Annotated in this window: 56 protein-coding genes and 1 tRNA gene (2 of these 57 running past the window's edge); 25 read left to right on the forward strand and 32 right to left on the reverse strand. The window is 75.8% G+C overall.

Annotated elements, in window-relative coordinates:
• Positions 1-1,799, reverse strand: partial view of a gamma-glutamyltransferase family protein gene (locus ACI78S_RS06595; protein ID WP_456971435.1) — the 5' portion only. 7 nt of this gene lie to the left of the window's left edge; 1,799 of the gene's 1,806 nt are visible here — the first part of the coding sequence; it begins with the start codon at positions 1,797-1,799; its stop codon lies beyond the left edge, outside the window.
• Positions 1,800-2,689: 890 nt separating this feature from the next.
• Between ACI78S_RS06595 and ACI78S_RS06600 the strand changes: the two genes are divergently transcribed.
• Genes ACI78S_RS06600 through ACI78S_RS06610 form a run of 3 tightly spaced genes read left to right on the forward strand, consistent with a single transcriptional unit; the run spans position 2,690 to position 4,111 of the window.
• Positions 2,690-2,869, forward strand: coding sequence for a hypothetical protein (locus ACI78S_RS06600; protein ID WP_456971436.1), 180 nt, complete (start codon positions 2,690-2,692; stop codon positions 2,867-2,869).
• Entirely contained in the window at positions 2,866-3,117 is a 252-nt protein-coding gene (locus ACI78S_RS06605; protein ID WP_456971437.1) for a VOC family protein, read from the forward strand. Before ACI78S_RS06600 ends, ACI78S_RS06605 begins: the two co-directional genes overlap by 4 nt.
• A 49-nt stretch (positions 3,118-3,166) precedes the next feature.
• Positions 3,167-4,111, forward strand: coding sequence for a nucleoside hydrolase (locus tag ACI78S_RS06610; RefSeq protein ID WP_456971438.1), 945 nt, complete (start codon positions 3,167-3,169; stop codon positions 4,109-4,111).
• Here ACI78S_RS06610 and ACI78S_RS06615 read toward each other — a convergent pair.
• Positions 4,108-4,785, reverse strand: a complete 678-nt coding sequence (locus ACI78S_RS06615) for a GAF and ANTAR domain-containing protein (protein ID WP_456971696.1) — start codon at positions 4,783-4,785, stop codon at positions 4,108-4,110. The two genes, ACI78S_RS06610 and ACI78S_RS06615, sit on opposite strands and share 4 nt — an antisense overlap.
• 137 nt (positions 4,786-4,922) lie before the next feature.
• Between ACI78S_RS06615 and ACI78S_RS06620 the strand changes: the two genes are divergently transcribed.
• Positions 4,923-5,459: an ATP-binding protein gene (locus tag ACI78S_RS06620; protein WP_456971439.1), complete on the forward strand. Its 537-nt coding sequence runs from the start codon at positions 4,923-4,925 to the stop codon at positions 5,457-5,459.
• Positions 5,460-5,462: 3 nt separating this feature from the next.
• Here the strand turns inward: ACI78S_RS06620 and ACI78S_RS06625 are convergent, their stop codons facing one another.
• Positions 5,463-6,101: a flagellar brake protein gene (locus ACI78S_RS06625; protein ID WP_456971440.1), complete on the reverse strand. Its 639-nt coding sequence runs from the start codon at positions 6,099-6,101 to the stop codon at positions 5,463-5,465.
• Positions 6,102-6,290: 189 nt separating this feature from the next.
• On the opposite strand from ACI78S_RS06625, the gene ACI78S_RS06630 reads away from it, so the two are divergent.
• The gene (locus tag ACI78S_RS06630; protein WP_456971441.1) at positions 6,291-8,177 is read left to right on the forward strand and encodes a putative bifunctional diguanylate cyclase/phosphodiesterase; all 1,887 of its coding nucleotides are present in this window, start codon (positions 6,291-6,293) and stop codon (positions 8,175-8,177) included.
• 54 nt (positions 8,178-8,231) lie between these two features.
• On the opposite strand, the gene ACI78S_RS06635 is transcribed toward ACI78S_RS06630, so the two are convergent.
• From ACI78S_RS06635 to ACI78S_RS06650, 4 genes are all read right to left on the reverse strand, one after another.
• On the reverse strand, positions 8,232-8,468 hold the full coding sequence (locus tag ACI78S_RS06635) for a hypothetical protein (RefSeq protein ID WP_456971442.1): 237 nt from the start codon (positions 8,466-8,468) through the stop codon (positions 8,232-8,234).
• Positions 8,469-8,567: 99 nt separating this feature from the next.
• On the reverse strand, positions 8,568-9,374 hold the full coding sequence (locus tag ACI78S_RS06640) for an NYN domain-containing protein (protein ID WP_456971443.1): 807 nt from the start codon (positions 9,372-9,374) through the stop codon (positions 8,568-8,570).
• Positions 9,371-11,467: a putative bifunctional diguanylate cyclase/phosphodiesterase gene (locus ACI78S_RS06645; RefSeq protein WP_456971444.1), complete on the reverse strand. Its 2,097-nt coding sequence runs from the start codon at positions 11,465-11,467 to the stop codon at positions 9,371-9,373. Before ACI78S_RS06645 ends, ACI78S_RS06640 begins: the two co-directional genes overlap by 4 nt.
• Before the next feature lie 134 nt (positions 11,468-11,601).
• A complete protein-coding gene (locus ACI78S_RS06650; protein WP_456971445.1) occupies positions 11,602-13,221 on the reverse strand; it encodes an acyl-CoA dehydrogenase family protein in 1,620 nt (539 codons plus the stop codon).
• Positions 13,222-13,319: 98 nt separating this feature from the next.
• Here ACI78S_RS06650 and ACI78S_RS06655 point away from each other — a divergent pair, with 98 nt between their 5' ends.
• Positions 13,320-13,634 carry a hypothetical protein gene (locus tag ACI78S_RS06655; RefSeq protein ID WP_456971446.1) on the forward strand — a complete coding sequence of 105 codons (315 nt, stop codon included), beginning with the start codon at positions 13,320-13,322 and terminating at the stop codon, positions 13,632-13,634.
• A gap of 447 nt (positions 13,635-14,081) precedes the next feature.
• Here ACI78S_RS06655 and ACI78S_RS06660 read toward each other — a convergent pair whose 3' ends face one another.
• Both ACI78S_RS06660 and ACI78S_RS06665 read right to left on the reverse strand, forming a co-directional pair.
• On the reverse strand, positions 14,082-16,430 hold the full coding sequence (locus ACI78S_RS06660) for a hypothetical protein (protein ID WP_456971447.1): 2,349 nt from the start codon (positions 16,428-16,430) through the stop codon (positions 14,082-14,084).
• An 82-nt stretch (positions 16,431-16,512) separates the two neighbouring features.
• A complete protein-coding gene (locus ACI78S_RS06665; RefSeq protein WP_456971698.1) occupies positions 16,513-17,790 on the reverse strand; it encodes a competence/damage-inducible protein A in 1,278 nt (425 codons plus the stop codon).
• 165 nt (positions 17,791-17,955) lie between these two features.
• Here ACI78S_RS06665 and ACI78S_RS06670 point away from each other — a divergent pair, with 165 nt between their 5' ends.
• Entirely contained in the window at positions 17,956-18,477 is a 522-nt protein-coding gene (locus ACI78S_RS06670; protein ID WP_456971448.1) for a hypothetical protein, read from the forward strand.
• A 4-nt stretch (positions 18,478-18,481) separates the two neighbouring features.
• Here ACI78S_RS06670 and ACI78S_RS06675 read toward each other — a convergent pair whose 3' ends face one another.
• The 3 genes from ACI78S_RS06675 to efeB all read right to left on the reverse strand — a co-directional run bounded on the left by ACI78S_RS06675 (position 18,482) and on the right by efeB (position 23,145).
• A complete protein-coding gene (locus tag ACI78S_RS06675) occupies positions 18,482-19,975 on the reverse strand; it encodes a protein kinase domain-containing protein (protein ID WP_456971449.1) in 1,494 nt (497 codons plus the stop codon).
• Between the two features lie 89 nt (positions 19,976-20,064).
• On the reverse strand, positions 20,065-21,693 hold the full coding sequence (locus ACI78S_RS06680; RefSeq protein ID WP_456971450.1) for a protein kinase domain-containing protein: 1,629 nt from the start codon (positions 21,691-21,693) through the stop codon (positions 20,065-20,067).
• A 195-nt stretch (positions 21,694-21,888) separates the two neighbouring features.
• The gene (efeB, locus tag ACI78S_RS06685; RefSeq protein WP_456971451.1) at positions 21,889-23,145 is read right to left on the reverse strand and encodes an iron uptake transporter deferrochelatase/peroxidase subunit; all 1,257 of its coding nucleotides are present in this window, start codon (positions 23,143-23,145) and stop codon (positions 21,889-21,891) included.
• 130 nt (positions 23,146-23,275) lie between these two features.
• Between efeB and ACI78S_RS06690 the strand changes: the two genes are divergently transcribed.
• Positions 23,276-24,241: a cyclase family protein gene (locus ACI78S_RS06690; RefSeq protein WP_456971452.1), complete on the forward strand. Its 966-nt coding sequence runs from the start codon at positions 23,276-23,278 to the stop codon at positions 24,239-24,241.
• A gap of 122 nt (positions 24,242-24,363) precedes the next feature.
• Positions 24,364-25,140, forward strand: a complete 777-nt coding sequence (locus tag ACI78S_RS06695; RefSeq protein ID WP_456971453.1) for an enoyl-CoA hydratase-related protein — start codon at positions 24,364-24,366, stop codon at positions 25,138-25,140.
• 151 nt (positions 25,141-25,291) lie between these two features.
• Here ACI78S_RS06695 and ACI78S_RS06700 read toward each other — a convergent pair whose 3' ends face one another.
• Positions 25,292-25,522, reverse strand: a complete 231-nt coding sequence (locus tag ACI78S_RS06700; RefSeq protein WP_456971454.1) for a hypothetical protein — start codon at positions 25,520-25,522, stop codon at positions 25,292-25,294.
• 116 nt (positions 25,523-25,638) lie between these two features.
• Between ACI78S_RS06700 and ACI78S_RS06705 the strand changes: the two genes are divergently transcribed.
• Positions 25,639-26,277 (forward strand): MBL fold metallo-hydrolase, encoded by a 639-nt coding sequence (locus tag ACI78S_RS06705; protein ID WP_456971455.1) that lies wholly within the window; start codon positions 25,639-25,641, stop codon positions 26,275-26,277.
• Positions 26,278-26,318: 41 nt separating this feature from the next.
• Here ACI78S_RS06705 and ACI78S_RS06710 read toward each other — a convergent pair whose 3' ends face one another.
• The 3 genes from ACI78S_RS06710 to ACI78S_RS06720 all read right to left on the reverse strand — a co-directional run bounded on the left by ACI78S_RS06710 (position 26,319) and on the right by ACI78S_RS06720 (position 28,004).
• Positions 26,319-26,594 carry a GlsB/YeaQ/YmgE family stress response membrane protein gene (locus tag ACI78S_RS06710; protein WP_456971456.1) on the reverse strand — a complete coding sequence of 92 codons (276 nt, stop codon included), beginning with the start codon at positions 26,592-26,594 and terminating at the stop codon, positions 26,319-26,321.
• A gap of 179 nt (positions 26,595-26,773) precedes the next feature.
• On the reverse strand, positions 26,774-27,238 hold the full coding sequence (locus ACI78S_RS06715; RefSeq protein ID WP_456971457.1) for an SRPBCC family protein: 465 nt from the start codon (positions 27,236-27,238) through the stop codon (positions 26,774-26,776).
• Positions 27,239-27,263: 25 nt separating this feature from the next.
• Positions 27,264-28,004: a GntR family transcriptional regulator gene (locus ACI78S_RS06720; RefSeq protein ID WP_456971458.1), complete on the reverse strand. Its 741-nt coding sequence runs from the start codon at positions 28,002-28,004 to the stop codon at positions 27,264-27,266.
• Positions 28,005-28,156: 152 nt separating this feature from the next.
• On the opposite strand from ACI78S_RS06720, the gene ACI78S_RS06725 reads away from it, so the two are divergent.
• Both ACI78S_RS06725 and ACI78S_RS06730 read left to right on the forward strand, forming a co-directional pair.
• On the forward strand, positions 28,157-29,185 hold the full coding sequence (locus tag ACI78S_RS06725; RefSeq protein ID WP_456971459.1) for an ATP-dependent 6-phosphofructokinase: 1,029 nt from the start codon (positions 28,157-28,159) through the stop codon (positions 29,183-29,185).
• A gap of 82 nt (positions 29,186-29,267) precedes the next feature.
• Positions 29,268-29,849 (forward strand): TetR/AcrR family transcriptional regulator, encoded by a 582-nt coding sequence (locus ACI78S_RS06730; RefSeq protein WP_456971461.1) that lies wholly within the window; start codon positions 29,268-29,270, stop codon positions 29,847-29,849.
• Between the two features lie 19 nt (positions 29,850-29,868).
• Here the strand turns inward: ACI78S_RS06730 and ACI78S_RS06735 are convergent, their stop codons facing one another.
• Positions 29,869-31,056 (reverse strand): metallophosphoesterase, encoded by a 1,188-nt coding sequence (locus ACI78S_RS06735; RefSeq protein WP_456971463.1) that lies wholly within the window; start codon positions 31,054-31,056, stop codon positions 29,869-29,871.
• 56 nt (positions 31,057-31,112) lie between these two features.
• Complete coding sequence (locus ACI78S_RS06740) at positions 31,113-32,657, reverse strand: CYTH and CHAD domain-containing protein (protein ID WP_456971465.1); 1,545 nt, start codon at positions 32,655-32,657, stop codon at positions 31,113-31,115.
• A gap of 134 nt (positions 32,658-32,791) precedes the next feature.
• Here ACI78S_RS06740 and ACI78S_RS06745 point away from each other — a divergent pair, with 134 nt between their 5' ends.
• Together ACI78S_RS06745 and ACI78S_RS06750 are read left to right on the forward strand one after the other, a co-directional pair.
• Positions 32,792-33,631, forward strand: a complete 840-nt coding sequence (locus tag ACI78S_RS06745; protein WP_456971467.1) for a DUF2382 domain-containing protein — start codon at positions 32,792-32,794, stop codon at positions 33,629-33,631.
• A 68-nt stretch (positions 33,632-33,699) separates the two neighbouring features.
• Positions 33,700-34,920, forward strand: coding sequence for an acyl-CoA dehydrogenase family protein (locus tag ACI78S_RS06750; RefSeq protein WP_456971469.1), 1,221 nt, complete (start codon positions 33,700-33,702; stop codon positions 34,918-34,920).
• A gap of 43 nt (positions 34,921-34,963) precedes the next feature.
• Here the strand turns inward: ACI78S_RS06750 and ACI78S_RS06755 are convergent, their stop codons facing one another.
• The 12 genes from ACI78S_RS06755 to ACI78S_RS06810 form a co-directional block, all read right to left on the reverse strand.
• Positions 34,964-35,725 carry a nitrilase-related carbon-nitrogen hydrolase gene (locus ACI78S_RS06755; protein ID WP_456971471.1) on the reverse strand — a complete coding sequence of 254 codons (762 nt, stop codon included), beginning with the start codon at positions 35,723-35,725 and terminating at the stop codon, positions 34,964-34,966.
• Entirely contained in the window at positions 35,722-36,909 is a 1,188-nt protein-coding gene (locus tag ACI78S_RS06760) for a pyridoxal phosphate-dependent aminotransferase (RefSeq protein WP_456971473.1), read from the reverse strand. The genes ACI78S_RS06755 and ACI78S_RS06760 overlap by 4 nt, the downstream gene beginning before the upstream one ends.
• Positions 36,906-38,333, reverse strand: coding sequence for an RNB domain-containing ribonuclease (locus tag ACI78S_RS06765; protein WP_456971475.1), 1,428 nt, complete (start codon positions 38,331-38,333; stop codon positions 36,906-36,908). Before ACI78S_RS06765 ends, ACI78S_RS06760 begins: the two co-directional genes overlap by 4 nt.
• Positions 38,334-38,371: 38 nt before the next feature.
• On the reverse strand, positions 38,372-40,036 hold the full coding sequence (locus ACI78S_RS06770) for a class I adenylate-forming enzyme family protein (RefSeq protein WP_456971477.1): 1,665 nt from the start codon (positions 40,034-40,036) through the stop codon (positions 38,372-38,374).
• A 76-nt stretch (positions 40,037-40,112) separates the two neighbouring features.
• A complete protein-coding gene (locus ACI78S_RS06775) occupies positions 40,113-40,328 on the reverse strand; it encodes an RNA-binding S4 domain-containing protein (protein ID WP_456971479.1) in 216 nt (71 codons plus the stop codon).
• Entirely contained in the window at positions 40,329-41,075 is a 747-nt protein-coding gene (locus ACI78S_RS06780; RefSeq protein ID WP_456971481.1) for an MOSC domain-containing protein, read from the reverse strand.
• Positions 41,033-41,971 (reverse strand): aldose 1-epimerase family protein, encoded by a 939-nt coding sequence (locus tag ACI78S_RS06785; protein WP_456971483.1) that lies wholly within the window; start codon positions 41,969-41,971, stop codon positions 41,033-41,035. The genes ACI78S_RS06780 and ACI78S_RS06785 overlap by 43 nt, the downstream gene beginning before the upstream one ends.
• A gap of 21 nt (positions 41,972-41,992) precedes the next feature.
• Positions 41,993-42,391 carry a DUF3224 domain-containing protein gene (locus ACI78S_RS06790; protein ID WP_456971484.1) on the reverse strand — a complete coding sequence of 133 codons (399 nt, stop codon included), beginning with the start codon at positions 42,389-42,391 and terminating at the stop codon, positions 41,993-41,995.
• 28 nt (positions 42,392-42,419) lie between these two features.
• Positions 42,420-43,415: a hypothetical protein gene (locus ACI78S_RS06795; RefSeq protein ID WP_456971486.1), complete on the reverse strand. Its 996-nt coding sequence runs from the start codon at positions 43,413-43,415 to the stop codon at positions 42,420-42,422.
• Complete coding sequence (locus ACI78S_RS06800; RefSeq protein WP_456971488.1) at positions 43,412-43,960, reverse strand: RNA polymerase sigma factor; 549 nt, start codon at positions 43,958-43,960, stop codon at positions 43,412-43,414. Before ACI78S_RS06800 ends, ACI78S_RS06795 begins: the two co-directional genes overlap by 4 nt.
• 70 nt (positions 43,961-44,030) lie before the next feature.
• Entirely contained in the window at positions 44,031-44,495 is a 465-nt protein-coding gene (locus tag ACI78S_RS06805) for a GNAT family N-acetyltransferase (protein WP_456971490.1), read from the reverse strand.
• Positions 44,492-45,064 (reverse strand): TetR/AcrR family transcriptional regulator, encoded by a 573-nt coding sequence (locus tag ACI78S_RS06810; protein WP_456971492.1) that lies wholly within the window; start codon positions 45,062-45,064, stop codon positions 44,492-44,494. Before ACI78S_RS06810 ends, ACI78S_RS06805 begins: the two co-directional genes overlap by 4 nt.
• 93 nt (positions 45,065-45,157) lie before the next feature.
• Here ACI78S_RS06810 and ACI78S_RS06815 point away from each other — a divergent pair, with 93 nt between their 5' ends.
• The 7 genes from ACI78S_RS06815 (at position 45,158) to ACI78S_RS06845 (ending at position 51,822) form a co-directional block, all read left to right on the forward strand.
• A complete protein-coding gene (locus tag ACI78S_RS06815) occupies positions 45,158-46,309 on the forward strand; it encodes an acyl-CoA dehydrogenase family protein (protein WP_456971494.1) in 1,152 nt (383 codons plus the stop codon).
• An 18-nt stretch (positions 46,310-46,327) separates the two neighbouring features.
• On the forward strand, positions 46,328-47,119 hold the full coding sequence (locus tag ACI78S_RS06820; protein ID WP_456971496.1) for an endonuclease/exonuclease/phosphatase family protein: 792 nt from the start codon (positions 46,328-46,330) through the stop codon (positions 47,117-47,119).
• 120 nt (positions 47,120-47,239) lie between these two features.
• Positions 47,240-47,806, forward strand: a complete 567-nt coding sequence (locus ACI78S_RS06825) for a hypothetical protein (RefSeq protein WP_456971498.1) — start codon at positions 47,240-47,242, stop codon at positions 47,804-47,806.
• A 112-nt stretch (positions 47,807-47,918) separates the two neighbouring features.
• On the forward strand, positions 47,919-48,410 hold the full coding sequence (locus ACI78S_RS06830; RefSeq protein WP_456971500.1) for a DUF1707 SHOCT-like domain-containing protein: 492 nt from the start codon (positions 47,919-47,921) through the stop codon (positions 48,408-48,410).
• Positions 48,411-48,533: 123 nt separating this feature from the next.
• Complete coding sequence (locus ACI78S_RS06835; protein WP_456971502.1) at positions 48,534-49,226, forward strand: hypothetical protein; 693 nt, start codon at positions 48,534-48,536, stop codon at positions 49,224-49,226.
• 32 nt (positions 49,227-49,258) lie between these two features.
• The gene (locus ACI78S_RS06840; protein WP_456971504.1) at positions 49,259-51,187 is read left to right on the forward strand and encodes a histidine kinase; all 1,929 of its coding nucleotides are present in this window, start codon (positions 49,259-49,261) and stop codon (positions 51,185-51,187) included.
• The gene (locus ACI78S_RS06845) at positions 51,184-51,822 is read left to right on the forward strand and encodes a response regulator (RefSeq protein ID WP_456971506.1); all 639 of its coding nucleotides are present in this window, start codon (positions 51,184-51,186) and stop codon (positions 51,820-51,822) included. The genes ACI78S_RS06840 and ACI78S_RS06845 overlap by 4 nt, the downstream gene beginning before the upstream one ends.
• Before the next feature lie 6 nt (positions 51,823-51,828).
• Here the strand turns inward: ACI78S_RS06845 and ACI78S_RS06850 are convergent, their stop codons facing one another.
• The gene (locus ACI78S_RS06850) at positions 51,829-52,140 is read right to left on the reverse strand and encodes a hypothetical protein (RefSeq protein ID WP_456971508.1); all 312 of its coding nucleotides are present in this window, start codon (positions 52,138-52,140) and stop codon (positions 51,829-51,831) included.
• Between the two features lie 87 nt (positions 52,141-52,227).
• Positions 52,228-52,310 (reverse strand) — tRNA-Leu (locus ACI78S_RS06855).
• A 158-nt stretch (positions 52,311-52,468) separates the two neighbouring features.
• Here ACI78S_RS06855 and ACI78S_RS06860 point away from each other — a divergent pair.
• The 4 genes in view from ACI78S_RS06860 to ACI78S_RS06875 are tightly spaced (at most 55 nt apart) and all read left to right on the forward strand, a layout consistent with a single transcriptional unit that may run on beyond the window.
• The gene (locus tag ACI78S_RS06860) at positions 52,469-53,293 is read left to right on the forward strand and encodes an FhaA domain-containing protein (RefSeq protein WP_456971510.1); all 825 of its coding nucleotides are present in this window, start codon (positions 52,469-52,471) and stop codon (positions 53,291-53,293) included.
• A gap of 55 nt (positions 53,294-53,348) precedes the next feature.
• Positions 53,349-53,810 carry an FHA domain-containing protein FhaB/FipA gene (locus ACI78S_RS06865; protein WP_456971512.1) on the forward strand — a complete coding sequence of 154 codons (462 nt, stop codon included), beginning with the start codon at positions 53,349-53,351 and terminating at the stop codon, positions 53,808-53,810.
• Entirely contained in the window at positions 53,807-55,201 is a 1,395-nt protein-coding gene (locus ACI78S_RS06870) for a PP2C family protein-serine/threonine phosphatase (RefSeq protein ID WP_456971514.1), read from the forward strand. The genes ACI78S_RS06865 and ACI78S_RS06870 overlap by 4 nt, the downstream gene beginning before the upstream one ends.
• Positions 55,201-56,029, forward strand: partial view of an FtsW/RodA/SpoVE family cell cycle protein gene (locus tag ACI78S_RS06875; protein WP_456971516.1) — the 5' portion only. Its footprint extends 587 nt past the window's final position; 829 of the gene's 1,416 nt are visible here — the first part of the coding sequence; it begins with the start codon at positions 55,201-55,203; its stop codon lies beyond the right edge, outside the window. Before ACI78S_RS06870 ends, ACI78S_RS06875 begins: the two co-directional genes overlap by 1 nt.

Here is a 56,029-nt window from a genome sequence, read left to right on the forward strand (position 1 = left end):
CCCGCCGCGTAACCCTGCATGCCCCGCGGGTTGGCCGCCGCGCGCAGGATCCCGGTCGCGGGGTCGCGGCTCACGGCGGACATGCGCCCCAGCGACCAGGCGTCGGACACCACGACGTCGTGACCGCGGCGACGCAGCTCGGCCACGACGCCGTCGCCGATGCGGGACTCCACGACCACCTCGCCGGGCGAGGTGTCCCGGGGGTAGAACGACGACGGGAAGCTCGTCGTGTGCCAGGCCGGGGCGTCGATGGCCGCCTGCAGGTCGAGGCCGCGCAGCGTGTGGGCCAGCCAGAAGCACAGCTGCCACTGCTCCTGCTGGTCGCCACCGGGCGTGCCGAACGCCAGGGTGGGGACGCCGTCGCGCAGGGCCAGGGACGGCGTCAGCGTGGTGCGCGGGCGCTTGCCCGGGGCGAGGGAGTTGGGCAGCCCCGGCTCGAGCCAGAACATCTGCGCCCGGGTGCCGAGCGCGAAGCCGAGCTCCGGGATCACCGGCGAGCTCTGCAGCCAGCCCCCCGAGGGGGTGGCGGAGACGAGGTTGCCCCAGCGGTCGACGACGTCGACGTGGCAGGTGTCGCCCCGGGTGGTGCCCAGCGGGTCGACGGTCGGTTCGCCGACGCCCGCGCCGTGGACCCGCGGGCTCGTCGGGCCGGCGGTGACGAAGGCCGGCAGCCGTGGCGGGCGCCCACCGGGGGAACCGGGCCGCAGGATGCGGCTCGCCGACTCCCCGATGAGCGCCCGCCTCTCGGCGGTGTAGGCGGGCGACAGGAGCTCGCCCACCGGCACGTCCTCCACGTCCCCGTACCAGGCTTCACGGTCGGCCATCGCCAGCTTCATCGCCTCGACGCTCGCATGCACCACCTCGGCGGTGTCCGCGTCTTCGGAGACGGAGGCGTTGCGTCCCGTGGAGCCCGCCGGCAGGGCCCCGTCCAGCATCGCCAGCGCCTGGAGCAGCGCCGGCCCCTGCGACCACGGCCCGGCCTTCGCGAGCGTCCACCCCCGCCAGTCCAGCGTGACCGGCGGCTCGTACGTCGGCTGCCACGTGGCCAGGTCGTGCGCGGTCAGAAACCCGGGATGGGGACGACCGGAGTCGTCCAGCACCGGGTACCGGCAGAACCTGTCGATCGCCTCGGCGACGAATCCCGTGTACCAGGCGGCCAGTGCCGCATCGATCTGCGCCTCCCGTGTGGGACCGCGCGCTGCGTCGAGCAGCCGGCGGTAGGTCGAGGCGAGGACCGGGTTGCGGAAGAGACTGCCGGCGACGGGAACCGCTCCGTCGGAGGTGAGCCAGGTGGCGGCCGAGGTCGGCCAGGAGGTGCGGAAGTGCTCGGAGACCGAGGCGACGGTCGCGACCACCCGCGGGTGCAGGGGGTGGCCGGTCTCGGCGTACTCGATGGCGTAGCGGAGGACGGCGTCCAGCGGCAGGGTGCCGTGGTCGCGCAGCAGGGTCAGCCAGGCGCCGACGGCGCCCGGGACCGTCGCGGCGAGGAGGCCGGTTCCGGGGACCAGCTCGAGGTCCAGCTCCCGGAAGGCGTCGATCGTCGCGGCGGCGGGGGCGACCCCCTGACCGGACAGGAGCTCGGGCTGCCCCGTATCCCCTCTGGCGAAGAGGACGGGGACCTCGCCCCCGGGCCCGTTGAGGTGGGGCTCCACGACCTGGAGGGCCAGCCCGGTGGCGACGGCCGCGTCGAACGCGTTGCCGCCCTGCTCGAGGGTGGCCATGCCGGCGGCGGTGGCCAGCCAGTGGGTGGAGGCGACCATGCCGAACGTGCCGGCGAGCTCCGGTCGGGTGGTGAACACCCGGCCACAGTAGGTGCGGCGGGGCGGCGCGACGCAGCGGGGGAAGACGCTCCGTGCGCCCCGCCCCACCCGCGGACCGTGGGGGTGCTGGGCAGCTCGCGCAGGACGACGGGGCCGTCCGCGCGCGGGGGCTGCTGGGGGGCGAGCGAGATGACGCGGGCCCGGGTGCCCCAGCTGCGGTAGGCGCCGTCCGGCCCGGCGCCCCACAGGGCGGCGCGGCGCAGCAGGCCGCGCAGGCCGGTGCGCCGGCGCGGCGCGGGCGCCGCCGCGGCGGCCGCGCGGCCGGGGTTCCAGGCGAGGTGCTCGCCGTCGCGGCCGGCGCCCCAGAGCGCGGCGCGGCGGGCCAGCCCGCGCAGCCCGCCGGGAGCCGGGGCGGCCGGGACCGGCGCGGGGGTCGCGGCGGGCCCGGGGCGCGCCGTGGCGGCGGAGGAGGAGCGCAGCGGCGGCACCGGGCGCAGCGCGACCGCGCGGGAGGACCGGTAGGCCGTGGAGCGGCGGGGGCGGTGCGGCGCACGGGGCAGCATCGCGTCGGCGCGGTCGAGCACGTCCAGCAGGCCGGCGAGCGAGGAGTCGGGATCGGGGGAGGACGGCACGGGCGACGTGGCGGCCGGAGAACGCGTCTCGCTGCTCATGCCGTCCTCCCTTCCGATCCGGTGACCGCAGCCGGGGAAGGTGCTGCGGACAGGGAGAAAAGTAGGCGGTGCGGGGCGCCATTTCGGACCATTCCCGACACACCTGGATGGCGCGTGACCGAACCGTTGTCCGGGTGGTCCCCCCAGGCCGGTGACCTGCGCTCACACCCGGTCACTTGTCGACATGGGCTGCATTTCCACGCTCGGGACCGCCATTTCCGGAGCCGGTCACCATTTCCGGCGCCGGACACGCGCGGCGTGTCGGCCGCGCCCGGCCTGGTCCGGCCGGTGGGCGGCAGCCGGACCTCGCCGTACGAGCTCGTCCCGGGCCCGCTCTTCCTGGTGGGGACGTGGGTCCGGGAGCTCGCCGGCCGGTGGACCGGCGCCCCTCCCGCGCTCGGCCCGGCCGCTCCCCTGCAGGACGAGGAGGCACGATGACCCGCCCGGTGACGTACCCGGAGATCAGCCCGGACCTCGCCACCTCGCGCCGGTTCTTCACCGCGGCGTTCGGCTGGGAACCGCAGCCGTTCGCCGCTCCCGACCACCTGGTGGCGCCGGGCGGGGAGCACGGCGGCTCGGTCGTGGTCGAACCCTTCGTGATCGCCGGCGTCGGCCGCGGCTGCTACGTCGTCGACCCCGCCGGCGTGCTTCTCGCCCTGCACGAGTACGACCCGGACGCCCGCTGACGACGGGACGGCGCGTCACCCGGCACCGGTCCTCTGGTGGGATGACCGGGTGCCCACCCCCCTGGTGATCGACACCGACCCCGGCATCGACGACGCCCTGGCGATCCTGCTGGCGCTGGCCAGCCCCGAGGTCGACCTCCGGCTGGTGACCACGGTGCACGGCAACGTGGAGCTGGCGCGGACCACCGAGAACGCCCTGCGGGTGCTGCACCTCGCCGGCCGCAGCGACGTGCCGGTCGCCGCGGGCGCCGCCGCCTCGCTGGTGCACCCGCAGGCGGAGCGGGCCGGGCACGTGCACGGCACCGCCGGGCTGGGCGGGGTGGAGCTGCCGCCGTCCCCGGCCGCCGTCGACCCCCGCCCGGCGGTCGTGGCCCTCGCCGACCTGCTGCTGTCCTCCTCCGAGCCGGTGACGGTGGCCGCCATCGGGCCGCTGACGAACATCGCCCTGCTGCTCGGCGTCTTCCCCGAGGCGGCGCGGCGGATCGGGCGGCTGGTCGTCATGGGCGGGTCGGCGTCGTTCGGCGGCAACGTCACCGCGGCCGCGGAGTTCAACGTGTGGGCCGACCCCGAGGCGGCGCAGGCTGTGTTCGGCGCCGGGCTGCCCACGACGATGGTCGGCCTCGACGTGACCGTCCCCACGGTCCTGACCGAGGAGGGGATCGCCCGCTTCGCCGGCGCCGGTCCGGTGGGCGCGCAGGCCGCGGCGATCCTCCGGCACTACCTCGACCACGCCCGCGGCTCGTACGGCACCAGCGGCGTCGTCGTGCACGACGCGCTGGCGCTCACCGAGGCGATCGTCCCCGGCACGCTGGGCACGGTGCGCCGCTCGGTCGTCGTCGACACCACGCTGGGTGCCGGGCGCGGGCAGACGCTGGTGGACCGGCGCACGGTCTGGGCCGGTGACGGCGCCGTCGCGGTGGCGGAGACGGTCGACAGCCCCGCCGCCGTCCAGTTCCTGGTGGAGCGGCTGGCGGAGCTGGCCCGCTCCCTCTAGCGCTGCTGGGTGGAGGCGACGATGCCGGTGGCGATGTCGCGCAGCTTGCGGTTGTAGCGCTGCGAGGCCTCGCGCAGCACCTCGAAGGCCTGGTCGGCGTCGATGTGCCGCTGCGCCATCAGCACGCCCTTGGCCTGCTCGATCACCGCGCGGGAGTCCATGGCCACCCGCATGTGCCGCGCCTGCTCGCCGAGCTGGGCGTGGGCGTCGGCGTTGACCACGGCGACCGCGATCGCCTCGGCGACGTCGAGACCGGCCTCCAGGGAGTCCGGGGTGGCGAAGGCCGCCGGCTGCGACGAGTAGATGTTCAGGGCGCCGATGCTGCTCCCCTGGTAGGGCAGCGGCACCGACAGCGAGCTGCGCACGCCCACCTCCTGCACGCGGGAGACGTAGTCGGGCCAGCGCGTCTCGGTGCTCACGTCGTCGATGCGCAGGACGACGTTGCCGCGGCCGGCGTCCAGGCACGGGCCGTACCCCTGCGCGTACTGCAGCTCGTCGGCGACCAGCGCCATCTCGCCGGAGTGCGCGGCCGTGAACCCCTTGTCACCGCGGATCAGGGTGATCGACGTCGACTCCGCGCCCGGGATGCTGCGCCGGGCGAGGTCGGTGATCTCGCCCAGGACGTCGTCGAGGCCGCGTCCGGCGAGGACGACCCGGCTGAGCTCCCGCAGCATCTGCTCCACGATGATCAGTTTGCCAACCCGCTCGGGAGATTCCGGGTCCCCTCTGCGCGACGGGACCGTTTCGGCCAGGATGGGGAGCGGCCGGGTCCGCTCCCGGCGCGCCTGCGGAGCCGACGCGAGGGGGAGGGATGGCCCAGGAGCCGAGCCGCGACCCCGGTCCCCCACCGGCCCTCGAGACCTGGCCGTGCGCCCCGGTCCCCTCGGTGCCCGGCGACGTCTGGCACTGGCAGCTGGCGTCGATGCCCCTGGTCTCGCGCGTGCGCGCCGACCTGCGGGCCCGCATCGCCCACCCCTCGGTGAGCTCGCAGTCCACCGACGACGCCCGCGACGGGCTGCTGCTGGTGTTCGAGGAACTGGCCTCCAACGCGCTGCGGCACGGCGGCGGCGACGTGCGGGCGCTGGTGGTGGCCGGGCCCGACGGCTGGCTGCTCGACCTCAGCGACGAGGCGCCGCAGAAGCCGCCCGTCCCGGCGGTGGACCGTGACCCCGCGCTGGGCGGCATGGGGCTGCACCTGGTGGCGCAGCTCTCCGTCGACTTCGGCTGGGAGCAGCGGCCGGGCCGCAAGCACGTGTGGGCGCGGCTGCCCTCGGGGCGCGAGGAGCTGGAGGCCGCGCGGGACCGGCTGCCGGAGCCGCGCTCCCCCGAGTTCCCCTGGGGCGACTGAGCGTCACGCGCCGCGCTTGGCGCGCTCCTCGCGCAGCGCCTGGAACACGCGCCGGCGCACCCGGTCGCCCTCCCGTTCCGGCAGACCCACGAAGCGCAGCGAGAGCAGCCAGCGGGTGCCGCGGGTCTGCAGCCGCACCACCTCGGCCTCGGTGGTCAGGGGGGCGTCCTCGAGCTGGACGAGCAGGTCCACCGTCGCGCCGGTCTCCGGCGGGACGCCGAAGCCCTCGGCGGCCACCCGCAGGCCGGCCTCGCTGAGGTCGACCGACTCGCCCTCCACCTCGACGCTGCCGTAGCCGACCTCCACGGGCAGCGCCAGCCGGGCGCGCACGGCGGTGCGCCGCTGGGTGACCTCGGCGGGTCCGGTGGTCCGCAGCCGCCAGCGCGGCGCGGCGCCGTGCTCGACCGCGACCACCTCGGCCGGCAGCGCACGGGTCTCGTCGCCGCAGATCCAGAAGACCTCGACCGCGTCGCCCTCGGTGACCACGACCTGCTCGACGTACTCGCCGACCGACGGCCGCACCGCCAGCGAACCGGACCCGACCACCTCCACGCGCGTGCTGACCGAGACGCCCCGGCTGCTGAGCGTCACCTCGGCCTCGCTCTGCTCCTCCGGGTGGTCGACGCCGGGCTCGCTGATCATGTGGTCACTCCGATCTGGTTCCGCGGCCTCCGGGCGCCACCCGAGCAGACCGCGCGGTGACGAACCGTAGCCGTCACGCGGATCGTCACGTTCCGCTCCGCACCAGACCCGCCGACAGGGGCGCTCACCCGCAAGGGTGAGCCGCTCACGCAGGGTCAAGGATCGGACGGGTCCGGCCGATGGGAGGGCGTGCTGACCTCCATCCCCCGGCGTCTCGCCGCGCTGCTCCCCGAGGGCCGGCTGCTGCCGGAGGCCGTCTGGCGGCGGCGCCACACCGTCATCGTCCGCATCGCCACGCTGCAGGCCGCCGGCCTCGCCGCCCTGGCGCTGCTGACCGGCTCCTCGGCCCTCTCCGCGCTGACCGGCGCGGTGGCCCTGCTGCTGCCGCTGGCGTTCGCCCTGCCCGCCGAGTTCAGCCGCAAGGTGCGCGCGGCCGCGACGACGCTGAGCCTGCTGGGCGGTTCCATCCTGCTCGTCCACCTCCTGGACGGCGTCACCGAGGCGCACTTCTCCTTCTTCGTCGTCGTCGGCCTGGTGTCGCTGTACCAGGACTGGACGCCGTTCGGCATCGCGCTGCTGCTGACCATCGCCCACCACGGCCTGCTGGGCACCGCCCACCCGCACGACGTGTTCGGCACGGCCCAGGCGCAGGAGCAGCCGTGGATCTGGGCCGGCATCCACGGGGCGTTCGTCCTCGCGGCCAGCCTGGCCAACCTCGCCGCCTGGCGGCTCAACGAGCAGCAGGGCCTGCAGGACCCGCTGACCGGCCTGGCCAACCGCACCTCGCTGGCCGAGGCGGCGGCCCGCCTGCTGGAGCGCTCCCGCGGTCCGGTCAGCGTCGTCCTGCTCGACGTCGACGACTTCAAGGCCGTCAACGACGCGCGCGGGCACACCACCGGCGACCAGCTGCTCACCGCCGTCGCCGCCCGCCTTGCCGGCTGCGTGCGCCCGGAGGACGTGGTGGGCCGGCTCGGCGGTGACGAGTTCGCCGTCGTCGTGGCCGACGGTCCGCGCACCGCCCGCGCCGTCGCCGCGCGGGTCCTGGCCGCGTTCAGCGACCCCGTGACCGTCGCGGGCCGCAGCCACGTCGTGCACGTCAGCATCGGCGTCGCGGACACGACCACCGCCGCCGAGCGCACGGCCGGGACGCTGCTGCGCAACGCCGACCTGGCGATGTACCTGGCCAAGGCGCAGGGCAAGCACCGAGTCGTCGTCTACGCCGATGGCATGGACGAGGCGGCGCGCGGCAAGGTGGAGCTGGTCGAGGGGCTGTCGGTCGCGCTGGACGAGGGGCAGCTGGAGGTGCACTACCAGCCGGTCGTCTCGCTCTCCGGCGGCGAGCCCGTGGGGTACGAGGTCACCGGCTACGAGGCCCTGCTGCGCTGGCACCACCCCGAGCGCGGCATGGTCTCCCCCGCCGAGTTCGTCCCGCTCGCCGAGGACACCGGCCTGATCGTGCCGATCGGGGCATGGGTGCTCGCGGAGGCCGCCCGCCAGGCGGTCGCCTGGTCGCAGGAGGCCGGCCGGCCGATCCGGATGGCGGTGAACCTCTCCCCCCGCCAGCTGGCGGAGGAGGACATCGTCGCCACGGTCGCCGGCGCCCTGGAGGACACCGGCCTGCCCGCCGCGCAGCTGACCCTGGAGGTCACCGAGAGCGTGCTGGTGCAGGACGTCGACCGCGTCGTCGACCGGCTGCTGGCGCTGCGCGCCCTGGGCGTCCGGGTGGCCATCGACGACTTCGGCACCGGCTACTCGAGCCTGTCCTACCTGCGCCGGCTGCCCGCCGACATCATCAAGATCGACCGGAGTTTCGTCACCGACCTCGCCCAGGACGGCGCCTCGCGCACGCTGATCTCCTCGATCATCGAGCTGGCGCGCAGCCTGCGGCTCGACGTGGTCGCCGAGGGCGTCGAGGACGCCGTCCAGCGCAGCGTGCTGCAGTCCCTGCAGTGCTCGCACGCCCAGGGCTACCTGTTCGCGCGGCCGCTCCCGGCCGGGCAGCAGCGGCCCGGCGAGCTGGACGCCGCACCGCTGCCCGCTCCGCGCCGTCCCGTGGAGGCGGCCCTCCCGGCCTGACGTGTCAGCCGGGCCGCGTGCGCGTGCCCGCCGCGCTCCGCGAGGGGCGGCCGGCTAGGCCGAGTCGGCGACCGCGGCGCCCGCGTGCTCGTGCCGGGCGCAGTGCGCGCAGCAGTAGAAGTGCCCGTCCACCACGACGCCGTGGCCGATCACCTTGCAGCCGCAGTGCTCGCACACCGGCGCCATCTTGTGGATCGCGCACTCGAAGCTGTCGAAGGTGTGCCGGGCCCCCGCGGCGATCACCTCGAAGCTCATGTCGTAGTCGTTGCCGCAGACCTCGCAGACCGCCATCGCCCCTCCCCGAGCCGGTGTCGACCGCGCTCCTTCCCCGGACGGCGGCGGCGGACACGCGCCAGGCCGGACGTCGGCCCGACCGCGGGCCGTGACGGGTCAGCCCCCGCGGCGGGCGGTGAAGCTGCTGACGAACTCCCGCAGGCTGCGCGTGGGGCGCAGCCACGCGCCGTCCGGCGGCAGGGCGTCGAGCCGGACCCGGTCCAGCGGCGCGGCGAAGGCACCCGGCACGTCCTCGATGTCGATGAACTCCAGCAGGTCCGAGCTGATCGCGTAGCCGGCCACCTCGCTGAAGGCCACGACGACGACCTGGGTCCCTCGCCGGGCGAGCTCCTCCAGCGGCTCGGCGAAGTTGCGCCCGTCCCCGGAGAACACCACCAACCGACGCAGCCGGTGGCTGTGCGCCCGGACGGAGATGTGGTCGAGCATGTCCTGGTCGATGTCGTCGTCCGGCTGCGTCTTGGGCCGGGCGAACACGGCGAAGCCGAAGCTGCGCAGCGCCTCCACCCACCGCTGCAGGCTGCCGACGACCGGCGGGATGTTGGCGAACACGCACGCCTCGACCTCGGGGGCGTCCGGCGCCGCCGGGTCGCCCGCGCCGTCCACGAACCACGCGGCGATGGCGTCGAACCGCGGCCGGGTCTCCGCCGTCGGCCGGGCCCCGATCACCGTGGACAGGGTCATGTCGATGTTCGGGGCGTCCCAGATGAGCAGGTCGAGCGGCGGTCGCGGCCGGCCGTCGGCCGGTGCGCGTGCCGGGTCGTCGTCCAGGGCCGGGGTCTCGAGCACCTCCGCAGTGTGCCCGCTCGGTGCGGCGACGACGCCGGCGAGGTCGGTGGCCGGCCGGGGCGGCCCGGCGGGAGCGCTGGCCCGGCGCACCCGGCGCCGGGCCGGGCGGTCGGTCAACGCCGCTGACCCTCCACGGCCAGCGCACAGCGGTCGCCCCCGGCCGCCTTCACGGCGCGCACCCACGGCGACACCCGCTCGGCCGGCATCGGCTGCCCCAGCAGCCAGCCCTGCGCGAGGTCGCACCCCGCCTCGCGGACCAGCCGCAGGTGCTCGGGGGTCTCGACCCCCTCGGCGACGGACCGGATGCCCAGGGTGCGCGTCAGCGCGACGATGGCCGCCAGCACGTCACCGCTGCCCGCCGCTGAGGCCTGCTGCGCCGCGCTGAGCAGCGACCGGTCGATCTTCAGCGTGCCGATGGGCAGGGCGAGCAGCTGCGCGAGCGAGGACCAGCCGGTGCCGAAGTCGTCGATGGCCACCCGGACGCCGAAGGAGCGCAGCACCGACAGCTGCTCCTCGGCGCGGGCGGGGTCCTCCGCGAGGCTGGTCTCGGTCAGCTCCAGCGTGAGCTGCTCCGGTGGCAGCCCCGACTCGCGCAGGGCCGCGCGCACGTCGCGCACGAGGGTCTCGGTGGCGAAGTGCCGCGCGCTGATGTTGACCGCGATGCGCAGCGGCAGCCCCTCGGCCGCCCACTGCGCGGCGTTGCGGCTCGTCTCGTGCAGCAGCCAGCGGGTCATGGGGATCAGCTGGCCGGTCTCCTCGGCCACCGACAGGAAGGCGTCCGGCGGCAGCAGGCCCCGCTCCGGGTGCTGCCAGCGCACCAGCGCCTCGACGCCCTCGATCGCGCCGGTGTCGAGCCGCACCACGGGCTGGTAGTGGACGACGAGCTGGTCGAGGGCGCCGTCGCGCAGCCGGCTGGCCACCTCGAGGCGCCAGCGCGCGGCGTCGCGGAGGCCGGCGGAGAAGAGGTGCACCCGATCACGCCCGGACGCCTTGGCCGCGTACATGGCCGAGTCGGCGTCGCTGAGCAGGCCGTGCGCGTCGGTGGTGCCCGGCTCGGCGACCGCCACGCCGATGCTCGCCGACAGCGGCACGGCCAGGCCCTCGGCGGGGAACGGCGCGCTGAACGAGTTCTGCAGCCGGAACGCGAGCGCGGCCGCCTCGTTGCTGTCCACGTCGCGGGCCAGCACGAGGAACTGGTCCCCGGCCAGCCGGCCCACGGCGTCGCCCGGTCGCACCTGCTCGACCAGCCGGTAGGCCACCTGGCGCAGCAGCGCGTCGCCCACCTGGTGGCCCAGCGAGTCGTTGACCGTCTTGAAGCCGTCGAGGTCGAGGTGCAGCAGGGCCGTGGGCCGCCCGCTGGGGTCGTGCAGCGCGTCGGCGACCAGCTCGAGCAGCCGCGACCGGTTGGGCAGCCCGGTCAGCTCGTCGTGCCGGGCCTGCCAGGCCAGCGCCTGCTCCCCCACCACCCGCTCGGTGACGTCGATGTGGCTGATCACCACCTGCCGGGTCCCGGCGACCCGGGAGGCCTGCAGCCGGAACCAGGCGACGCCGGGGCCGAGGCGGGTGGAGTACTCGTGGTCGAAGGGCGGGGCGTCCTCCGGCCCGTCCAGGAGCTGCTCGAGGCCGTTCTCGATCGCGGCGTGGTCGTCGGGATCCAGCCCCTTGGCCATGCACGCCAGGTAGTCGTCGCCCACGGCACCCGGTTCGTGGCCGTTCTGGCGCAGCAGCTCACCGCTGACCGCCCATGCCCGGTTCGCCGTGAGGATGCGGCCGTCCTCCCCGACCAGGACGGTCGCCGCAGGTAGCGCCTCGAGGATCGCCGTCAGCTGGCCGGTCCGGGCCCGGCGGACCAGGTCGGCGCGCCGCCGCTCGTCGATGTCGCGCACGAAGACGGTGACGCCGAAGGAGTCGGGGGTCGCCCGGATCTCGTACCAGCGCTGCGACGGCTCGTGCACGTACTCGAACGCCCGCGGCTGGCCGTCGCTCACGACGGTGACCAGCTGGTCGGCGAGCAGCGTGCCGGCGACCTCGGGGCGGCACTGCTCGAGCGTGTGCCCCAGCAGCTCGTCGGCCGTGACCCGCAGCAGCCGTTCCCCGGCCGGGTTCACGTAGGTGAAGCGCCAGCTGCGGTCGAGCTGGTAGACGGCATCGGAGATGCCCTGCAGCGGGTCGTGACGGACCGGCGTCCGGTCGACGTCGTGAGACTCCACGCTGCCCGCTTCCTGCTCCCCCTGCGGCGCGTCGGACCCGGCCGCGGGGCACCGCGGACCGACCGACCTGGACGACGCCGGCTGCGTCCTCGCCGCCGGCGCTCCCTCCGAGAGTAGCGGGGGACAGCGGTGAGTCACACCGGTGTGACTCGCGCGCGATCGACGATCTTGCGGGTCGCCGTTCCCGCCGGGAGAGTGCCCAGGACCGCGCCCCAGTCGCCGCCGAGACGTGTGGCGCAGAACGCATCGGCGACGGCGGACGGCGCGAACCGCAGGAGCAGCGAGCCCTGGAGGCAGAGGGCCAGCAGGCCGGCCACCCGCCGGGCGCGCAGCGGCAGCTGGTCCGGATCCCCGAGCTCGGTGGCCAGCCGCTTGACGGCGTCGTCGAAACGCGGATCGACGCCGCGGGCGAGCTCGATCTCGGCCGTCACCGCGGCGAGGGAGTCGGAGTGCCGGCTCAGGGCCCGCAGGACGTCGAGGGCGATGACGTTGCCCGAGCCCTCCCAGATGGAGTTCAGCGGGGCCTGGCGGTAGAGGCGGGGCAGCCCGGAGTCCTCGACGTAGCCGTTGCCGCCCAGCACCTCCAGCGCCTCGGCCACCGTGGCCGCCGTCCGCTTGCACACCCAGAACTTGGCGGCGGCGCCGGCCAGGCGGAGGAAGTCTGACTCCCCGGCGTCGAGCGCGGCGGCGAGCCGGATCGCCAGAGCCGTCGCCGCCTCGCTCTCGACGGCGAGGTCGGCCAGCACGTTCTGCATGAGCGGCTGGTCGACCAGCAGGGCGCCGAAGGCCCGGCGGTGGTCGGCGTGGTGGACCGCCTGCGTCAGCGCGGCGCGGACGGTGGCCGCCGAACCGAGCACGCAGTCCAGCCGGGTCACGTTGACCATCTCGATGATCGTCGGGACGCCGCGACCGGGCTCGCCCACCAGCCAGCCCGTCGTCCCGTCGAACTCCACCTCGCTGGAGGCGTTCGACCGGTCGCCGAGCTTGTCCTTGAGGCGTTGCACGTGAAACACGTTGCGGCTGTGGTCGGGGAGGACCCGCGGGACGAGGAAGCAGGAGACCCCCTCGTCGAGCTGGGCGAGGACGAGGAACAGGTCGCTCATCGGCGCGGACGTGAACCACTTGTGCCCGGTGAGGGCGTAGGTGCCGTCGGCCCGGGGGACCGCGCGCGTGCTGTTGGCACGGACGTCGGAGCCGCCCTGCTTCTCGGTCATGCCCATGCCGGCGATCAGGCCCGGCTTGGCCGTGGGCTCGGCGAGGCCGAACTGGTAGGCCCGTGCGGTGAGCCCGGGTTCGTAGCGGGCGGCGAGCTCGGGGTTGCGCCGCAGCGCGGGGACGACGGCGTAGGTCATGGTGACCGGGCAGCCGTGGCCCATCTCGACCTGGGTCCAGCCGAGGTAGCCGGCGGCCCGGCGGACGTGCGGGTGGGGGTCGGCGCTCGCCCACGGGGCGCCGGCCAGGCCGTGCGTGACGGCGGTGCGCATGAGCTCGTGCCACGCGGGGTGGAACTCGACCTCGTCGACCCGGTGGCCGTAGCGGTCGTGGGTGCGCAGCTTCGGCGGGTTCTCGTTGGCCAGCCGCCCCCACTCCTGCGCCTGCTCGCTCCCGGCGAGCCGGCCCAGCTCGGCCAGCGACTCCAGGGCCTCCTCGCCGGCGTGGCGGACGCAGGCCTCGGCGAGCGCGGCATCCCCGGCGATCGGGTCGTGGCCGACCAGCGGCGGGACCTGGTTGGTCACCTCGTGGGTGGTGCTCATGGCGCGACGCTACCGGCCGGTAGGGAACGGGCGACACCATCGGCGCCCTCCGGCATGATCCCCGCGTGCGTGGGCCCCGACTTGCCGGCCAGAGGACGATGGGCGCCGTTGCCCGACGGCTGCGCGAGGGTGCCGCCGAGGAGTGGTTCGTGGCGCTCGGCACCTCGATGCGGCCGGCGATCGCGACCGTGCAGCGCGTACGGCTCCGCCGTCCGGCACCGGGCCAGAGCGTGCAGGGCCGCATCGCCCTGGTGCGGGTCGGCGGCCGCTGGTGGCTGCACCGGGTCGTCGACGAGCGAGGCGACCGGGTGCTGGTCGCCGGCGACAACGGTCGGGTCAACGGGTGGACGCCGCGGTCGGAGATCGCCGGTGTGGTCGTGGACGACGCCGCCCGTGCCCGCCCGGCCCCGTGAATCCCGGGCGGACACGATGCGGCCTGCGTCCTGCTCTGGTGCGCCGCCCGTGGCCGTCCGGCCCCGTGAATCCCGGGCGGACACGGCGCGGCCTGCGTCCTGCTCTGGTGCGCCGCCCGTGGCCGTCCGGCCCCGTGAATCCCGGGCGGACACGGCGCGGCCTGCGTCCTGCTCTGGCGCGCCGCCCGTGCCCGCCCGGCCCCGTGAAACCCGGGCGGACACGAAGCGGCCGCCCCGGCGGAGGACCACCCGACCCGCCCCGTGACGGGTCGGGCAGCACCGCCGGTCCCGGTCGGAGGGGCCGCGCCGGACCCGGCGGAGCCTGGGCACGACGACGGGTCCCTCCTCCCGGACCGCCCGGACGCAGCGGCGTCCGGACGGCGGATCGGGAAAGGCCGGCCCGCCCGGCGTCACGCGGACGCGCGGGGGGACCGGCCCGGAGGGACCTCAGTCGGGCGAGGTGGACGGCTCGGGATCCGAGCCGTTGCGGAGGGCGTCGGCCGGGTCAGCGCAGACCGTGCCGACGAGCTCCGGGTGCCGCGCCCCGGCGGGGAACACGGCGAAGAAGGCGGGCGCGGCCGAGCCGCCACCCGCAGAGGACGACGGCGGCGCCGAGGTCGGGACCTCGGCCGGCCCGCCGGAGCGGGGAGCAGGAGCGGTCCGGTTGTCCTCGACCGGAACCTGCTGTGCGGACGTCCGGACCGTGGTGGAGGCGGTGTCGGACGGAAGCGTCGAGAGGGCGAGGGCCGGCCCGACGACGGCGGCCGGGATCGCCTCGGCGGCCCCGGCGACCTGAGGCACCGCGGTGTCGAGCGGCGTCGCCACGGGCTCGGCGCCGGCGACGCGGAACTCCGCACCCTCGACGGCAGGGGCCACGTCACCGCCAACCGGAGCGACGACGGGGGCGACGACGTCCTGCACGACGGGGGCGACGACGCCGTCGAGCACCGGCGCGACGACCGGGGTCACCGCTCCGCCCACGACCGGGGTCAGCACCTGGTCCACGACCGGCGCCGCAACTCCGACGACGGGGACCACGACACCGTCCAGGACCGGCGCCATGACCGGGGCGAGGACCTCGACCACGGGGACCACGACGCTGTCCACGACCGGCGCCAGCACGTCCTCGATGACCGGAGTGAGCACGTGGTCGACCACCGGGGTCACGACGTCGGTCACCGGCACCACGACCGGCACGAGGACGTCGGTGATCGGGGTGAGGACCTCGACCACCGGGGGGACGACCTCGACCGCCGGGACGACCACGTCATCCACGACCGGGATCACGACCTCGACCACCGGCGCGAGCACCTCGCCGACCACCGGCGGCAGCACCTCCACCACCGGCACGACGACATCGACCACCGGGGGCACGACCTGGTCGACCACGGGCGCCACGACATCCTCGACCACCGGGGTGACGACCACATCCACGACCGGGCTGACGACCTCGACGACCGGAGTCACCACGGGCGCCACGACGTCCTCGACCACCGGCACGACTACCCCATCGACCACAGGCGCGATGACGTCGACCACCGGGAGGACGACCTCGGTCACCGGGGCGACCACGTCATCGACCACCGGCACCACGTCATCGACCACAGGCACCACGACGTCGGTCACCGGAGTGACGACGTCCACGACCGGCGCGACGGCTTCCACGACAGGAGTCACCACGGGCGCCACGACGTCCTCGACCACCGGCACGACGACCCCATCGACCACAGGCGCGATGACGTCGACCACCGGGGGGACGACCTCGGTCACCGGGACGACCACGTCATCGACCACCGGCACCACGACGTCGGTCACCGGGGGCACGACCACATCCACGACCGGGCTGACGACGTCGGTCACCGGCGTGGGAACCGCGTCGATCGCCGGTGTCGCAACCCCGTCGACGGGCGTGATCACGTCGTCGACGACCGGAGCCACGACCTCGTCGACCAGCGAGGAACCGGTCTGCTCGAGCGTCGGCGTCAGGGCCTCGTCCACCACCGGGACGCCGACCTCCGTCACCGGCAGCGTCGGCGTCGCCACGTCCTGCAGCACCGGGCCGAGGACGTCGACGACCGGAGGGGTTGCCACGTCCTCCGCGACAGCGGGCGCGGGAGCGGACATCTCGTCAGCAGGCCCCGACACCGCCTCCGCCACGGGTGCGTCGGCCGCGTCCTCGTCGACTGCGGGGGGTGCCGCCTGGGGCGCGGGCTCCGACACCGGGTCGACGACGGGCGCGGCCACGTCCTCCACCACCGGGAGGACGACGTCGGTCACCGGTGCCGGCAGCGGGGCAGTCGGCACCGGAGCCGGCGAGGGAGCCGCGTCCTGCGGCGCCGGCTCAGCGGTCGGCGTCTCGGCCGTCGGCGTCCCGGCGGTCGGCGTCTCGGCCGTCGGCGTCTCGGCCGTCGGCGTCCCGGCGGTCGGCGCCGTGGCCGTCGGCGTCCCGGCGGTCGGCGCCGTGGCCTCGGCGACCGGGGCGGCGACGTCCTCGACCACCGGCGCAGCGGGGACGACGGGAGCGGCGACGTCGGCCACCGCCTCCACCACGGGAGCGGGAGCGACCGACGGCTCCGGGGCAGGCGCCGGCTGGTCAGCCGACTCCGTCGGTGGTTCGAGCAGTCCGAGCCCGGTGGAGAGCGGTCCCGGCGCCGGCTCCTCGGCGCGGGCGGGCCCGCTCACGAGGAGGAGGGCGAGCAGCCCTCCGGCCGTGAAGAGCAGGAAGATCAGCGCACGCCGGGCCCACGAGTGGGGGAGCGGCTCCTGCTGGGCCGCTGCACCCGTGGGCTCGGGCATGCCTCCTTCGGTAGGCAGGAGCGCGGCACGGGAAACGCGACCTGCCGCAATTCCCCGCTCCAGCCGGCTGCGGGGTCGTCCGTCAGGCCGGCGGGCCGCCGAGCAGCAGGACGCGCAGGAGGTGCATCGCCACGACCACCGACCGAGCCCGCACCGCCGACCGCGAGCCGGGCACGCGCAGCGACCGGACCTCGCGCCCGTCCGGTCCGACCGCGCACAGGTGCACGGTGCCGACCGGCTTGTCCGGCGTCCCGCCGCCGGGCCCGGCGATCCCGGTGATGCCGACGCCGATGTCGGCGCCGAAGCGGTGGCGCGCGCCCTCCGCCAGCGCGGCGGCGACCTCGGGGCTCACCGCGCCGTGCTCCGCGAGGACGTCGGCCGGGACGGCCAGCAACTGCTCCTTGGCCCGGTTCGCGTAGGCGGTCACGCCACCGAGCACCCACGCCGACGAGCCGGGCCGCTCGGTCAGCCGGGCCGCCAGCAGCCCCCCGGTGCACGACTCCGCCGTGGCCACGGTGAGCCCGCGGTCGGCGAACGCCTGCGCGACGAGCTCGTCGAGGGTCGGTCCGCGGGAGTAGAGGGTGCCGCCGAAGTCGGTCTCCACGGCCGCGACGAGCCGGCCGTAGGCCTCCTGCGCCTCCGGCCGGTAGCGGGTGACGATCTCCAGCTCGCCCTCGCGCAGGCAGGTGGTGATCTCCAACCCGCCCAGCTCGGCGTCGTGGTCCCGCAGCGTGGCCGCCAGCTGCGACTCCAGCGTCCCCCACAGCCGCAGCGTCTCCTGCCGGAGCTCGGTGCGGTCGGCGAGCGCCCGCCGGACCGGCTCGGCGGCCAGCGCCGCCGGCCACATCCCCTGCAGCTCCGCCGGCGGGCCGGGCAGCACCAGCACCGGCGGCCCGCTGCGGCCCCCGGCGGGGGGCACGACCAGCCCGGGCGCCGTCCCCACCGGCTCGAGCACGGTGGCCCCCTCCGGCACCAACGCCTGCTTGCGCACCCCCGCCGCGGTCGCCTCGGGGTCGGCCCGCCACCCCCGGCGGGCCATCAGCCGCTCGACGATGCCGCCGATCCGCTGCTCCAGCGCGGGGTCGACGGCCGACGGCCGGCCCTGGAAGTCGCCGACGATCTGCGCGGTGAGGTCGTCCGCGGTCGGCCCGAGGCCGCCGGAGGTGACGACCAGCCCGACGCCGGAGCCGACGAGGAACTCCAGAGCGGAGCGGACGTCGTCCGGCCGGTCCCCCACGACCACGACGTGCCCGACGTCGACCCCCAGCGCGCGCAGCTGCTCTGCCAGCCACGGACCGTTGCGGTCGGCGACCCGGCCGGTCAGGACCTCGGTACCGGTGACAACGATGCCGGCGCGCATGCCCACCCGGCGACCCTAACCGGGATGCACCCGTCCGGCTGCGGACAGCAGCGACGCTCCCGACCCGCGGTCGCGGTTGCCGGGGACGACGGGCGCGCCGTGGCTAGCGTCCCGAGCGCAGCGGATCCGGCGCACGGGTCCGTCCCGGCAGCCAGGAGGAGCGGCGTGTCCCTTTCCCCACCTCCCCCGCGCACGAGCGCGCAGCGCACGGTGCGGCTGACCCGCAACCGGGTCCGGGACGACGGCCCCGCCGTCCCCCCGCCGGCGCCGGTGCAGCCGACCGGTCCGGTCGACGGCCTGCCGCGCCCGCCGGCCCCCGCGGTGCCGCGGGTGCGCGCGAGGCGGGGCACCGCCGCCGTCCGCCTGCTGGTGCTCGCGTCCGCCGTGCTGCTGGAGACTGGGCTGCTGCTGGGCCTCGGGGGCGAGGAACGGCTGTGGACGGCTGCCCCGCTCTGGGCCGGCTTCGCCACCGCCGCCGTCCTGCTGTGCGTGCTCGCCTCGGTGCGCTCCCGGCAGCTGCGCAACGACCGCGCCTGGAAGACCTCCGCCGCGGGGCTGACCGGGCTGGCGGTCTTCTGGGTGCTGGTGGTGCTGCCGGAGGCGACGACGAACCGCGGCTTCGTGCTCACCGCCGCGCTCGGCTGCCTCGGCGTGGCCCTCTGGATCGCCCCGGCCCGCCGGCCCTGAGCGGTCACCCGCCCCGGCCGTTGCCGTTCCCGCCGCCCCCGCCGTTACCGTTCCCGTTGCCGTTGCCGTTGCCCTGACCCCGGCCGTTCCCGTTGCCCTGGCCGCGGCCGTTGCCGGTGTCCGCGGTCCCGGCCGCCTCGGTGCCCCCGCTGACGGCCTCCACCGGGGCGGGGGCCGGGGCAGGCGCCGGAGCCGGGGCCTCGGCGGTCGCCCCGACCCGCACCGCCGCGCTCGGGGAGGTCGCCACCGGCGACGCTGACGGGGACGGGGACGGCGGGGCCACCGCGTGGGTCACGGTGACCAGGTCGCCGGGGGCGAGCGTGCCCACCGGGCCGACCGCCAGCACGGTGCCGGGCGCCACCTCGCCGGTCGGGGTGGGCACGCGGGTCACCCGCAGGCCGGCGGCGACCAGGGCGCCCTCCACCTCGTCCACCGGCCGGCCCACGTGGTCACCGGAGCGCAGCACGACACCGTCGGCCGTCGGGGTGCCGGCGGCGGCCGGGGGCACCGCCGGCGGCTCGCCCAGCAGCTGCAGCGTCCCCACGCCGATCACCGCCCCCACCACCAGCGCGGCCGCGGGGGCCAGCACGCGCAGCGCGCTCCGCCGCGACGACGGCGCCGCGGGGAGCCGCCGGGTCGGCGGCCCCGCCGGCAGCGGGCGACCGGCCAGCACGTCGTCCACGGCGGCACGGAAGGCCGCCCCGTCGGGGAACCGCTCGGCGGGGTCCTTGCGCAGCGCCCGCGCGATCAGCTCGCGCACCGGGCCCGGCACGTCGTCGGGCAGCGGCGCCGGCTCCTCCCGGATCTGCCGCAGCGCGATCTGCACCGGCGTGCCGCCGTCGAACGCGCGGCGGCCGGCGAGGCACTCGTACCCGACCATGCCGAGGGCGTAGACGTCGGCCGCCGGGCCGCCCCGGCCGCCCTCGGCCTGCTCGGGGGAGAGGTACTGGGCGGTGCCCACCACCTGCCCGGTCTGCGTCAGCGGCACGTCGGAGGCCGACCAGGCCACGCCGAAGTCGGTGACGCGGACGACGCCGTCGTCGCCGAGGAGCAGGTTGCCCGGCTTGACGTCGCGGTGCACCACCCCGGCGGCGTGCGCGACCGCCAGCCCGGCCGCCGCCTGCCGCAGCAGGTCCAGCGCCCGGCCCACGGGCAGGCGCCCCTCGCGGGCGAGCACGGCCGAGAGGGCCTCGCCGTCGACGAGCTCCATCACCAGGTAGGCCAGGTGCTCCCCCGCGCCGTCCCGGGCCGGCACCTCGCCGTAGTCGAAGACGGCCGCGACGTTCCGGTGCACGAGCCGGGCGGCGTGGTGGGCCTCGGCCCGGAACCGGGCCAGGAAGGTGGGGTCGCCGGTGTACTCGCTGCGCAGCACCTTGACCGCCACCGGCCGGCCCAGCAGCAGGTCACGGCCGCGCCAGACCTGCCCCATGCCGCCGGTGGCCAGCAACGACCCGAGCTCGTACCGACCGCCCAGCGGCGGCCCGCCCGGTGCGACCACCGACGTCTCCCCTCCCGCGACCAGGCCCTCCCCTGCCCCGGGGGAGGTCTGCGCACACCTGGGTGCACGGACGGGTGACGCTCGGCGGATCAGTCCTCGCCGTCGTCCCAGTCGTCCCGGTCGCCGGTGACGGGCGACTGCTGCGTGGTGGACGTCGGGGTGCCCGGGTCGGCGCTCGTGCTCGTCGGCGCCGAGGTCGAGGTCGGCGGGCTGCTCGGCATCGTCGTCTCCGGCGCCGTCGTCCCGTCCGCGCTCGTCGTCGGCGCCGCCGCCTCGGTCGTCCCGGTCGGCTCGGCGGCCTCGGTGAGCGGCTCCTCGGTGGTGGTCTCCTCGGCCGGCGCCTGCTCGCCCCGGGCGGCCGAGCCGACCGACCCGGTCGAGGGCGGCGGCGCGCCGGGGTCGCGGGCGTAGGTGACGACGACGACGTCGCCGGCCCGCAGCTGCGTGCCCGCCGGGCCGACGTCGGTGACCTGCCCCGGCTGGGCGGCGGGGTCGACCACCGGCTTGAGCTGGACCTCCAGGCCGAGCTCGCTGAGCTCCCCGACCACCTCGTCCACCGGCCGGCCGACGAAGTCGGCCGCGCTGAGCACGATGTCCTCGCTGTCGAGCTTCTGGGTGGCGGCCGCGGGCGAGGAGCGGCCGTCGTCGGCGGCGCGCTGCAGGTACAGGAACCCGACGCCGGCGCCGGCCGCCAGCAGCAGCAGCGAGAGCAGCACGATCGCCATCGACCGCCGCCGGCGCGCCGGCGGGCGGGCCTGCGAGCCCGTCCGCGGGCCGCCGCCGGCCGCGTGCACCTGGGTCGGCGGGTCGGCCGGGTGCCGGCGGGGCGGCGGGGGCACCGCGGCGGCGGGCCGCTCGACGGCCACCGTCTCGGGCTCGCGGCCGGCGAGGACGCTCTCGATCGCGCCGACGAAGGCGGCGCCGTCGGGGAAGCGGGCGGCCGGGTCCTTGTCGAGGGCCCGTGTGACGAGGCTTCGGATGCCCCGGGGCAGGTCATCCGGCAGCGGCTCCGGCGCCTGGCGCACCTGCTTGAGCGCGATGGTGACCGGGTTGTCGCCCTCGAACGCGGGGCGACCGGTCAGGCACTCGTAGCCGACCAGGCCCAGCGCGTAGACGTCGCTGGCCGGGGTGGCGTGCTTGCCCTCGGCCTGCTCCGGCGACAGGTACTGCGCCGTGCCGATGACCTGGCCGGTGCGGGTCAGCGGCACGCTGCCGGCCGACCAGGCGATGCCGAAGTCGGTGATCTTCACGCTGCCGTCGTCGCGGACCAGGATGTTGCCCGGCTTGACGTCGCGGTGGACCATCCCCACCCGGTGCGCGTCGGCCAGGGCGAAGGCCGTCTGCCGCAGCACCGACAGCGTGGCGGCGACGTCCAGCGGGGCCTCGCGGCGCAGCACCGCCGAGAGCGGCTCGCCCTCGACCAGCTCCATCACCAGGTAGGCCAGGGTCTCGCCGCTGCCGTCCTCGGCCACGACCTCGCCGTAGTCGAAGACGGCGGCGATGTTGGGGTGCGACAGCGACGCGGCGTGCTGGGCCTCGGCGCGGAAGCGGGCGAGGAAGGTCGGGTCGCCGGTGTACTCGCTGCGCAGCACCTTCACCGCGACCGGGCGGCCGAGCAGGATGTCGCAACCGCGCCAGACCTGGCCCATGCCGCCGGCGGCGATGAGCTCCTCCAGCTCGTAGCGGTCACCCAGGCACCGTCGACCTGGTTCGACCACCGTGGGTCACTCCTCGCGCTCCGGCCCGACGTTCTGCGGGCCGCCACACTGCCGCCCCGTGGCACGCGCAGCGGGCGCCACCCGGGTCACAGGATTCCCGGAAGGCACACGCCTCACACATGCCCCACCGACGATAAGGCACGGTCGGCCGTGACGGACCGATCCGCGCGGTGACCACCTGGGCTTTCGCCCGGATCAACCGTCGAAGAGTGTCCGACCCCACCAGTCGGCGTCGTCCCGGACCCCCGGCGGGCAGGCGAAGACCGCCGAGGACGTGTGCCGGGTGAACGCGTTCATGGCGTCGCCCGCCAGGTTCCGCTGCACCTGGACGAACCCGGTCGCGGGATCGCGCTGGTAGGCGATGAAGAACAGCCCGGCGTCGAGCCGGCCGTCCGGGTCCGAGCCGTCGACGAAGCTGTAGCCGCGGCGCAGGATCGCCGTCCCGGCCTGGGCCGGGTGGGAGAGGAACACGTGCGAGGTCTCCGGGATCGCCGGCCGCCCCTCCACCCGCGCGGCGAAGTCGACGGGGTCGAACTCCTGCCGCTGCCCGAGCGGGGCCCCGGTGCCCTTCGTGCGGCCGATGACCTGCTCCTGCTCCTGCGCCGTCGTGCCGTCCCAGGTCTCGAGCAGCATCCGGATCCGGCGGGTGACCAGGTAGGAGCCGCCGGCCAGCCAGCCGGCGCCGTCGTCGCCGCCGACCCAGACGAACCGGTCCAGCGCCAACCCGTTCTCGGCCTTGAGGTTGGCGGTGCCGTCCTTGAAGCCGAACAGGTTGCGGGGGGTGGCCTGCCCGGTCGACGTCGACGAGGTGCGGCCGAACCCGAGCTGGGACCAGCGGACACGCACCACGCCCGCGCCCAGCCGCACGAGGGTGCGGACGGCGTGCACCGCCACCTGCGGATCGTTGGCGCACGCCTGGACGCACAGGTCGCCGCCGCTGATCGCGGGGTCGATCGCGTCACCGGGGAACTCCGGCAACGCCGCCAGGGGCGCCGGCCGGCGGGCGGCCAGGCCGAACCGGTCGACGCCGTCCTCGGTGACGAACAGGGTCGGGCCGAAGCCGACGGTGAGCGTCAGCCCCGAGGGCGGCAGCCCCTGCGCCTCGCCGCTGTCGCCGTCCCCGACGTCCTCCCCCGCGGCCAGCCGGCGGGCGGCGACGGTCCAGCCCTCCAGCATCGCGACGAGCTCGTCGCGGCTGTCGGTGACGACGTCGAACGCGACGAAGTGCAGCCGGTCCTGGGCGGGGGTGACGATGCCGGCCTGGTGCGCCCCGTGGAACGGGACGGCGTCGCTCGCGGTCGCGACCGGGGCGGGGGGCGCGGCCGGCTCGTCCTCGGCGGTGGCCCGCCCGATGGCGCCGCCGGCGGCGCCGGCCACCAGCGCCCCCGCGGTGCCGGCACCGAACCAGCCGAGCAGCCGTCGGCGCGACACCCCCGCCGGCTCTGCGTCCATCCCCGCCATCCCCTCCAGGGTCGGTGATGCGCGGCTTGACGTGCCCGCGAGGGTGCTGTGACGGTGAGCACACCGGCCGCGGGTGCGGCCCCGGCCGGGTCCTCGATGCCGCGACGACGGGAGATCCCCCATGGCCAGCCCGCAGCCCACCGCCCCCGACATGACGGAGGTGCTGGCCGATGCACCCACCAACTGGGGCAAGTGGGGCGACGACGACGAGGTGGGCTGCCTCAACTACCTCACCGCCGACGAGGTCCTCCGCGGGGTCCGGCACGTCAAGAAGGGCGAGGTGCACACCCTCCAGCGGCTGATCGGCGACCCCAAGGGGGACCCGGTGTGGCCCGGCCGCACGCCCGCCACGCGGACCCAGATCCTCGACGAGTCGAGCTGGGACGGCGAGGGGGCGCCGCAGTTCCCGGGCGGCCTGCACTACGCCGACGACAAGATCGACGCCTTCCTGCAGGGGTCCACCCAGTACGACGCGCTGGGGCACGTCTGGTACGGCGGGAAGATCTGGAACGGCTACGACGCGCGCACCACGGTCGGCGGGATGGACCGAGCCAGCGTCCTGCCCATCGCCGAACGCGGCGTCGTCGGCCGGGGCATCCTGCTCGACATGGCCCGCTTCCGCGGGAAGGACAGCCTCGACAAGGGCGAGACGTTCACCCACGAGGACCTCGTGGCCTGCGCCGAGGCGCAGGGGACCCCGATCGAGAAGCGCGACGTCCTGCTGGTCCGGACGAACTTCCTGCAGCTGTTCCACGACCTGGGGGATGCGTTCTACGAGGGCTTCAACGAGCCCGGGCTGGTCTACAGCCCCGAGCTGGTGCGGTGGTTCCAGGACATGGAGATCCCCAACCTGGTGACCGACACGATCGCCAACGAGGTCACCTTCGACCCGAACAACGGCACCGCGCTGCCGCTGCACTGCGCCCTCATGCGCAACCTCGGCGTGGCCTTCAGCGAGATCGCCGACCTCGAGGGGCTCGCCGCCAGCTGCGCCGAGGACGGCCAGTACACGTTCCTCTACGCCGCCGCCCCGCTGAAGATCCGCCTGGCCGCCGGCTCCCCCTGCAACCCGCTCGCGATCAAGTGAGCTGACCCGCCCGCGGCGACGTGGGCACAGGAGGCTATGCATGCGGATCAGCACCCGGAACCGTGTGCACGGCCTCCTGTGCCTGGCCCACGGACGGCGACGAGGAAGGCGGGACGACGACGATGTCCGACACCGTGACCCGGGAGGACGACGCCGGCGTCGCCACCCTGATACTGCAGCGGCCGGGCCTGTCCCACGCCCTGCGCACCGACCTGCTGGCGGCGGTGCGGGAGGTCGCCGCCGACGACGGCGTCCGCGCGGTGCTGCTCACCGGCACCGGGCGGGCGTTCTGCGTGGGCCAGGACCTGGCCGAGCACGTCGAGTCGCTGCGCGGGAACGCGGCGACCTCGCTGGGCGTCGTCGAGCAGGAGTACAACCCGCTGGTCCTGGCGCTGGCCGCGCTGCGGGTGCCGGTCGTGGTCGGCATCAACGGCGCGTGCGCCGGCGCCGGGCTGGGCCTGGCGCTCGCCGGCGACCTGCGGGTGGCCGCCCGGGGGGCGAAGTTCACCACCGCCTTCACCGGCATCGGCCTGTCCAGCGACTCGGCGCTGGCCGCCCGGCTGGTGCACTGCGTCGGCGTCTCGCGGGCCACCGAGCTGCTGCTGCTGCCCGAGCCCTTCCCCGCCGAGACCGCGGCCGAGTGGGGCCTGGTGCACCGCGTGGTCGGGCCGGAGCAGGTGCTGGAGGAGTCGCTGGCCCTGGCCGCGCGCCTCGCCGCCGGGCCGACCGCCGCCTACCGCGCGGTGAAGACCGTGCTGGCCACGGCCGCGACCGCACCTCTCGAGGAGACCCTCGCGCTGGAGGCGCGGCTGCAGACCGAACTCGGGCAGACCGACGACCACCGCGAGGCCGTGGAGGCCTTCCTGGAGAAGCGCCCGGCCCGCTTCGTCGGGCACTGAACGCACCGGGAGCCGGCGGCCGGCGAGGCAGGAGGCCCGCCCAGCGCCTCACCCCTCGGCGGGCGAGGGGTGAGCGAGGACGGGTCCTGGGAGTGCGCCTGCCGCCGGGGCTCCCCACCCCACCCGGCGACAGGGCGTCCGAGGGCCCGCGCTAGCGGGTCAGGGCGACGCAGGACGGGCAGACGTCGCGGGCGGCGGGGGGCCAGGCGGTCTCGGTCATGATCCGCGCGAGGGCGCCGCACAGGGTGAGCTCGCAGGCGCCGTCGAGGTCGACGGTCGGCCGGTGCACCTCGACGGCGTGCCAGAGGGCCGCGGTGGGGCCGTGCGCGCGGCTGCGGGCGGCGGCGTGGAGGGTGGTCGGCGCGACGGTCGGGGTCGTCATGCCCGAAGGGTCGGCAGCGCCGGGCCGGGCGGTTACGGCCGCCCGCGGGCGCCTCCCCCGCAGGGGTGAGCCGGCCAGCGTGCGCGCGATGCCGGGTGCCGGGGCAGGATGCGCTCATGGAGCTCACCAAGCACGGTCACGCCTGCGTCCTGCTCAGCGACGGAGACCGCCGGCTGGTCATCGACCCGGGCGCCTTCACCGACCCGTCGGTGCTCGACGGCGCCGGCGGCGTCCTGGTGACCCACGAGCACGCCGACCACTTCGTGCCCGACGTGCTGCGCCGCGCGATGGACGCCGACCCGGGCCTGGAGGTCTGGACCAACGGCTCGGTGGCCGGTCAGCTGGAGGGCCTGGGGACCCGGGTGCACGTGGTGGGCCAGGGCGACGCGGTGACGGTCGCCGGCTTCGAGGTGACCGTGCACGGCGAGCTGCACGCGCAGATCCACCCCGACATCCCCCGGATCCCGAACATCGGGTTCCTAGTCGAAGGCCAGGTCTTCCACCCGGGTGACGCCTTCACCGTGCCCGACGAGCCGGTGGCGACGCTGCTGCTGCCCCTGCAGGCGCCGTGGTCGAAGATCGCGGACGTCATCGACTACGTGCGCGCCGTCCACGCCGACCAGGCGTTCGCCGTGCACGACGGCCTGCTGAACGAAACGGGTCTGGGTGTGCTGGGCGGCCTGCTGGGCGAGCGGGGCCCGGGCACCCCGACGCCCTTCAGCCGGCTCGCCCCCGGGGACTCCGTCGAGCTGTAGGAGTCCGCGGGGGCGAGCCGGCCGAGCGGGTCGGGCGGCGGTTACCGGACGGCGCGGTTGCGGCCCCCCGAGACGCCCTCGGCGACGCCCACCAGCAGGACGGCGGCGACCACGGCGATGATGAAGCCGATGATGTTCAGCTCGAAGACGTCGCCGGTGCCGATGAGGCTGGCGATCAGGCCGCCGATGACGGCGCCCGCGATGCCGAGCAGGATCGTCGCCAGCATGCTCAGCCGCTGCTTGCCGGGCTTGATCAGTCGGGCGAGGACGCCGATGACGGCGCCGATGACGATGAGGCCGAGAATCTGCCAGATCACGGTGTCTCCTCTGGGTGAAGGACCGGTGCGCGCCCCGTCCCCGGCAGGCTGCCGGGTGCACGCGCCGGTGCTCTGACCCCCGTGTACCCCCTACGAACAGCGAGGATGCACCGTTCCCCCGATCAGGGCCAGGCAGATGTCGACCAAACCGCCGGGTCGATCTCGTCGATGACCGACGGTTAGCCCCCGGTCACCTGGGCGACGTGCGCGGGCAGCTTGTCCAGCTCGCCCTCCACGGTGGAGCGCACCATGCGCTGCAGCGCCCGCCGCTGGATGCCCTGGACCAGCCGGCTGCCGCCCTTGGCCTCGTGGGCGAGCGTGATGGTCACCCGGGTGCCGCCGGCGTCGGCGTCGGCCAGCTCGATCCGGGTCGTCCACGTCTCCGGCGTCAGGTCCAGGCGGGTGGCGACCACCTCCCGCGGCACCCACTCCACGATCTCGCCGCGGGGAGCCCCCTCGGCGGGCGGGCGGTCGTCGAGGCGGCCGGGCACGCAGACGAACGTCGTCCCGGTGCCGCCGGTGGGCGGGCCGGTGACGACGTAGGAGACGTCGCACACCGCGCAGTAGGGCTGGAGGACGGCGAGGGCCTGCCAGACCGTCGCGCGGGGGAAGGGCACCTCGCGGCTGGCGCTGGCCGTCGTCATCGCGCCCATCGTACGGACGGCGCGGTCAGCGCCCGCCGACGGAGACCTCGAACTCGACCTGGCTGACGTCGGGTCGCAGGCGGGAGAAGCTGTGCACCAGCGGGTGCCCCCCGCTGTCGTGCACGGTCGTGCGCACCACCAGCAGCGGCGAGCCGGCGACGACGTCGAGCAGCTCGGCCTCGTCCGGGGCGGCCATGCCGACGTCGACCACGATCCGGGCGTGCGCGAGGTCGGCGCCGTACTCGGTGCGCAGGTACTCGTACAGGGAGCCCTCGCTGAAGTCCTGCTCGGCCACCGCCGGGTAGGCCGCGGCGGGCAGGAAGCTGTGCGCCACGTGGTTCGGGGCGCCGTCGACGCTGCGCAGCCGGACCAGCTCGACGACGTCCGTGGCCACGGCGAGGTCGAGCAGCTCGGCCACCCACGGCGGCGCGGGGACGACGCGCTGGGTGAGCACGGTGACGCCGACCTGCGCACCCTGCTCGGCCATCACCGAGCCGAAGCCGGCGATCCGGTGCACGAAGCTCTCGCGGTACTCGTGCCGCATGGCCGGGCGCGTGACGAAGGTGCCGCGCCCCTGCTCGCGCACCAGGTGGCCGTCGGCGACCAGGCCGTCGACGGCGCGGCGCAGGGTGATCCGGCTGACCCCGTACTCGGCGCACAGCTGCGGCTCCGGGGGGAGCAGGGTGTGCTCGGGCAGCGCCAGGACCCGGCGCCGCAGGTGCTCGCGGACCGACAGGTACTTCGGCCCCGTGGTCGCGCTCGTCACGGCGCCAAAGGTACTGGACGCATAGACGTCTGGTCGTCATGTCGTATGAGACGTCCGTCCCACCTCGACATTTTCACCCGACCTACCGACGCGGGAAGTCGTCATGACGTAATGTCCTCTGCGACCCGGCCCCTATCCGAGGAGAACCGCCGGTGCGCATCGGCATCCTGACCGGTGGGGGCGACTGCCCCGGCCTGAACGCCGTCATCCGCTCCGTCGTCCGCTCGGCGACGATCCACCACGGCAGCGAGGTGCTCGGCTTCCGCGACGGGTGGCGCGGCCTGCTCGAGGACCGGACGACGCCGCTCGACGTCCCCGCCGTCGACGGGCTGCTGACCCGGGGCGGGACGACGCTCGGCTCGGCCCGCGTGGCCCCCGAGAAGCTGCACGCCGGCATCGGCCGCATGACCGACGTGCTGGCCGCCCACGGCGTCGACGCGCTCATCCCCATCGGCGGCGAGGGCACGCTCACCGCGGCGAACATGCTGTCGCAGGCCGGGGTCCCGGTGGTCGGCATCCCGAAGACCATCGACAACGACATCGACGGCACCGACCTGACCTTCGGCTTCGACACCGCGGTCAGCATCGCCACCGAGATGATCGACCGGCTGCACACCACGGCCGAGTCGCACCAGCGGGTGCTGCTGGTCGAGGTGATGGGCCGGCACGCCGGCTGGATCGCGCTGCACGCCGGCCTCGCCGCCGGGGCGCACGTGACGCTGGTCCCCGAGGAGCCCTTCGACGTCGCCGAGGTGGCCAAGCTGGTCGAGGACCGGTTCGCCCGCGGCGACAGCCACGTCATCGGGGTGGTCGCCGAGGGGGCGCACCCGAAGCCCGGGACGATGCTGGTCCGCGACGGCGGCGTGGACGAGTACGGCCACAAGCGGTTCACCGGCGTGGCCCAGCAGCTGGGCGAGGAGCTGGAGGCGCGCACCGGCAAGGAGGTGCGCACCACCGTCCTGGGCCACGTCCAGCGCGGCGGGACGCCGACCTCCTTCGACCGGGTGCTGGCCACGCGGTTCGGCCTGCACGCCTCGGAGGCCGCCCACGAGGGCCGCTTCGGCACGATGGTGGCGCTGCGCGGGACCGAGATCGAGCTGGTCCCCCTCGCCCGGGCGGTGGCGCGGTTGAAGACGGTGTCGTCGTCGCGCCTGGCCGAGACCCACGCCTTCACGGGTTGAGCGGCTCGTCCGGCCGGCCGGTCGGACAGGGGCCGGCGGGGGTACCTGTGCAGCCACAGCCGTCACAGAGCACGATCGACCCGTGACCGGAACGCCGGACTGGCGCCAGCGCAAGCGCGAGGAGACGCACGCCCGCCTCTACGAGACGGGCATGCGCCTGTTCCGCGAGCGCGGCTACGACCACGTCAGCGTCAGCGACATCGCTGCCGCGGCGAAGGTGTCGGTGCCGACGTTCTACGCGCACTACCAGAGCAAAGAGCACATCGTCATGCCGATCCCGACGCAGGACGAGGTGGACGCCGTCCTCGCCGCCCAGCCGCCGGACATGCCGCTGGCGGAGCGGGTGCGCAGCGGCCTGCTGGCCTGGATCGCGCACTACGGCCCGGAGGAGCGGGCGCAGCTGCTCGACCGCTGGCGGATCGTGGTGGCGACGCCGGGGCTGCGCAACCGCGCGGCGGAGTTCGAGCGGGCCACCGCCTCGCTGGTCTCCGACGCCCTCAAGGCCGAGACGCGGTCGGGCAGCTCACCGGTCGCGATGGACGTCGTGGTGACCGCCAGCCTGTCGGCCTACACGCAGATCATCCTGCGCTGGGCCGAGGGCGACGGCCGGCGGCCGCTCGAGGAGGTCGCCGAGGACGTCCTCGCCGCGCTGCGCGAGCTCTGAGCAGGGCCCGCGGCGGGCCTCAGGAGGAGCGCAGCTCCACCACGGTGACCTCGGGGCGGGCGCCGATCCGCATGGGCGGACCCCAGAAGCCGACGCCCGAGGTGACGTAGAGCTGGGTGTCCCCGTGCCGCGACAGCCCCTCCACCGCCGGCTGGTCGAGCCGGATGGCGGCGTCGAACGGCCACAGCTGACCACCGTGCGTGTGGCCCGACAGCTGCAGGTCGACGCCGGCCGACCGCGCCACCGGCAGCATGTACGGCTGGTGGGCCATGAGCACCACCGCCCGGCTGTCGTCGCGGCCGTCGAGCGCGGCGTCGAGGTCGGCGCCGTGCCCCGCGACGCCCGAGGAGGCGGCGGTCCGGTCGTCGATGCCGGCCAGGTCGAGCGCGGCCGCCCCCCGGCGGATCTCGACCCGCTCGTTGCGCAGCACGTCGATGCCCAGCCGGGGCAGGTGGCGCAGCCAGGCCCGGGTGTCGACGAAGTACTCGTGGTTGCCGGTGACGAAGTAGACCCCCTGCTCGCTCACCAGGTCGGCGAGCGGGGCGACGTCCGCGGCCAGCTCGTCGACCGATCCGTCGACCAGGTCGCCGACGATCGCCACGACGTCCGGGCGCTGCTCGTTGACCAGCTCCACCACCCGCTCGAACCGGCGGCCGCCGTACGTGGACGACAGGTGCACGTCGGAGAAGGTGACGATGCGCAGGCCGTCGAGCGCCGGGTCCAGCCGGGGCAGCGCCACCGGCACCCGGCGGACCACCGGCGAGGTGTTGGCCAGGAACGCGCCGGTGCCCGCGGTGCCCAGCGCCACCGCGCCGGCGGTGAGCGCCAGCCCGCGCGCGAGCACCAGCCGCCGGGTGGGGTCGGGCACGGTCTCGGGCACGGCGGCGCCGGGGCCGGCGGCCGGCCGCGTCCTGGCCCACCGGCGCAGGGCCAGCCGCACCGGCTCCAGTGCCAGCAGCGCCAGGAACGCGTAGAACGCGATGCCCAGCCAGGAGTAGGCCACCCAGTCCAGCGGCGCGGCGGTGGCAGGCGGGAGCTGCCGGCGCAGCACGAACGCCAGCGGCATCAGCACCGCCAGCACCACGGTGAGCAGGGTCAGCCACCGGCGGGCCCGGCCGGGGCGGGTGGTGCTGCGGACCAGCCGCCACCACAGGTACGCGTGCAGGATGCCGACGGCGAGCAGCAGGACGGTGCCGAAACCCAGCACCTGGACGACGGACAGCGGAGCCTCTCAGCGGGTCGAGGGGACCGCGGCGGCCGCGGTCACCTGCGGGTGGCCTGCTTCAGCGCGGCCTTGTACGCGGGCCAGGATGCCCAGAACTCGCGCTCGGCGCGGTCGGCCCGGGCCTCCTCGAGGGCCTCCAGCCGACCGTACGTCCACGCGTTCTCGCCGGCGGCGTAGGCGGCCAGCCCCAGCCGGCGGCACTCCGCCCGGGTGACCACGGTGTCCTGCCGCTCCCCCAGCACGTCCTGGAGCTCCTTCATGACCCCGACCAGGTCGGCGACCGCGGTGCCGAGGACGGGCGCGGCGACCTCCGCGGTGTAGCGGACCCGCTTGGCGGCCTTGCGGGTCTCGTGCAGCAGGTGGTCGCGCGCGGCCTGCTCCTCGGCGGAGCGGGCCGACCGCACGTCGCGCCGCAGCCGTCGCACCGTCCTCGCCAGGACGGCGCGCAGCACGGGGGCGGCCGGCTGGTCGGCCTCGCCGGTGAACGGCGGCTCGGCGACCAGGGCGTCGAGCCGGTCCCGCAGGGCGAGGTACCGCTCCGACCGGAGCGTCCGGGTCGCGTCGGCCGTGCCCTTCGCGTGGTCCTTGACCTCCTCCTGCTGCAGCCGGGCGGCCACCGGGCCGAGGACCAGCTCCACCGGCTGCTCGCGCACCAGCCCGCGCAGGTGCTCCAGCGCCACCTCGGCGTCGCGGGCGCCCGAGAACTCCTGCCCGAGCCAGCGCAGCTCGTCGCGGATCCCGTCGGTGTGCTGGCGTGCCAGCACCGGCCGGTAGGCGGCCAGGATGCTGCGCAACCGGCGGCAGGCGACCCGCAGGTCGTGCACGCCCTCGGCCTGCTCGGTGCGCACCATCAGGTCGGCGTCCTGCAGGGCCTGCACCTGGGCGGCCAGCGCGGCGCGGACGATCTCGCCGGCGGTGGCCTTCTTCGGCTTGCGGATCTGCGCGGGGGCCGTGCCGTCGAGCGCGGTCAGCCGCGGCGCCAGCACACGGGCCAGCTTGGACGCCGACCCCGACGGGCGGGCGCCGGCGGCCTCGACCCGCTGCACCACGGCGGCCAGCAGCGCCTCGTCGCCGTCGACGAGCTCGACCTCGAGCTCCCGCCAGACCTCGACGGTGGCCGGCTCGCCGGGCGCGACCGACAGGAGCGTGGCCGTCACGGTGTCGTCGGCGACCTCGGCCAGCACCGCGCCGCCCTCCCCGCGGAGCAGCGTGACCACCCGGCGCGTGGAGAGCGTGGCCACCGGTCCGAGAGCCGCCCGCCGGGCGATGCCGAGCACCGGCTCCTGCACGCGCTTGGGCGGCACCTTGGCGGCGCGGCCGAGCGGCGAGTGCAGCTCCCGGCGGGCGCCGTTCCCACCCGGCAGCTTCACGTGCCAGCCGGCGTCGGGGCCGCCGGTGCGCCGGCGCAGCGTCACCCTGGCGCGGGCCAGCCGCAGGTCGGGCGTGTCGTGGTAGACCGCCTCGAGCCGGCGCTCCTCCGGGCCGTCGACGGCCGTGACGCCGTCGACGCCGGACAGGTCGGGCAGGGCGAAGTCCGCGCCGACGTCGAACTTGCGCTCGATCTCCACGTGCACCTCGGGCACCGGGGGCCTCCTCGCTGCTGGGGGTACCCCGACGATCCCACCTGTGCCCGCCGGGTGCCCGGGCGATGTTCGCAGGTCCCGACCGCTGGGCACCGTCGGGGGCGACATCGTCAGGCCCAGAGGGGAGCCGGCCCATGCTGACCGATCGCGAGGTGTCCGCGGCCGTGGGCGCCACCGCCTACGACGCGCAGGGCGACAAGATCGGCACCGTCGAGCACTTCTACGTCGACGACCGCAGCGGCACGCCCTCCTGGGTGGCCCTCATCACCGGCCTGTTCGGCACCCGCACGTCGATCGTCCCGGCGCAGAGCGCGTCGTTCACCGACGGCCGGCTCGTCCTGCCGGTCACCCGGGAGTCCGTGCGCTCGGCGCCGGACGTCGGCTCCGGCGGGCACCTGACGCCCGACGACGAGTCGCGGCTGCGCCGGCACTACGGCCTGGACGTGGCAGGGGTGGGGGAACCGGCCTGGACCAGCGGGGACACGGGCCTGACGCCGGTCGGCGCGGCGCCTGCCGAGGCCCCCGCGGGGACCGGGCAGGACGTCGCGGAGCCGGCGCCCCCGGCCGGCGGGGGCATGGTGCGCAGCGAGGAGCGGCTGCGCGTGGGCACCGAGCAGGTCGCCGCCCGCCGGGTCCGGCTCGTCAAGTACGTGGTCACCGAGGAGGTCCAGATCACCGTGCCGGTGCGCCGGGAGGAGATCCGGGTCGAGGAGGTGCCCCTGGACGGCGCGCAGCCGGGTCCCGGCGAGTCGCTGGTGGAGACCCCGGCTGCCGCGGGCGGACCGGGCGGGCGGGACGACGACCTGGAGATCGTGCTGCACGCCGAGCGGCCGGTGGTCGGCGTCGAGGTGGTGCCCACCGAGCGGGTGCGGCTGCGCACCGAGCTGGTGCAGGGGCAGGAGCAGGTGACCGGCCAGGTGCAGCGCGAGCAGATCGTCGTCGACCAGGACGCCGGACCCCGCACCGGGGGCTGAGCGGCGGGGGCGCCGGGCTAGCGTGCGGGGCGGACACCGCCGTCCTCACGCCTCCAGGGAGCCGCCCCGTGGACTTCGCCCCCGATCCCCGCACCACCGAGCTCGCCGGCCGCCTGCAGGCCTTCCTCGACGAGGAGGTCCTCCCGGCCGAGGAGGTGTTCGCCCGCCAGGTGCAGACGTCGGGCTGGGACCGGCCGCCGGTGATCGAGGAGCTCAAGGCCTCGGCGCGCGAGCGCGGGCTGTGGAACCTGTTCCTGCCGCGCGAGCACTTCGAGCGGCACGGCTACGGCGCCGGGCTGACCAACCTGCAGTACGCGCCGCTGGCCGAGCTGACCGGCCGCAGCCCGGCCCTGGCGCCCGAGGCGGTCAACTCGGCGGCGCCCGACACCGGCAACATGGAGCTGCTCTCGCTGTTCGGCACCGAGCAGCAGCGCACCGAGTGGCTGGAGCCGCTGCTGGCCGGCGAGATCCGGTCGGTGTTCTCGATGACCGAGCCCGCGGTCGCCTCCTCGGACGCGACCAACATCCGCACCGAGATCCGCCGCGAGGGCGACGAGTACGTCATCCAGGGCCGCAAGTGGTGGAGCTCGGGGGCGATGAGCTCCTCGTGCCGGGTCGCGATCGTCATGGGCGTCACCGACCCCGACGCCGAGCCGCACCGCCGGCAGTCGATGGTGCTCGTGCCGATGGACAGCCCCGGCGTGAGCGTGGAGCGCTCGACCAGCGTCTTCGGCTTCTCCGACGCCCCGCACGGCGGGCACGCCGAGATCCACTACGACGACGTCCGGGTGCCGGTGGCCAACCTGCTCGGCGAGCCGGGCTCGGGGTTCGCGCTGGCGCAGGCCCGGCTGGGCCCGGGCCGCATCCACCACTGCATGCGGCTGCTCGGCATGGCCGAGCGGGCGGTGGACCTGATGGTGGACCGGGTCAAGCAGCGGGTCGCCTTCGGCAAGCCGGTCGCCGAGCAGGGCGTCGTCCAGCACTGGATCGCCCAGTCGCGGATCCGGATCGAGCAGGCCCGGCTGCTGGTGCTCAAGACCGCGTGGCTGATCGACACCGTGGGCAACAAGGGCGCCCGCACCGAGATCGCCGCGATCAAGGTCGCCGTCCCCGAGGTGACGAAGTACGTGGTGGACCGGGCCATCCAGGCGCACGGCGGCATGGGCGTCAGCCAGGACACCCCGCTGGCCTCGCTCTACGCCCAGGCGCGGCTGCTGCAGATCGCCGACGGCCCCGACGAGGTGCACGAGATGGTCATCGCCCGGCGGGAGCTGAAGGCACGCGACTGATGCGGAGTGCCAGGGACGCGTTCTCCCCGCCCTGGCACTCCGCTCACGCCCGGCGGTCGGGGAGGAAGCGGAAGCGGTCCCGGGTGGCGGCGACCTCGGCGGCGTCGACGTCGGCCAGCACGATCGTCTCCACGCCGGCCGCGGTGGCCAGCAGCTCGCCCGTCGGGCTCACGATCCGGCTGTCGCCGACGTGCTCGGTGCCGTCGCCGGCCACCCCCACGCGGTTGCAGCCGACGACGTACGCCTGGTTCTCGATGGCGCGGGCCTGCAGCAGCGTCTGCCAGTGGTGCCGGCGCGGGCTCGGCCAGTTGGCCGGCACCAGGTAGACGTCGGTGTGCGCGGCGGCGTCCCAGAAGACGTTGGCGAAGCGCAGGTCGTAGCAGATGAACGGGGTGACCCGCAGGCCGCCGATCTCCACCGTCGCCGGCTTCTCCCCCGCCCGGAACCGCTCGTGCTCGCCGGCGTGGGTGAAGGGGTGCAGCTTGCGGTAGCGGTGCGCCGCCCCGTCCGGCCCGGCCAGGACGAAGGAGTTGTAGGGGAGCTCGCCGTCGGCGGCGACCTCCGGGCAGGTGCCCCCCACCCACACGCCGTGCTCGGCGGCCTGCGCGGCCAGGAACCGCGCCGACGGCCCGCCCTCGGGCTCGCCGATGCCCGGCGTCATGGAGAAGCCGGTGGAGAAGGTCTCGGTGAGCAGCACCAGCTCCGCGCCCGCGCCCACCGCCCGGGCCACCTGCGGGGCCAGCCGCGCGAAGTTGGCGTCGCGGTCCTCCCACACGATGTCGTGCTGCACCGCCGCGATCCTCATGACATCCCCCTCAACCGCTCCACCGCTTCGCCCAGCACCTCGTCACGCTTGCAGAACGCGAACCGGACCAGGTGCCGGCCCAGGTGCGCGTGCGCCGGGTCGTAGAAGACCACGGTGGGGACGGCGACGACACCCGCCCGGGCCGGCAGCGACCGGCAGAACGCCAGCCCGTCGCCGTCGGGCTGCACCGGGCGGACGTCGACGGTGGCGAAGTACGTCGCCTCCGGGCTGATGACCGGCAGCCCGGCCTCGCGCAGGCCCTGCACCAGGACGTCGCGGCGGTACTCCAGGTCGCGGGCGATGCCGGCGAAGTACTCGTCGGGCAGCGCCAGCCCCGCGGCGACCGCCGGCTGGAACGGCCCGCCGTTGACGTAGGTGAGGAACTGCTTGGCGGTGCGGACGGCGGCCACCAGCGGCGCGGGGCCGCAGACCCAGCCGATCTTCCAGCCCGTGGTGTTGAAGGTCTTGCCGGCGCTGCTGACCACGAGGGTGCGCTCGCGCATGCCGGGCAGGGTGGCGATCGAGCGGTGGTGGGCCCCGGTGAAGACCAGGTGCTCGTAGACCTCGTCGGTGAGCACCAGCAGCTCGTGCTCCATGGCGAGCGCCGCGAGCGCCGCGAGCTCCTCGGCGGTGAAGACCTTGCCGGTGGGGTTGTGCGGTGTGTTGAGCAGCAGCAGCTTCGTGCGCGGGGTGACGGCGGCGCGCAGCTCGGCCGGGTCGAACCACCACGCGCCGTCACCGGTCGCCGGCGGCCGCAGCGGCACCGGGCGCAGCACGCCCCCGGCCATGGCGACGCCGGCGGGGTAGCTGTCGTACATCGGCTCGAACAGCACGACCTCGTCACCGGGCTCGAGCAGGGCGATGAGCGCCGCGGCGAGCGCCTCGGTGGCGCCGGCGGTGACGAGCACCTCGGCGTCGGGGTCGTAGGCGTGCCCGCGGAAGCGCTGCACGTGCGCGGCGATCGCGGCGCGCAGCTCGGGGATGCCGGGGCCGGGCGGGTACTGGTCGTGCGCGGTGCCGATCGCGGCCCGGGCGACGTCGAGCACCTCGGGCGGGCCGGGGTGGTCGGGGAAGCCCTGGCCGAGGTTGACCGAGCCGGTGGCGACGGCCAGGGCGCTCATCTCGGCGAAGATCGTGGTCCCGAAACCCTGCAGGCGGGACGAGAGGTACGGCACGCGGGTCACGGCACCACCTTCTCGAAGCGGACGCGGCGGGCGGCGACGTCGGCCTCGACCAGCCGCACGCGCGCCCGGGTGCCGGGCGTCAGCGCCCCGGCGCAGCGGGCGCGCACGGCGAGCGCGTCGAGCACCACGGTCCCCTCGTCGACCGCCACGCCGGCGAACACCGTGCCCTCCCGGCCGTGCAGCAGCCAGGCCTCGGTGGCGTCGACGACCGCCCGCTCCACCTCGCGGGTGCGCCGGTCCGAGGCGGCCATGAGCGCCGGCAGCTCGGGCAGCGCGGCGCGCAGCCGCTCGTCGGGGGCCCGGCCGGCCGCCAGGGCGAGGCAGACCTCGGTGGCGAACCGGTCGACCAGGCGGCGCAGCGGGGCGGTGACGTGCGCGTACGGGGCGGCGACGCCGGCGTGCAGCGGCTGCTCCGGCGGCGCGCCGTCGAAGGCGGTGTAGCCGGAGCCGCGCAGCAGCGTGGCGGCCTCCTCGAGGAAGGCCGCCTGCCGGGGATCGCCGGCGTCCAGGCGGCCGATCACCGCGCCCGGGGAGGCGCCGGGCGGCCAGTCGACGCCGAGCGCCGGGGCGAGCAACCGCAGCCGGTCGACGTCCTCGGGCCGGGCCGGCGGCAGGGTGCGCAGCAGCCCCACGCCACCGTCGAGCATGAGGCCGGCCGCGCACCGGCCGGTGAGCAGCGAGATCTGCGCGTTCCAGGCCTCCACCGGCAGGTCGCCGCGGAAGGCCAGGGTCCAGCCGCCGTCGCCGTCGGGGCGCACCTCCTGCTCGGGGGTGCCCAGCTCGATCGCCCCGCGGTCGGCGGCGCGCTCCAGCAGCAGCCGGCCGATCCGCGGCAGCAGCGCCAGGGGGGCCGGCAGCTCCCCGGCGTCGGCCTGCCGCTGCACCGACGCGTAGTCCAGCTGGGCGCGGCTGCGCACGCGGGCCCGGCGCACCCCGGAGCCGCGCAGCTCGCCGTCGGCGTCCAGGTCGAGCGTCCAGACGACGGCCGGGGTGACCTGCCCCGGCAGCAGGCTGGCCGCGCCCTCGCTCAGCACCGGTGGGTGCAGCGGGGTCCGGCGGTCGGGGCAGTAGACGGTCTGCCCGCGCCGGCGGGTCTCGGCGTCCAGGGCGCCGCCCGGCCGCACGAACGCGGCGACGTCGGCGATGGCGTAGGTGATCCGGTAGCCGGTCCCTAGCGCGGCCAGGTGCACCGCCTGGTCCAGGTCGCGGCTGCCCGGCGGGTCGACGGTCACCAGCTCGACGCCGGTGGCGTCGAGCTCGGGCAGGGGCGGGCGGGCGGCCGCGGCGGCGGCCTCGGCCAGCGCGCGCGCGTCGAACTCCTCGGGCACGCCCAGCTCGGCCCGGATCGCCGCGAAGTCCGGCGGCTCCGGCGCGGCGGGCGCCCAGTGCGGCACCCGGAGCGGGTGGCGGGCGGGACGGTCCACCGACCACCTCCGGCGTTCCACGTGGAACCGAGCGGCGATCAGCCCCCGGCCGGCTGCTCGCGCAGCTCCCGCCTCAAGATCTTGCCCGTCACCGTCTTGGGCAGCTCGTCGATCAGCTCGACCTGCCGCGGGTACTTGTAGGCGGCCATCCGCTCCTTGCAGAACGCGATGAGCTCGTCCGGCGTCGCCCCGGCGCCGGGCTTCAGGGAGACGAAGGCCTTCACCGTCTCGCCGCGGTACTCGTCGGGGACGCCGACGACGGCCGCCTCGCGCACCGCCGGGTGCTCGTAGAGCACGTCCTCGACCTCGCGCGGCCACACCTTGTAGCCCGACGCGTTGATCATGTCCTTCTTGCGGTCGACGATGAACACCCAGCCCTCGGGCGTCATGAAGCCGACGTCCCCCGAGCGCAGCTCGCGGCCGGGCAGCGCGTGCTCGGTCTCGTCGGGCTTGCCCCAGTAGCCGAGGACGACCTGCGGGCCCTTCGCGCAGATCTCGCCGACCTCGCCGAGCGGCACCGGCCGGCCCTCCTCGTCGAGGATCCGGACGACGGTGTTGTTCACCGGCACGCCGACCGAGAACGCGCCGGACGCCGGGTCGACCGGGGAGGCGACACCGCGCGGCGTGGCCGTCATGGGCGAGGTGGTCTCGGTCAGGCCGTAGGCGTTGTGGATCGGCACGCCGGTCGCCTTCTCGAACGCCTCGGCGGTGGACGGCGCGATCGCCGCGCCGCCGGAGTAGATCCACTCGAACGACGCGAAGTCCTCGCGGGCGAACCCGGGGGCGTTCATCAGCGCGATGAACACGGTGATCGCGCCGATGGTGAACGTCGGCCGGTGCTCGCGGACGGCGTCGAGCACGACCTGCGGCTCGAACCGGTAGGCCAGCACCAGCGGCGACCCGGAGAGCAGGCAGACGCCGATGTGGCCGATCAGCCCGGTGATGTGGAACAGGGGCGCGACCCCGAGCACCGAGCCCCGCGTCCCGACCCCCACGTAGTCCCGGTAGACCTGGCTGGTGAAGCAGACGTTGCCGTGGGTGTTCATCGCCCCCTTGGGGGTGCCCGTCGTCCCGGAGGTGTAGGTCAGGAACGCGACGTCGTCCACGCCGTAGGAGACCTCCGGCACGTCCTGCCCCCGGTGCGCCTCGATCAGCTCGGTGAGGTCGGTGGTGCCGTCGTGCCGCTGCCGGGAGACGCCGGCGAACAGGCGGGGGTCGTGCCGGGTCTGGAACTCCAGCTCCGAGGTGGTGAGCACCAGGGTGACATCGGTGTCGGGGACGACGCCGCGGGCGACGGAGCCGTAGAGGGACTCGAGGCAGAGCAGCACCTTCGCACCGGAGTCGCGCAGCTGGTAGCGCAGCTCGCGGTCCCGGCTCATCGGGTTGACCGAGACCATGATCCCGCCGGCCTTCCAGGTGGCCAGCAGGGCGAGGACGAACTGAGGCACGTTCTGCAGGTAGACGGCCAGCCGGTCGCCGCGCTCGAACCCGTGCGCCCGCAGCCCGGCGGCCATCGCGGTGGACAGCTCGTCGAGCTCGCGCCAGGTCAGGCCGCCGTCGAAGTAGGTCACCGCGCGGTCGTCGGGCCGGGCGGCGACGGTGGCGCGGGCCATCGCCAGGGCGTCGGTGAACTCGACGGCGACGTCCGGTGCCTGGTCGGGGGTGTAGAGGGCGAGCCAGGGACGGTCGTCGTACGTGGTCACGGGAGGCTCCCCTTCGACGGCGGTGTCGGACGCGCCCCATACAAGCCGAGAGCCAGGTCACAGTCCACCGGCGGTCTCACCCGATGCGGACGTCCTCCATGCCCTCGATCGCGACCACGTCGCCGCGCCGCAGCTGGCGGCCGCGGCGCTCCTCCGGCTCGCCGTTGACCCGCACGGCGCCGGTGAGCAGCACGTCCTTGACCTGGGCGCCGGTGGGCACGGCGTCGACCAGCTTGAGCAGCTGCCCCAGGCGGATCGTCTCCTCGCCCGCGCGCAGCTCGACGGTGCGCACTCAGGCCTCCCCGAGCTCGTCGCCGACGGCCACCGTGCCGGCCTCGCGCACCAGCGCGCCGACGGCCAGGGTGCTGCCGCGCTCGCGGTGGATGGTCTTGAGGACGCCGGTGTCGCGGCCGATCCCGCCGGGCTGCGGGCGGGTCACCATGACGCAGCGCGACACCGGTTCGCGCAGCTCCAGAACGGCGGAGCCGAGCCGCCGACGGGTGCCGACCAGCGCGTCCTCGCCCGCGCCGTCCAGGACGACGTTGGCGCGGAAGCGGCGGCGGTCCCAGCCGCCGAGGGTGCCGGTGGACACCAGGGTGACCCGGAAGTCGGGGTTGTCGTGGAAGGCCTCGGCGGCGCCGCGCCACGGGTACCAGGCGTCGACCTCGTCGTCGTCGGTGCCCTCGTACCGGGGCGCGTTGGCGGTGGCCGCGCGCAACCCGATCCGCCGGCCCGCCCAGTCGGACAGGACCGCGTCGTCGGCGGTCACGGTGCCGTCGGGGAGCACCACCTCGACGCCGCCGTCGGCGCGCAGCCGGCCCGCGGCGAAGAGCAGGTCGGGCACCCGGCGGGCGGTGAGGCCGAAACCGGTGTCGAGGTCGAACAGCGCCCACTGCCGGTCGCCGGCGACGCCGAGCGGGCCGAGCTCCGCCGTCGGCAGCCGCTCGCCCTGCAGCGACTTGACCGGGTACCGCCACAGCTCGGCGACGCGCACGCTCAGCCCGCCGGCGTCCAGGACAGCGACCAGCTGCCGCGCCACTGCCGCCCGGGCTCGAGGACGACGAGGTCGACGCCGTCGGCCAGGGCGTTCGGCGGGCAGGTCATCGGCTCGACGGCGAGGCTGCGCCGGCGCTCCCCGGCGGGCAGGGTGTCGCCGCTGTACACCTGCAACCACGGCCAGCCCTGGTCGACCGCGAGGGTCAGCTCCCCCGCCGGCCCGGCCAGGCGGACCCGCGCCCAGCCGTCGTCCTCCCGCGCGAGGTCGGTGAGCGGGTCGTCGAAGCGGCGGTCGCCGATCCGGCCCACGGCGCCGTCGAACGGCCGCGTCTCGCCGGTGGGCAGGCCGTCGTCGCCGACCACCACGAGCGTGCGGGCCGGCAGGGTGAGCTCGGCCTCGGCCAACCCGCCGTCCTCGCGGGCGCCGACGCCCAGGTAGGGGTGCATGCCGGCGCCGAACGGGGCGGCGGTGTGCCCGGCGTTGCCCACCCGCAGCGTGACGTCCAGCTGGTCGGAGGAGAGGGCGTAGTCGACCGCCGCCGCGAGCCGGAACGGGTAGCCGGGCCGCGGCTCGACGATCGTGCCGACCGACAGCACGCCCTCGCTGCGGTCGAGCACCGACCACGGCTGCCACGAGACCAGGCCGTGGATGGCGACCGGCCGCTGCGCGGAGGTGATGTCGAGCTGGTGCTCCTCGCCCTGCCAGGTCCAGCGCCCGTCGCGCAGCCGGTTGGGCCACGGCAGGAGCACGTGGCCCCGGCGGCCGTGCGGCACCGTCCCGGACGGGTAGCCGTCGATCACGTCCCAGCCGCCGACGACCAGCCGGCGCACGCCGCCGCCGCGCAGGTCGACGTCGAGCCGCGCCTCGTCGCACAGCAGGCGGGCCTCGGCCGGCTCGGTGGCCGGCCACTCGGGCGATGTCCGCGGGGAGATCGGCACGCCCGTCACCTCACCACAACGTCACGGCAGTTCGTAGTCGAGGGTGAGGACGGCGCCGGACCCCTCGTGCGCGATGGTGATCTCCCCGCGCAGGCCGGCCAGGTCCCCGGTGCCGGTTCCGGGCAGCACCACGCCGGTCGAGCTCGACCACTCGCCGTCGACGACCCCGGTGTGCTGCAGGACGAACGAGCCGCTGCGCCCCTCCAGCTCTCCGGTGACCAGCTCGAGGGCGGCGTAGCCGACCGGCGCCTCCCCCACGGCGGCGCTGGTCATGGTGACGACGCTGCTGCCGGTCAGCGGCCCGGCGAACGTCTTGCGCAGGGTCACCCGCCCGAAGGTCACCGGCCCGGCCTCCCCCAGCTCCAGCGGCTCGGGTTCCCAGCCGGTGACCTCGAACGGGATCCTCACGACGGTGCCCATGCGGGCAGTGTGCCGGGCCGCACCGACATCACGGGGTGACGGTCACCTCGCCGGCGAACCGCAGCACCTGCTCCCGGGTGAACGCCTCGGGCGCCTGGACGACGAACGTCGTCCCGTCGGGGAACTGCGCCTGCAGGTACCAGCCCGCCTCGAGCGGGCCGCCGCCGATGCGCACCAGCTGCGCCGGGCGCCCGTTCACCGACACGTCGAGCACGGGGCCCACCGGGCCCATGAGCTCCCCGAGCAGCTCGTCGGCCGGGATCGGCCGCTCCGGCAGGAAGACCGTGACGGTCTGCTCCTCGTGGGCGTCGTCGACCAGGGTCAGGATCCGGTCGTCCTCGTAGGCGAGCACGGACCAGCCTGCCGGGGCCACGTGCACCTGCAGCGGCACGGGCTGCGGCCGTTCGACCAGCGCGTCCGCCACGTCCAGCAGCTCGTCGCGGTCGCCGTAGCGGCCCCGGCCGCTGATCTCCACCCAGCGGTCGTCGTCCCACTCGACGAGCACCACCTCGCGCGCCCGGACGTCGCCGTCGCCGTGCACGACCTCCTCGGTGAACACCTCGGCGTCGTGGCCCGCGACGGTGACCTCGCGCTCGGCGGCCGTGTCGCCCAGGTCGGGCTCGTCGGGGGTGACCCGCAGGGTGACGCCCTGGCTCTCGTCGGGCGAGCGGTAGACCGCGATGCGGACGTCGCCGGGGTCGGCGCTGTACGACGGCGTCAGCCCGACCGGTGCCGGGTCGAGGGCGAACGGGAAGGCCGGCGGCTCGAAGGCCACCAGCGTGACGCTGCCGGGCGGCGGGCCGAGCTCGTCGGGCGCGGCGACGACCACCGCCGTCGTCCAGGCGGCCGCGACGGCGGTGACCGCGAGGCCGACGCGGACGACCGTCCTCCGCCGCCGGGACCGGGCGCGGACCGGGTGCCCGGCGATCTCGTCGAGCAGGGCGGCGCGGGCGGCGGACCGGGTGGCCGGGGTCAGGGCCGGCGCCTCGGGCCCGGCCTCGCGGAGCAGGGTGATCTCGTTCATCGGGTCTCCTCCGGGCGCAGCGCGGCGCGGGTCCGGCGGCGGGCGCGGTTCAGGCGGGAGCGGACGGTGCCCACCGGCACGTCGAGGACGGCGGCGATCTCCTCGTAGCCGAGCTGCCCCCAGGCGAAGAGCAGCAGCACGTCGCGGTCGCGGGGCTCCAGCCCCTCCAGGGCGGCGGCGAGCGCGCCGCGCAGGGCCTGCGCGTCGAGCCGGTCGTCCGGCTCGTCGGCGGAGTGCTCCGGTTCGGCCGCGAGCCGGGCCAGCGCCCGGTAGCGGCGCTGCTCGGCGCGCGCGTGGCCGCGCAGGACGTTGGTCGCGATGCCGATCAGCCAGGGCCGCACCTCGACGTGCACGGCGCGGTAGGCGGCGCGGCGCCGGAAGGCCACCAGGAACGTCTCGCTGAGCAGGTCGTCGGCGAGCTGGCCGACGCGGCGGCCGAGGTAGCGGTGCACGGCGGCGGCGTGCCGGTCGAAGAGGACGGCGAAGCACTCGGGCTCGTCGACGGATCGCGCGATCAGCTCGCCGTCGGAGGGTGGGGGATGCACCGCGCGTAAGCCCCCGGCTGCGGTGGGTGAGGTGGTCACACCCTTCCATGTCCGGTGGGGCGGTCCGGGTTCACGCCGGGTCGAGCACCCGCTCGAAGAACAGCGAACCGGCGGCCTCCGGGTCGTCCACGTAGGCCCCGAAGGCGCCGATCTCGCGGTAGCCGGCACGCGTGTAGAGCCCGATCGCCTCCGGCTGGCGCGGCCCGGTCTCCAGCCGCAGCGTCGTCCAGCCGCGCGCGCGGGCGGCCGCCTCCAGGCCGGCCAGCACCGCCTTGGAGACCCCGCGCCCGCGCGCCTCCGGCACCACGTACATCCGCTTGACCTCGGCCACGCCGTCGCCGAGCGCGCGCAGGGCGCCGCAGCCGATCGCCGTCCCGTCGTCGTCCCGCACGAGCAGGGCGACGCTGACGTCGCCGACCGAGGGCGGGGTGCCCACCTCACCGGACCCGTCGTACCGCGCCCGCAGCTCGGCCTGCTGGGCGGCCGCCAGCCGCTGCACGTCGGGGTCGTCCCAGGCCACCGGCAGCGGCGTCACAGGACGATCCCGTGCAGCAGCAGGGCGGCCAGCTCGCGGTAGGCGCTCGCGTCGTCCAGCCCGGTGGCGCGGGCGGTGTCACCCCGGCCGATGCGGAACATCAGCGTCGTCACGGTGTCGGCGACCAGCGCCGGGTGCACCTCGCGGAAGCGCCCCTGCCGCACGCCCTCGTCGATCAGCTGCCGCACCCGCTCGGCGGCCGCCGCGGTGTTGCGCTCGTAGACCGCCCGGCCGGGCGGGAAGGAGTCGAGGTCGCGGTGGAACGCCGGGCTCGCCGGGGCCAGCGCGCGGGCGACGGCGGTCAGGTAGGCCGTGACCCGCCGCGCGGGGTCGGCCTCGGTGCGGGTCTGCGCCTCGACGGCCTCGGTCGCCTTGCGGAAGAAGTGCCGGACGACGCGCAGCGCCAGCTGCTCCTTGCTCTGCGCCAGCGTGTACAGGGTGCTCTTGGAGCAGTGCAGCCGGACGGCGAGGTCCTCGAGGGTGAAGCGCGCGAAGCCCTCTGCCAGGAAGAGCTCCTCGAGCTGGTCGAGCAGCTGCGCCTGCCGGCGCGTCATCGTCGGCGTCGTCATGGCCACCTCCTCGGCGGCACAGCATGCCGCCTGGACTCTCGACAGTACCGGGGTATCGTCCCCGGTACTGTTTCTCGACGGGGAGAAGGTGCCGTGCGGGTCGAGCGAGAGCTGCCGTCGGACGAGGCGCGGGACCTGATCGGCCTGACGCGCGAGCTGGCCGACGCCGAGCTGGCGCCGCGTGCCGCGGAGTACGAGCGCGAGGAGCGCTTCCCCCGCGAGGCCTTCCGCACCCTCGGCGAGGCGGGGCTGCTCGGCCTGCCGTTCCCCCAGGAGGCCGGCGGCGGCGCGCAGCCGTACGAGGTGTACCTGCAGGTGCTCGAGGAGCTGGCGATCCGGTGGGCGTCGGTAGCCCTGGGGATCAGCGTGCACACGCTGGCCTGCTCGCCCATCGCCAACTTCGGCACCGAGGCGCAGCGGCGGGACGTGCTGCCCGCGCTGGTGGGCGGGGAGCTGCTCGGGGCCTACTGCCTGTCGGAGGCGCACGCGGGCTCCGACCCCGCGGCGATGCGCGCGTCGGCCACCCCGGCCGACGACGGCTGGGTGGCGCGCGGCGAGAAGGCATGGGTCACCCACGGCGGGCAGGCCGACTTCTACTCGACCTTCCTGCGCACCCCCGAGGGCGTCTCCTGCTTCCACCTCACCCCCGACCTGCCCGGGTTCGCGCCCGCGCCGCCCGAGCAGAAGATGGGCCTGACCGCCTCGCACACGGCCGCCATCCGGCTCGACGACGTCCCGGTCCCCGCCGACCGGCTGGTCGGCGAGCCCGGCCGCGGCCTGGCCATCGCGCTGTCCGCCCTCGACTCCGGACGCCTCGGCGTCTCGGCGGTGGCGGTCGGGCTGGCGCAGGCCGCGCTGGACGTCGCCGTGGGCTACGCGGTCGAGCGCGAGGCCTTCGGACGCCGGATCGCCGAGCACCAGGGCGTCCAGTTCCTGCTGGCCGACATGGCCGCCGCGGTGGAGTCGGCACGGGCCACCTACCTCGCCGCGGCGCGGCGCCGCGACGCCGGGAAGCCGTACTCGCGGCAGGCGTCGATCGCGAAGCTGGTGGCGACGGACGCGGCGATGAAGGTGACCACCGACGCCGTCCAGGTGCTGGGCGGGGCCGGCTACACGCGCGACCACCCGGCCGAGCGGTACATGCGCGAGGCGAAGGTGTTCCAGATCTTCGAGGGCACCAACCAGATCCAGCGCATGGTCATCGGCCGGCACCTCGCCAAGGAGGCCGTGCCCGCGACCGCGTGAGGCGGCACGCTGGCGCTCGTGCGCGTCGTCACGCTGAACGTCTTCGGGCGCGGTCCGGACTGGCCCCGGCGCGGCCGCCTGCTGGCGGAGGGCCTGGGCGAGCTGGCACCCGACGTCGTCACGCTGCAGGAGGTCGTCGTCGGCGACGGCCGCGACCAGGCCCGCGAGGTGCTCGGGGACGGGTGGCACCTCACGCACCGCCAGGCGTGGGCCGACGGGCGCCGGATGACGACGGCGAGCCGCTGGCCGGTGGGGGAGGTCGTCGACGTGGGCCTGCCCGCGGGCTCCGGCGCTCCCGACTTCGTGGCGACGACGTTCGTCACGGAGCTGCTGGCCCCGGCGCCGGTCGGCCGCGTGTGGCTGGCCCACCACCTGCCGGACTGGCACCTCGACCAGGAGTCGGCACGGGTGCGCCAGACCCGCCGCGCCGCGGGGGCGCTCGAGGAGCTCGTGGCCGGCCGGCCCGGCCACGTCGTGGTGGCCGGCGACCTGGACGCCGACCCCGACGCCGACAGCATCCGGTTCTGGACCGGTCGGCACGTCGTCGACGGGCTGTCGGTCTGCTACCGCGACGCCTGGGCCGGCGTGCACCCCGGCGAGCCCGGGCACACCTTCGTCCCGGAGAACCCGTACGTCGCCGACCAGGACTGGCCGTACCGCCGGATCGACTACGTCCTCGTGCGCTGCGGGCTGCACGGCGGGCCGACGCTGCGGATCACCGACTGCCGCCGCGTCTTCGCCACCCCCGACACGGCCGCGAGCGACCACTACGGCGTGCTCGCCGACCTCGAGCCCCCACCGCCGCACTGACGCCGCGCAACCCTCCCGTACGATCTGTGGACAGACCGCTGACCTGGGGATTCAGGTCGCCCGGCCGGTCGGACGGCGGTAGACTTCGAACACCTGTACGGCCCTGGTGGGGAGGTGTTCGTGGAGCAGTTGGCCGCAGTGCTCGACGCGCTGGCCGCCGCCGACCTGCACGCCCTCTCCGCCGAAGGGCTGCTGGAGCAGGCGCGGGACCTGGTCGAGGTGGCCAACCGGGCCCAGGCCGAGCTGGCCCGCACCGTCCGCGCCGCCGACAGCAAACGGGCGTTCGCCGGGGACGGGATGGCGACGGCGCAGTCGTGGCTGCGCGGGCACGGCCGGCTCTCGCCCTCGGCGGCGTCCCAGCTGGTGCGGGTCGGGCGGGCACTGGAGCGGCTGCCGGCCGTGGCGGCCGCGCACGCGGCCGGGGCGATCACCGCCGACCAGGCCGACCTGATCGGCAAGATCACCGCACCGCGGCCGGCCGCGCTCGCCGCCGCCCAGGGGGTGGACCTGCCCGCCGTGGCCGCGGTGCTGGCCGGCTTCGCCGCGGCGCACGAGCACGCCGACACCGCCCGGCTGGTGCACACCCACCTGGCCCGGCTCGACGCCGACGGCCCGGAACCGGACCCCACCGAGCAACGGTTCCTCTCGATCGCCCGGCACGCCCCGACGGCACCGGGATCCACGTGATCCGACCACCGGCCGACGACCCCGCACCCGCCCGCGCCGGCTGAGGCCTGCCACCGGGAAGTCGTGACGTCCGTCAGTGGTCCCGAGGGGCCCGACGACGAAGACTGGAGCCATGCCCGAGCCCCGCATGCGCGCCGCTGACAAGGACCGCGAGGCGGTCGTCCGCCGCCTCGGCGAGCACATGGCCGCCGGACGGCTGACCGTGGCCGAGTACGAGGAGCGCTCGGCCAGGGCCGTCGCCGCCAAGACCTACGGCGACCTCGCCGTGCTGACCAGCGACCTGCCCTCGACCGAGCCGACCCGCCCCGCCGCGCCCGTCGCCTCGCAACGCCCCGGCCACGCCGGCCCCTGTGGCGCCGGCGCCTGGAGCGGGCACCCGTGGGGCTGGGGCTCGTCGACCCGGGCGGCGTGGAGCAGCTGGTCGGCGACCGCGGTCATCGTCCTCACCGTCTGGCTCATCACGTCGCTGGCCAGCGGCGCCCTGCTCTACTTCTGGCCCATGTGGGTCATCGGCCCGTGGGGCGCCGTGCTGCTCGCCCAGAGCCTGACCCGCGGCGCCTGGGACCGTCCCCGCTCCCGGCACCCGGAGCGGCTGACCCGCTGAGCGCGCCGAGCGGGGTCCCGATCAGCTCGGGACCCCGCTCCCATGCGGGCGGGACACCCCGACGGAGACGGTGACGGCAGTCCGGCGGGACAGGCCCGCCGCGCACCGAGAGGTCCGCCGACCGTGTCCGTCACCACCGCACCCGCACCCGCCACCACCGCGCGCCGCGCGCTCCCGCTGCCCGGCCGCAGGCTGGCGATCGCCTGCCTCGTCACCGGCGCGGTGCTCAACACCGCCGAGGCGGTGCTCCTGCAGTTCCTGCCCCCGCGACCGGAGGAGCTGGTCGACCAGCTGCCGCTGGTGGCCGAGCACCTCCCGCTCTTCAGCACCCGCCTCGTCGTCGGCACGCTGGCCATCCCGTTCATGGTGATCGCCTTCCTCGCCGCCGCCCGGCTGCTGGCCACCCGGGCCCGCCGCACGGCCGCCGTGGCCGGCGCGCTCCTGGTCGCCGGGATGTGGGGCTTCGTGGGCATCCACCTCCTCGGCCTCCTCCAGGTGCCGGCCTCCGCCCAGGCCGACCCGCAGGCCGCGGCCGGCCTGCTCGGCGCCGTGGAGGCGCACCCGCTGTTCCTCGCGCTGTTCCTCGCGCCCTTCCTCGTCGGCAGCGCCCTGGGCATGGCAGTCCTGGCGGTCGGCCTGCTCGTCACCGGCGCCGCCCCGCGCTGGATCGCGGCGGTGTGGCTGGCCTTCGTCGTCCTCGACTTCTCGGTCGGCGCCGTCGGCCCCGTGGACCCGCACTGGCTGTGGCTCGCCGGCGCGCTCGGGCTGGCGGCGCACCTCGCCCGACGGGGCGAGCCGTCGCCGCGGAACCCCTGAGCCGCGGTCCGGCCGGGCTAGGTTCTGCGACCGTGCTGCGAGCCCCCGGTGGGAGCCGGGCCCCCGTCGTCGGGGCCCGGCTCCTCGCCGTCGCCGCCACCACGGCCGCCGCGGTGGCGGTGGTGCTGCCCCTCGCCACCGGCGGCACGTGGCTGCCCGACCTGTTCCGGACGCCGGAATCCGTCGTCGCCCCCTCCTTCGCCGTCGCGGGCGCCCTGCTGGTGGGGCTGCCGGCCGCGCGCCGGCTCGGGTGGCTGCTCCTCGCGGTCGGCGCCTGCGCCGGCGCCTACGCGCTCGCCACCTCCTGGGCCGTCCTCGGCGGGGACGACGGGGTCGCCGGCTGGCTGCGCGGCTGGACGTGGGCGCCGGGCCTGCTGCTCGTGGCCACCGTGCTGCCGCAGGTCCTCCCCCACGGGCGGCCGCTGCCCGGCCGGTGGCGCTGGCCCCTGGCGGCCGCGCTGGCGGTCACCGTCGCGACGACGGTGCTGCTGGCCCTGCCCGGCGGCCGCCGGGACCCCTTCGCGCACCCCGTCTTCGTGCTCGCCCTCGGCGCGCTCGTCGCCCTGGGGATCGCCTCGGTCGTGGTGCGGGTGCGCCGCTCCGACGGCGCGGCCCGGCGGCAGCTCGCCTGGGTCGCCTACGGCGTCGGCGCCACCATCGCCGCCACGTTCCTCGCCCCCTGGTGGGGCGTCTCCCTGGCCGTCCTGCTGATCCCGGCCGGCATCGCCGTCGCCGCCTTCCGCTACCGGCTCTACGACATCGACCTGCTGGTCGACCGCACGCTGGTGCTGGCCGTCCTGCTCGGTCTGACGGCCGCCGTGTACGCCGCCGTCGTCGGGTGGGCGGGGGCCCTGCTCAGCGACCGCCGCGGGGCCGCTCCGTTCCTCGGCGCGTTCGCCGTCGCGCTGGCCTTCCACCCCGCCCGCGTGCGGGTGCAGCGGCTCGTCGACCGGCTGCTGCACGGCGAGCGCGGCGATCCGTACGCCCTGCTCACCCGCGTGGACGCCGTCCTCCGCGAGGCGGCCACCCCGCGGCAGGCGCTGCGCGAGGGCGCGGCGGCCGTCGCGGGGGGGCTGCGCCTGCGCGGCGCCGCCGTGGAAGTGCCGCTGCCCGACGGCTCGGTCGTCCGCGAGGGGTCCGGCGACCTCCCGGCGGTCGCCGCCCGCGTCCCCCTCGTCCTGCACGGCGAGCCGGTCGGCACGCTGCTGGCGGCCCCCCGCGCCGCGGCCGCCGCGCTCGGCCCCGCCGACGAGCGGGTGCTCACCGACCTCGCCGGCCGGCTGGCCGCGGCCGCGTACGCCGTCCGCCTCTCCGGCGCCCTCGAGGAGTCCCGGGAGCGGCTGGTCACCGCCCGCGAGGAGGAGCGGCGACGGCTGCGCCGCGACCTGCACGACGGGCTGGGCCCGCAGCTGTCCGCCGTCGTCATGACCCTGGACACCGCGGCGTCCGCGCTGCGCCGCCAGGACCCCGAGCGGGCCGGCACGCTGCTCGCCGCCGCGGGCGGGCAGGCCGCGGAGGCGGTGTCCGACGTCCGCCGCCTGGTGCACGGTCTCCGTCCCCCCGCGCTCGACGACCTCGGCCTCCTCGGGGCGCTGCGCGCCACCACCGCGCCCCTCGCCGACGGCGGTCCGGCCGTGACCGTGACGGCCGACGGCGACCTGACCGGGCTCCCGGCGGCGCTCGAGGTGGCGGTGCTGCGGATCGTCCAGGAGGCGGTGCACAACGCCGTCCGGCACGCGGGCGCGCGCACGGTGGACGTCACCGTGCGGTCCGGCCCGCACGGTGTGGAGGTGGACGTGGTCGACGACGGCCGGGGGCTCGCCCGCGACCGCACCCCCGAGGTGGGGCTGGCCTCGATGGCCGAGCGGGCCGCCGAGCTGGGCGGCTCGTGCGCGGTCGGCCCCGGTGCGCTCGGTGGCACGCGGGTGCACGCGGTGCTGCCGCGGCAGGAGCCGGCATGAGGGCGGTCGTGGCCGACGACCACCCGGTCTTCCGGCAGGGCCTGCGCGTGCTGCTCGAGGACCTCGGCGTCGACGTGGTCGCCGAGGCGGCCGACGGCGAGGAGGCCGTCGCCGCGGTGCGGCGCGAACGCCCCGACGTCGTCCTCATGGACCTGCAGATGCCGCGGCTGACGGGCATCGAGGCGACGCGGCAGCTGGTGGCCGCCGACCCCGACGTGCGGGTCCTCGTCCTCACCATGGTCGCCGACGACGACGCCGTCTTCGCCGCGATCCAGGCCGGCGCGCTCGGCTACGTGCTCAAGGGCGCCGGGCAGGAGGAGATCGGCCGCGCCCTCGCCGCGGTCGGGGCGGGTCAGGCCGTCTACGGCGCCGAGATCGCCCGCCGGCTGCGGGCCTTCTTCACGGCCGGCTCCGGGGTGGTGGCCCGGCCCTTCCCCGAGCTCTCCGACCGCGAGCGGGAGGTGCTGGACCTGGTCGCCGCCGGCCTGGCCAACGCCGAGATCGCCCGCCGCCTGTACCTGTCGGACAAGACGGTGCGCAACCACATCACGTCGATCTTCGCCAAGCTGGGCGCCCGGGACCGCGCCGAGGCCGTCGTCCGCGCGCGGGAGGCCGGCCTCGGCCGGTCGCGCTGAGCCCCGTCAGGCGGCGAGCCGGTGGTGGCGGCAGCGGCCGCCGGCGGTGGGCCGCGCGGCGCACGGCGCGCCGGCCTTGGTCACCCCGCCGCTGTCCCCGCAGCGGGCCGGCGCCGCCGGGGCCACCGGGCGCGGGAACGGCAGGATCACGGCGTCGGGCACCGGCAGGACCGGCGCGACGGGCACGGTCGGCGCGGCGGGCACGGGCGCCGCGCCGAGCGCCGGACGACGGCGCGCGGGCAGCCGGCGCAGCGCCGCGGAGGCGGCTGCGCCGAGGGTGAAGGCGACGAGGGCGGTGGCGACACGGCGGGCACGCATGCCCTCCTCATCGGCGGTCCAGGCGGCCGACGGGACCCCGGGACGACGAAGGCCGCGGGAGCAGCTCCCGCGGCCTTCGTGCACGTGTGGGCAAGGGGGGAGTTGAACCCCCACGTCCTTCCGGACACACGGACCTGAACCGTGCGCGTCTGCCATTCCGCCACTTGCCCTGGCGCTCCAGAACACTAGCAGCACCTCCGCGGACGCCGGTGCAGGGGCCGTCGGCGGGACGCCTCCCGGGGCGTCGCGCGGTTCCTGGCCGGTCGGCGGCCCCGCGCCCGGCTACGATCACCAGTCAGACGTCGGCGGCGAGCGCAAGGGAGCGACTGTGGGTGTGCTGCAGCGCTTCGAGCGACGACTCGAGGGCATGGTCGGTCTCGCCTTCGCCCGCCTGTTCAAGGGCAAGGTCCACCCGGCGGAGATCGCCAAGGCCCTCCAGCGGGAGGCCGACGAGCAGCGCAACGTGCTCGGTGAGGGCCGCGTGCTCGCGCCCAACCTCTACACCGTGCGGCTGGGCCGGGTCGACTACGAGAACCTCGCCGAATGGTCCGACCAGCTCGCCGGCGAGCTCGCCGACATGGTGACCGAGCACATCGCCGACGAGGGGTACCAGACCTTCGGTGACGTCCAGGTGACCCTGGAGCTCGACGAGGAGCTGCCCACCGGCGTCTTCGAGGTCAGCTCGCACGTCGCCGACCCCGCCCGCCCGCCGTCGCGGGAGGCCCGCCTGGCGCCGCCCCCGGTCAACGGCGCCAACCCCAGCGCGGCCCACCCCGCGCTGCCGCCGCTGCCCCCGTTGCGCGGGCGGGTGGCCACCGACACCGGCCGCCAGTCGCCGTCGGTCGTCGGCCGTGCCGGGTCGCGGGTCCAGCACGTCCTCGTCGTCGACGGCCCCGGGACGCGGCACACGCTGACCAGCGGCCGCAACATCATCGGCCGCGGCACGGAGGCCGACATCCGGCTGCCCGACACCGGGGTCAGCCGCAAGCACGTCGACGTCGTCCTCGACAACGGCACCGCCATCGCCGAGGACCTCGGCTCCACCAACGGGACGCTGGTGAACGGCCGGCGGATCAACCGCCAGGCCCTGTCCGACGGCGACGTGATCCGCATCGGGCACTCGGTGCTGGTCTACCGGCAGGACGGCGCGTGAGGTCGCGGCTGGAGAACCCCCGAACCGGCAGCAGCGTCCCCGCCGAGGTGGGCGCATGACCGCCGAGATCGTCCTGCAGATCTTCCGCTTCGGCTTCCTGCTGCTGCTGTGGCTGTTCATCTTCGCCGCGTTCCGGGTCGTCCGCGCCGACCTGTTCGGCGGCCGCGCCGGCCGGGTCGCCTCCGTCCCGCCGAGGGCGACGCCCTCGGGCAAGAAGAAGGCCCGCGGTCCGCGCACGCTCGTCGTCACCGCCGGCCCGCTCACCGGCACGAAGATCACCCTCGGGGAGCAGTCCATCCTCATCGGCCGCGCCGACGACTCCACGCTCGTGCTGACCGACGACTTCGCCAGCTCGCGGCACGCCCGCCTCACCAACCGCGCCGGCTCGTGGTACGTGGAGGACCTCGGCTCCACCAACGGCACCTACCTCGACACACAGCGCGTGCAGGGCCCCATGCTGGTCCAGCCGGGCCAGGTGATCCGGATCGGCCAGACGGCGCTGGAGCTGCGCTCATGAGCCTGGTCCTGCGCTACGCGGCGCGCTCCGACCGCGGCCTCATCCGCGGCAACAACCAGGACTCCGTCTACGCCGGGCCCCGCCTGCTCGCCGTCGCCGACGGCATGGGCGGCCACGCGGCCGGTGACGTCGCCAGCAAGGTCGTCATCGCCGCGCTCGAGCACCTGGACGACGACGCGCCGTCCGGCGACATGCTGCAGGCGATGCGCCAGGCGGTGTTCGAGGGCAGCGAGCACCTGCGCGAGGTGATCCGCGAGGCCCCCCAGCTCGAGGGCATGGGGACGACGCTGACGGCGATCCTGTTCGCCGGCGGCCGGCTGGCCCTCTGCCACGTCGGCGACTCCCGCGCCTACCTGCTGCGCGACGGCCAGCTCTCCCAGATCACGCACGACGACACGTTCGTCCAGACGCTGATCGACGACGGCCGGATCACGCCCGAGGAGGCCAACAGCCACCCGCAGCGCTCGCTGCTGCTGCGCGCCCTCAACGGCCAGGACGTCGAGCCCGACCTGTCCATGCGGGAGGCCCGCGCCGGCGACCGCTACCTGCTCTGCTCCGACGGGCTCTCCGGCGTCGTCAGCGAGGAGACCCTCGCCGAGGCCCTCAAGGACCCCGACCCGCAGTCGACCGCCGACCGGCTCATCGAGCTGGCGCTGCGCAGCGGCGGCCCCGACAACATCACGGTGATCGTCGCCGACGTCGTCGAGGACACCGGCCAGCCCGTGCTCATCGAGCCGGTGGTCGACGGCGCGGCCGGCGACAACGTCGGCCAGCGGCAGGTCGACCCCCGCTCGGCCGCGGGCCGCGCCGCCCTCGCCGACCCGCCGCCCCCGCCGCCGCCCGCGGTGCAGTCCGTCGTCGGCCCGCCGGTCCGGCGCCGGCGCCCGTGGCGGCTGGTGTTCGTGGCCCTCGGCCTGGTCGTGCTGCTCGTCGCCGGCGGCATCGGCACCTACGTGTGGGCCCTGCAGCACTGGTTCGTCGGCGTGGACGGCTCCGGCGACGCGGAGCGGGTGGCGGTCTTCCGCGGCCTGCACACCTCGCCCTTCGGCGTGGACCTCTACCGCCTCGACCGGGCCACCGACCTCGCCGTCAGCGACCTCGAGCCGGTGGCCCGCAGCCGGGTGCGCGACGGCATCGAGGCCGACGACGCCGCCGACGCAGAGCGCATCCTGACCGCGCTGCGCGACCAGCAGCTGCCGGTGTGCCCCGACCCGGAGGAGTCGACCAGCACGCCCAGCGCGTCGCCGAGCACCGAGCCGTCCGGTCTGCCGCCGCTCACCACGGACCCGTCGATCACACTGGCACCGAGCACGCCCACGACCACGACCACCGAGAGCCGGGCGACGACGCCGTCCTACGAGCCGGGAGTGGACTGCCGGGAGGAGAAGTGATGGCCGGGCCGTCCACCGACCCGCGCGGCATCGCCGCCGCCGGCGCCTCGCCCAAGCGCCGGGGCACGGAGCTGGCCCTGCTGGGCTTCGCCGTCCTCATCACGCTCGCCGCCCAGTGCATCGTCGACCTCACCGTCACCGGGTCGCTGCGGCCGGAGCTGGCGACCTTCGGGATCTGGATCACCGCCCTGTGGGCCGTGGCGCACGTCGTCGTCCGCAGGTGGGCGCCCTACGCCGACCCGCTGCTGCTGCCGTCGGTCGCGCTGCTGGTCGGCCTCGGGCTGTCGGTGATCCACCGGCTGGACCTGGCCGGCAGCCAGGAGGGCGGCGCCGACACCAGCGAGAGCGCGCCCACCCAGCTGCTGTGGGCCACGATCGGCGTGGCGCTGTTCGTCGCCGTGCTGGTGGTCATCCGCGACCACCGGGTGCTGTCCCGGTACGCCTACACGCTCATGCTCGTCGGCCTCGTGCTGCTGGCCGTCCCGGCGCTGCTGCCGGGCTCGATCTCCGAGGTCAACGGCGCCAAGATCTGGATCCGCGTCGCCGGCTTCTCCATCCAGCCCGGCGAGTTCGCCAAGATCTGCCTGGTCATCTTCTTCGCGGCCTACCTGGTCGACAAGCGCGACGTCCTCGCGCTGGCCAGCCGTCGGGTGGCGGGCCTGGAGCTGCCCCGCGGCCGCGACCTGGGCCCCGTCCTGGTCGCCTGGGTGTTCTCGATCCTCGTGCTGGTCTTCGAGCGCGACCTGGGCAGCTCGCTGCTGTTGTTCGGCATCTTCGTGGTGATGCTCTACATCGCCACCGAGCGGGCGAGCTGGCTGCTGATCGGCC

It is taken from the genome of Geodermatophilus sp. SYSU D00815, assembly GCF_054050035.1.

What these genes read in the sequence shown, in the direction of transcription:
- ACI78S_RS06605 (WP_456971437.1), top strand. Translation starts at nt 2,866, where the DNA reads ATGACCCGCCCGGTGACGTACCCGGAGATCAGCCCGGACCTCGCCACC.
- ACI78S_RS06615 (WP_456971696.1), bottom strand. Translation starts at nt 4,785, where the DNA reads ATGCTGCGGGAGCTCAGCCGGGTCGTCCTCGCCGGACGCGGCCTCGAC.
- ACI78S_RS06620 (WP_456971439.1), top strand. Translation starts at nt 4,923, where the DNA reads ATGGCCCAGGAGCCGAGCCGCGACCCCGGTCCCCCACCGGCCCTCGAG.
- ACI78S_RS06625 (WP_456971440.1), bottom strand. Translation starts at nt 6,101, where the DNA reads ATGATCAGCGAGCCCGGCGTCGACCACCCGGAGGAGCAGAGCGAGGCC.
- ACI78S_RS06635 (WP_456971442.1), bottom strand. Translation starts at nt 8,468, where the DNA reads ATGGCGGTCTGCGAGGTCTGCGGCAACGACTACGACATGAGCTTCGAG.
- ACI78S_RS06650 (WP_456971445.1), bottom strand. Translation starts at nt 13,221, where the DNA reads ATGAGCACCACCCACGAGGTGACCAACCAGGTCCCGCCGCTGGTCGGC.
- ACI78S_RS06655 (WP_456971446.1), top strand. Translation starts at nt 13,320, where the DNA reads ATGGGCGCCGTTGCCCGACGGCTGCGCGAGGGTGCCGCCGAGGAGTGG.
- ACI78S_RS06660 (WP_456971447.1), bottom strand. Translation starts at nt 16,430, where the DNA reads ATGCCCGAGCCCACGGGTGCAGCGGCCCAGCAGGAGCCGCTCCCCCAC.
- ACI78S_RS06665 (WP_456971698.1), bottom strand. Translation starts at nt 17,790, where the DNA reads ATGCGCGCCGGCATCGTTGTCACCGGTACCGAGGTCCTGACCGGCCGG.
- efeB (WP_456971451.1), bottom strand. Translation starts at nt 23,145, where the DNA reads ATGGACGCAGAGCCGGCGGGGGTGTCGCGCCGACGGCTGCTCGGCTGG.
- ACI78S_RS06690 (WP_456971452.1), top strand. Translation starts at nt 23,276, where the DNA reads ATGGCCAGCCCGCAGCCCACCGCCCCCGACATGACGGAGGTGCTGGCC.
- ACI78S_RS06695 (WP_456971453.1), top strand. Translation starts at nt 24,364, where the DNA reads ATGTCCGACACCGTGACCCGGGAGGACGACGCCGGCGTCGCCACCCTG.
- ACI78S_RS06700 (WP_456971454.1), bottom strand. Translation starts at nt 25,522, where the DNA reads ATGACGACCCCGACCGTCGCGCCGACCACCCTCCACGCCGCCGCCCGC.
- ACI78S_RS06705 (WP_456971455.1), top strand. Translation starts at nt 25,639, where the DNA reads ATGGAGCTCACCAAGCACGGTCACGCCTGCGTCCTGCTCAGCGACGGA.
- ACI78S_RS06715 (WP_456971457.1), bottom strand. Translation starts at nt 27,238, where the DNA reads ATGACGACGGCCAGCGCCAGCCGCGAGGTGCCCTTCCCCCGCGCGACG.
- ACI78S_RS06745 (WP_456971467.1), top strand. Translation starts at nt 32,792, where the DNA reads ATGCTGACCGATCGCGAGGTGTCCGCGGCCGTGGGCGCCACCGCCTAC.
- ACI78S_RS06755 (WP_456971471.1), bottom strand. Translation starts at nt 35,725, where the DNA reads ATGAGGATCGCGGCGGTGCAGCACGACATCGTGTGGGAGGACCGCGAC.
- ACI78S_RS06790 (WP_456971484.1), bottom strand. Translation starts at nt 42,391, where the DNA reads ATGGGCACCGTCGTGAGGATCCCGTTCGAGGTCACCGGCTGGGAACCC.
- ACI78S_RS06795 (WP_456971486.1), bottom strand. Translation starts at nt 43,415, where the DNA reads ATGAACGAGATCACCCTGCTCCGCGAGGCCGGGCCCGAGGCGCCGGCC.
- ACI78S_RS06810 (WP_456971492.1), bottom strand. Translation starts at nt 45,064, where the DNA reads ATGACGACGCCGACGATGACGCGCCGGCAGGCGCAGCTGCTCGACCAG.
- ACI78S_RS06830 (WP_456971500.1), top strand. Translation starts at nt 47,919, where the DNA reads ATGCCCGAGCCCCGCATGCGCGCCGCTGACAAGGACCGCGAGGCGGTC.
- ACI78S_RS06845 (WP_456971506.1), top strand. Translation starts at nt 51,184, where the DNA reads ATGAGGGCGGTCGTGGCCGACGACCACCCGGTCTTCCGGCAGGGCCTG.
- ACI78S_RS06850 (WP_456971508.1), bottom strand. Translation starts at nt 52,140, where the DNA reads ATGCGTGCCCGCCGTGTCGCCACCGCCCTCGTCGCCTTCACCCTCGGC.
- ACI78S_RS06865 (WP_456971512.1), top strand. Translation starts at nt 53,349, where the DNA reads ATGACCGCCGAGATCGTCCTGCAGATCTTCCGCTTCGGCTTCCTGCTG.
- ACI78S_RS06870 (WP_456971514.1), top strand. Translation starts at nt 53,807, where the DNA reads ATGAGCCTGGTCCTGCGCTACGCGGCGCGCTCCGACCGCGGCCTCATC.